We start from the raw sequence: 55,089 nt of genomic DNA, 5'->3' as shown, positions 1-55,089 counted from the left end.
CGACATCAGGCGTCGCACGTCCTCGGCCTCGTCGGGCTCCATCAGGCCGAGCAGCGTGGCGGCGGTCTCGGGGTTGAGGTCGGCGATCAGGTCGGCGGCGTCGTCGGCCGACATCTCCTCGAGCACGTCGGCGGCGCGCTCGGAGTCGAGGTGCTCGAGGATCTCGACCTGGTCCTCCTCGGGGAGCTCCTCCAGCACGTCGGCGAGGCGCTCGTCGTCCAGTGCGGCGACGACGGCCGTGCGCCGCTCGGCCGGCAGGTCGTGGATCATGTTGGCCGCGTCGGCCGGGCGCATGTCGTTGAGCGCGGCGATGAGGTGGGTGGCGCCCTGCGTCGGCTCGTGCCTGGTCAGGCCGGTGACGTCGCGCCACTCCACGACGTGGGTCTGGCCGCGCCGCCGGAAGCCCTTGCTCGGCTCCTGCACGGCGATGCGCGACAGCACCCAGTCGCGGTTGCGCGCCTGCTCCATCGCCACGTCGTAGACCACGCCGGTCACGCCGGACTCGCGGATCGTCACGGTGCGGTCGAGCATCTGGCCCATCACGAGCGTCTCGGTCGAGCGCTGCTCGAAGCGGCGCATGTTGAGCAGGCCGGTCGTGTGCACCTGGCCGCTGTCGATGGCGGTGATCCGGGTCATCGGCACGAAGATCCGGCGTCGGCCGAACACCTCGGCGACCAGGCCGAGGACGCGTGGCTGGTTGGTCTCGGTGCGGATCGCGACCACGAGGTCGCGCACCTTGGCCACCTGGTCGCCCTGAGGGTCGAAGATCGGCAGCCCGACGAGCCGGGCCACGAAGACGCGGGTCGGGGGGGTGCTCACGCCCGCAACGTTAGCGTGCCGGGATCCTCCGCGAACCGCCTCCGCGCCGGATCCGTGGTGTACCCTGTCGTCGCACGAGTCACTTCTGTCACACGATCGGGCCCGGGCCGACACGTCGACGACGTGGGGGTGAGGGGTCACGGTCGGGTCACCTCGACGACGCCCTTCCCCGACATCTGTGAGGCCCCCTCCATGCCCGGCACGCTCGCTCTCACGCGCCCGTCCTCTGTCCGACGCCTCTGCGTCGTCGGCCTGACCCTCGCCACCGCCCTGCTCGTGGCTCCCGTCGCACCCGACTCGGGCCTCGCGCCTGCCTCGGCGGCCGAGCCCGCGGCCGCCCCCGTCACGGCCCGGTCGATGGAGGTCTCGCAGACGACCCCGGCGACCGGCTTCCGCGTGGGCAACTTCAACGTCCTCGGCGCCGACCACACCGCTCCCGGCGGCAAGCGGAAGGGCTGGGAGTCGGGCGTCGTCCGCATGGACCGCGTCGTCAGCCTGCTGCAGCAGCACACCCTCGACGTCGTGGGCTTCCAGGAGTTCCAGCCGCCGCAGGCGGCCCGGTTCGCGGAGCTGATGGGCACGTCGTGGCAGACCTACCCCGGCCTCAACAACCCGGCCGGTCCGTCGGTCAACTCGATCGGGTGGAGCACCGCCACGTGGACCCTGCTCGAGGCCCGCACCCTTCCCATCCCCTACTTCGACGGCGTCCCGAGCCGGATGCCGGCGGTGCTCCTGCAGAACGTCGACACCGGCCGCCGGGTGTGGTTCTTCAACACCCACAACCCCGCCGACGTGCGCGGTCCGGCCCAGGGCTACCGAGACGCCGGCTTCGCGATGGAGGTCGCCCTCGCCAACGAGCTGCGCGCGGCCTACCCCGACGCCCCCTTCATCTCGCTCGGTGACAAGAACGAGCGCGGCAGCTACTACTGCAAGGTCGCGCCCGGCGCCGGTCTCTGGTCGGCCAGCGGCGGCTACGTCGACGGAAGCACGTGCTCGCCGCCCGGCGGCGGTGCGATCGACTGGATCATGGGCACCAAGGACGCGTTCTTCAACGGTTACACGCGCGTCTGGAACGACTACGTGTCGAAGACCAGCGACCACCCGCTCTACACCGCCAACGTCGTCGTCCCGGCCTCCGCGCCGGTCGGCGTCGACCACGTCGTGGTGGTCGCCGTGCCCGGCCTGACCGCGGCCGCCGCGGGCGGTTCGAGCGCCCCCGGCGAGGCCACCCGCATGGCCGCCAACGGCGCCTCGACGAGGAACGCGCGCACCGTCACCGAGAGCACGCAGGCCGACGCCAACCTGATGTCGCTGCTCACCGGGCGCCGGGTGTTCCCCAAGCGCGGCGGCCACGGCGTCGGCTCGGAGAAGAAGCTCCCGTCGACCGTCCACGACTCGGCCGGCCAGTACGTCTCCAGCCTGTTCGACCTCGCGCACAACAACTCCGGGCGCACGATGTTCGCCTCCAGCCGCAAGGAGACCCGGCTCGTCCTCACGAGCTGGAACCGCAAGAACGGCGGCAAGGACCCCTACGGCGTCGACGACGGCACCGCCAAGATCGACCGGTTCAAGATGATGCGCGACGACTCGCGCAGCGTCGGCTGGTGGCGCGACACCATCGCCCGCAAGCCCGCCGACCTCAGCGTCATCGAGCTCTCCGGCGTCCTGAAGTCGGGGCTCCAGGACGGGTTCAAGGGCGCCACCTACCAGAAGTCGGTCCGCAAGGCGTTCCAGAAGGTCGCCGGCATCCGTCGCAGCATCGCCAAGTCGCCCGAGATGAACGGCACCACGCTGCTGATCGTCACCGGCACCGGCGGTGCGCAGAAGTCGCGCGGCTCGTCGCGCACCTGGGCGAAGAGCTACAAGGTGCCGATGTGGGTGACCGGACCCGGTGTCCCGGCCGGCAGCGACCTCTACGGGCTGAACCCGTCGTTCGCCTCGCCCGGCAAGCAGCAGCCCGGCTACTCCGGCACCCAGCCGATCCGGGTGGGCGACCTGACCAACCTCGTGACCCGCTCGCTGGGCGTCCCGCCGGTGCCCGCGTCCTCCATGGACCCGGAGCAGCGGTTCCAGGTCTTCGACCCGATCCTGGTGCCCGGGTCCTGATCCGCGAAGTTTGGGCCTGTGTGACGGCGCCCGGTTAGGCTTGCGGCTCCGAGCCGTCCACGCCCGGCGTGGAGCCGCGCACCGGGGCCGTCGGCTCACACCCCCACAGAAGGTGGCCGTGGAGCACAAGGACCCCGAGACGACGAGCAGCGCGCGCAGCCCGCGTCGCTCGCGCGTCGAGCTGTGGGCCCCGTTCCTCGTGGTCGCCGTGGTCGCGGCCGTGGTGTGGGCGTCGTTCTGGTCGGACTCGGCGGTCGACGACGTCGCCGGCGAGCGGTCGAGCCCCTCGCGGGCCACCGCCGCCTCCGACCTCGCGGGCGAGTCGGACGGGCCGGACGGTGCGGGCGACGAGGATGGAACGGGGGACCCGTCGGGCTCGGCCGGTGCCGAGCCCGAGCACGTGGAGCCCGAGCAGCTCGAGGAGTCCGTACGCCGCTTCCGTGCCGCCCAGCGCCGGCTCGCCGCCCGCGTCTCCCGCCAGGTCGAGGAGGTCGAGCGCCGTACCCAGCCGTTCGAGTTCCAGGTGGCGAGCTACAACGTCCTCGGCGACTCGCACACCGGGCCGGGAGGCAACAAGCCCGGCTTCCCCGACGGCGGACCACGCATGGACATGTCCATCGCCGCCCTTCGCAACAACGGCATCGACGTCGTGGGGTTCCAGGAGTTCGAGCAGAGCCAGCACGGCATGTTCACGTCGCGGGCGGGGGAGTACTCGCTCTACCCGGGCATGGCGCTGGGCAACAAGTCCGTGCGCTTCAACATCGCGTGGCGCTCCGACGTCTTCCAGCTGGTGGAGGCCCACACGATCTCGATCCCCTACGCCGGCGGCAGCCGCATCGCGATGCCGGTCGTCCTCCTCGAGTCCATCAGCACCGGTCGTCGCGCGTGGTTCGCGAACTTCCACAACCCCGCCGACACCCCCAACCTCGGCAACAACGCGCGCTGGCGTGCGGAGGCGGCGGCCATCGAGGTCGCCCACCTCACCGAGCTGCACCAGGCCGACGGCGTCCCGGTCATCGCGACCGGCGACTACAACGAGCGTGCCGAGATCTTCTGCCGGTTCACCGCCGGCGGCGTCTTCAGCGCCGCCGCGGGCGGCAGCTCCGCCGGCGGCTGCGCGCCCCCGCCGAGCATGCAGGTCGACTGGATCTTCGGCTCGACCGGCGTCGCCTTCTCCGGCTACGCCGTCACCGGCACGGGCCAGGCCTCCGACCACGCCATGGTGCACGCGACGGCGACCCTCACCGGTGACGACGGCGACACGACCGGTGACGCCGACGGCGACGCCGGCGACGAGTAGCCGCTGAGGTCCCGGGCCGGTCGCTCGGTATAGTCCGCCGCGTGAGGTCCCTGAGCCAGCTGCGGCGTCCCGGCGCGCTGGAGGTCCTCCGGATCGACGCCGCGGGCCTGCTGGTCGCCGACGCCCGCGAGCAGCTCGTGGACGTGGCCTTCGACGGCCGCCGCATCTGGTCCTTCTGGCTGCTGCGCGACGGCGAGCGGGGCGACGACGGGGTCACCCTGACCTGGCCCAAGCCGCTGCGCCCGTTCCTGGACGGCGTCACCGAGGTGACGCTGAGCGACCCCGGCACCGACACCGTGCTGTTCTCCCGCACGGTGCAGTTCGGGGACCGTCCGGACCGGATCGAGGTCGTCAACCCGGCCGGGCGCCCGCTCAGCCTCGACAAGTCCCTCAAGCTCGTCGAGACCTTCGACACGCGCGACGCCGCGCAGGTCGAGCCGCTGCTCGACGCGATCGAGGAGGTCCTCGGCGCACTGCGGCAGGTCGGGCTCGACGCCTTCCTCGCCTACGGCACCGCACTCGGTGCCATCCGCGACGGCGGCCTCATCGGCCACGACAGCGACGCCGACCTCGGCTACGTCAGCACCTACGACCACCCGGTCGACGTGATCCGTGAGTCGTTCCGCATCCAGCGCGCGCTCACCGACATGGGCTACCGCGTCACGCGCTACAGCGCCATCGCACTGAAGGTGCACGTCCTCGAGAGCGACGGCCTCGACCGCGGCCTCGACGTCTTCGGCGGGTTCATGCGCGACGGCACCCTCTACCTCATGGGCGAGATCGCCGTCCCCTTCCGGCGCGAGTGGATCTACCCGCTCGGGACGGCGTCGCTCGAGGGTCGGGAGTTCCCGGTCCCCGCCGACACCGACAAGTTCCTCACCGCCACCTACGGCCCGCGGTGGCGCGTGCCCGACCCGGCCTACAAGTTCACCACCCCCGCGAGCACCATCGAGCTCTTCAACGGCTGGTTCCGCGGGATGCGCACCGGCCGCGCCGGGTGGCACGCCTACCACAAGCGCACGGCGCACCACGCCGCGTCGGTCTCGGCCGTGGCCCGGGCGGTCGCCGAGCGCCACCCCGACCTGGCGACGTACGTCGACATCGGCTGCGGTCGCGGCACCGACGTCGCCTGGTTCGCCGACCGCGGCGTCACCGCGATCGGCCTGGACTTCCAGCCCTACGCCTACGACGCCGAGGCGCAGCGCCGGGCCGACGACCCGCGCGTGACCTTCCAGCTCTTCAACCTCCTCGAGCTGCGCCACGTCCTCGCCGTCCCCGCCTGGATCGCCCGCATGCCCGGCCCGCGCGCCGTCGGCTGCGTCCACGTCGTGGAGCGGCTCGGACGCCGCGGGCGGCTCAACATGCTGCGCTCCGCCCGCATGGTCCTCGCCGGGACCGACGGCACCCTGCACCTGCAGTTCCTCAGCGAGAAGGGGCGCGACGGCTACGCTCGCCGCACCGGCGCCCGCAAGCCCCTCGACCCGGCGGTCGTCGCGGCCGAGGTCGAGGAGTCGGGTGGCCGGATCCTGGAGCAGGTCCGCGAGCACGTCTCGGACGCCCCCGGCAGCTCGCAGGTGTGCCGCATGATCATCGACTGGAACGCGTGAGGTGGGAGCAGACATGTTCGGACTGGGCAATCGGAAGGGGCACCGCTCCGGCCCTGCGGCGGACGGCGACCTCGAGAAGCGCGTCGCGGCGCTGGAGGAGGCGGTCCAGGAGAACCGCGCCCTCAACGTGCGGCTGGCCGAGCTCACCGACGTCGTGACCGAGCTGCTGCTGCCCGTGGCGGCCCGCGACGAGGAGAGGCTGGAGGAGCTGCTCGGGAAGTACCGCGGGGACTTCTCTTGAGCCCTGGCCCACGCGGGAGCGGCGGCCCCCGCCGGGTGTTCCTGCACGTGGGGCTGCCCAAGACCGGTACGACGTACCTCCAGCAGGTCGTCTGGGCCAACCGTGACCGCCTGCGGTCGTCGGGGGTGTTCGTCCCCGGGTTCGGCCACCGCGAGCACCTCTGGGCGGCCCTCGACCTGCAGGAGCGACCGCGGCTCGCGCGGCGGCACCCGGACGCGCCCGGCGCATGGCGGCGGCTCGTCGACGAGTCCCGCGCCCAGTCCGGCGACGTGCTGATCACCCACGAGTTCCTCTGCGGGGCGAGCGCCGAGCAGGCGTCCCGGGCGATCGCCGACTTCCCGGACGACGAGGTGCACCTGGTCGTCACCGCCCGCGACGCCGCCAGCGTCGTCTCGGCCGGCTGGCAGGAGTCGGTGAAGAACGGCAGCACCGTCGACCTCGACTCGGTCATGGCCGGCAAGGCGGCGGGCGGGCCGGAGTTCAGCATGCGCACCTGGGACCTGGCCGGCGTCCTCGAGCGCTGGACCCCTGACCTCCCGGCGGACCGGGTGCACGTCCTGGTGATGCCCGGTGCGGGGGAGGCTCGCGACCTGCACTGGCGCCACTTCGCCGAGGTGCTCGGCATCGACCCCGACGCGTTCGCCGCACCCTCCGACGCGGTCAACCCGGCGCTCGGGATCGTCCAGATCGAGACCCTGCGACTGGTCAACAAGCACCTGCCGCCGTACTCGGCCCAGGAGCGCGGCGTGTGGATCCGCGGCTACCTCGCGGAGGACCTGCTCGCCCGGCAGCCGCGGGAGCGCGGCGGCCTGCCGGAGCAGTACCGCGCGCGGTTCGCCGAGCTGGACCGGGCCGCGACCGAGCTGATCGTCGACCGCGGCTTCCATGTGCTGGGCGACCTGTCGGCACTCTCGGCGGACCGCCAGGGCGCCGCCGGGCGTGAGCCCGACACGGTCACGACCGCCGAGCTGCTCGAATCGGCGTCGCGACTCGTCGCTGATATCGTGGCGGACGTCCGCGCGAGCACAGGTGATGTGCCGCCACGTCGGGGGAATTCCTGATCCGGGCGCCTCGTGTGCCACGTAGGAGTCTTTGTGCGTTCCAAGTTCGTTGCCCTGTTCGCTGCCTGTGGGCTGATGGCCTCGCTGGCCGCGCCCTTCTCGCTGGCCGCCTCCGCTGCGCCCGCGCCGACCTCGGGCGCGGCTGTGGCCGCATCGTCGGCCCCGCTGACGGCACCCGCCGCGCGCAAGCCCGGCAAGCCCAACAAGAAGTGGAAGGTGCCGGTCGGGCCGAAGTTCAACAACCCGATGGTTCCCGCCAAGCGCTTCGTCATCGAGCGCCACGTCCTGCGAGCGATCCGCAACACGCCCAAGGGCGAGAAGATCACCATCTCGGCCTACTCCCTCGACCGGCAGGTCTTCGCCGACGAGCTGATCCGTGCCCGCAAGCGCGGCGTCCGGGTGCAGGTCCTGCTCAACGACCACCTGGTCCCCGGCGCCCAGGTGCGGATCCAGAAGGTGCTCGGGCACAACACCAAGAAGAAGAACTTCCTCAAGCGGTGCGTGTCCGGCTGCCGGGCCGACGAGAACGAGTACAACAACCTGCACAGCAAGTTCTACCTGTTCAGCCGCACCGGCAAGAACCGCAACGTCGTCATGCTCGGCTCCTACAACATGACGCTCAACGCCGTGCGCTGGCAGTGGAACGACCTCTGGACCACCGTCGGCAAGAAGACCCTCTACAACGAGTTCCAGACCCTCTTCCGCGACATGAAGCCCGACTGGGACAAGCGCCGCGCCTCCTACAACTTCTGCGAGAACGGTCGCGACTGCCCCAACGGCGACATGCAGAAGTACCACACCATCGTCTTCCCGAAGTACACGACGCCGAGCAACGACGCCGTGCTCGACATCCTCAACAACATCTCGTGCGTCTACACCGACGCGGCGGGCGTGCAGCGGCGCACCCAGCTCGCGCTGTCGATGCACTCGATGCGCGGCAAGCGCGGCAACTACATCGCCGACAAGCTGCGCGAGCTCTACGCCGCGGGGTGCAACCTGCGCGTCAACTACGGTCTGATGGGCTTCCACACCAAGCAGCACATCGGCGCCCCGACCGATCGCGGTCGCGTGCCGCTGCGCTCCACGGGCTTCAACCTCAAGGACGACGTCCCGACCGGTGACCCCGAGATCGACAACATGCCGGAGAACATCGAGCGCTACACGCACCACAAGTACTTCGTGCTGCGCGGCATGTACAAGGGCGTCGACAGCCGCATGGTGTGGACCGGCTCGACCAACTGGTCCAGCCTCGGCACCCCGCAGGACGAGATCCTCTTCGCCATGCACGGCCGCGGCGTGGTCCGCGACTACATGAAGAACTTCAACCTGATGTGGAAGAAGCCCTACAGCCGCGACGCCTACACCACGACGTACTCGTCCTGGAGGACGGTCAACGGCCGCCGGGTCGGCGTCGGCCCGATGCAGACGGTCGAGCCCGACGGGCTCAAGGCCGGCGGCCCGACCTGGGAGAACGACTGACGATCGGGTCGGGGCCGCTCGGGGCCGGTCAGCCCTCCTGCTCGCCGGCCTCGTCGGCGGGCAGGAGCGTCTCGGCGAGACCGCGGACGGTCTCGAGGTCAGGGCCCTGCAGCACGACGGTGCTGCCCTTGAGGTCGTGCGCGAGCACGGTGGCGCCCTCGTGGTCCCACGCGGACCACGAGCCGGTGCCCCACGCCGAGAGGTCGACGTCGTCGGCAGGCGTCAGGTCGGGCTGGTCGGACAGCACGTCGTCGCTCGTGCCGGGCAGCTGGTCGAGGACCACGTCACCGGTCGGCGCCGTGAACTCCATGCGCCACCACTGCGGCTCGGGCTGGTAGCCGCCGCCCACCGTCGTCCATCCCTCCGGGAGGGTGGACGGGACCATCGTGATGAGCTCGTCGCTCGTGGCCTGCAGGGCCGCCTTCTTGTACGACGGCTCGACGGCGGGCTCGGTGCCGAAGTCGACGGGGTCCACCGGCGTGGCGCTGGGCGTGTCTGTCGTCTCCGAGGGCGTGTTGGAGGCCGAGCTCTCCGACGACGGGTCGACGCCGGTGTCAGGGGCGTCGTCCCCGCACGCTGCGAGGAGCAGGACGAGGGAGGCTCCGAGGGCTGGTCCGATCGCACGGGTTGCTCGCATGCGCTCCAGTCTCTCACGCGCACCACGCGCATCCGCGGTGTGACGACCGTCTCGGCTCGTGACCCTGCCCAGGGTGAACGTCCGCTAACTAGACTCCGAGCGATCCAGCCGCGAGCGCACAGGAGCCACCACATGCCCCGCCTCTGCCAGACCGATGGCCTCTCCGAGGACCAGTCCGAGATCCTGAAGGCCGTGCGGCAGTTCGTGGACGAGCAGATCATCCCGGTCGCCCAGGAGCTCGAGCACGCCGACGAGTACCCGACCGAGATCATCGAGGGCCTCAAGGAGCTCGGGGTCTTCGGGCTGACCATCCCCGAGGAGTTCGGCGGCCTCGGCGAGTCGCTGCTGACGTACGCGCTGGTGGTCGAGGAGATCGCCCGCGGGTGGATGAGCGTCTCCGGCGTGATCAACACCCACTTCATCGTGGCCTACATGCTGATCCAGCACGGCACCGACGAGCAGAAGCAGAAGTACCTCCCGAAGATGGCCACCGGCGAGGTGCGCGGCGCGTTCTCGATGTCCGAGCCGGGCCTGGGCTCCGACGTGTCCGCGGTGTCGACCAAGGCGACCAGGCAGGACGACGGGTCGTACTCGATCACGGGCCAGAAGATGTGGCTGACCAACGGCGCCACCTCCACCCTGGTCGCGGTCCTGACCAAGACCGACGAGGGTGCCGACTCGGTCTACAAGAACATGACGACGTTCCTCGTGGAGAAGGAGGCCGGCTTCGGCGAGACCGCCCAGGGCGTCACCGTGCCGGGCAAGATCGACAAGATGGGCTACAAGGGCGTCGAGACGACCGAGCTCATCCTCGAAGGACATGTCATCGCCGCCGAGCAGGTCCTCGGCGGGGAGCCCGGCAAGGGGTTCTTCCAGATGATGGACGGCGTCGAGGTCGGCCGCGTCAACGTCGCCGCCCGCGCCTGCGGGCTGGCGTGGCGCGGGTTCGAGCTCGCCATCGCCTACGCCCAGCAGCGCAAGACCTTCGGCAAGCCGATCGCCGAGCACCAGGCGGTGCTGTTCCGGATCGCGGAGATGGCCACCAAGGTCGAGGTCGCCCACACCATGATGGTCAAGGCCGCCCGCCTGAAGGACACCGGCCAGCGGATGGACGTCGAGGCCGGGATGGCCAAGATGGTCGCGAGTGAGTACGCCAACGAGGTCGTCGAGGACTCCTTCCGCATCCACGGCGGCTACGGCTACTCCAAGGAGTACGAGATCGAGCGCCTCATGCGCGAGGTGAAGTTCATGCTCATCGGCGAGGGCACCTCCGACATCCAGAAGATGATCATCGGCCGCAGCCTGCTCAAGGACTACCAGCTGCGCTGAGCGGGCAGGATCAGCCCGGCCGTCATCGGCCGGCCGTCGCCTCGGCCTCCGCCGCGGCGTCGGCCGCCGCCAGCGCCTCGCTGGCTGCCTCGACGACGTCGGGGGAGAGGACGTGCTCGATCGCCAGGGCCGAGGCCCCCAGCACGGCCGCCTCGCCGCCGGCGCGAGACGTCACGATGCGCAGGTGCTCGGTCGCCAGGGGGAGCGAGCGGTGGTAGACCGACTCGCGGATCCCGGCGAGCAGGTGCTCGCCCGCGCCGGCGACCTGGCCGCCGATGACGACCACCGACGGGTTGATCAGGTTGACCATGGTGGCGACGACCTCGCCGATGTCGCGGCCGGCCTGGCGCACGACGCCCATGGCGACCCGGCTGCCCGACCGCACGAGCTCGACCACGTCGCCGCCGTTCTCGGCCTGCTCGCCCTGCGCACGCACCGCTGCTGCCAGGGCGGGACCCGCCGCGACGGCCTCGAGGCACCCGGAGTTCCCGCACCGGCACGGCACGTCGTCGGCGCCCGGGACGCGGACGTGCCCGAGGTCGCCCGCCGTGCCCTGGGCGCCCCGCTGGAGGATGCCGCCGGACACGATGCCGGCGCCGATGCCTGTCGCGACCTTGATGAGGACGAGGTCGTCCACGTCACGCAGGTGCCGACGGCGCTCGCCCAGCGCCATGATGTTCACGTCGTTGTCGACGAGCACCGGCACGGGGTACTTCTCCTGGAGGTAGGCGGGCACGTCGAAGCGGTCCCAGCCGGGCATGATCGGCGGGTTGATGGGTCGTCCCGTGGAGTGCTCCACGGGCCCGGGGAGCCCGATGCCGATGGCGGCGAGGTCCTCGACGGGACGCTCGCTGGTCTCGAGGAGGTCGCGCACCGACTCCACCACCCAGGACAGGACGGCCTCGGGGCCGTCGGCGACGGCGATCTGCGCGTCGACCTCGCCGAGGATCGAGCCGTTGAGGTCGGTGAGGGCCGCACTCGCGTGGGTCGCGCCGACGTCGACGCCCACCACGAGCTTGGCGGTGGGGTTGAGGGCGAAGAGGGCCGGAGGACGGCCACCCGTGGACCGCGCACCGCCGAAGGGGGCGACCAGGCCGAGGCGCATCAACGTGTCGATGCGGGCCGTGATCGTCGACCGGGCCAGGCCCGTCGCCTCGGCCAGCTGGGCGCGTGTCCAGGGCCTTCCGTCACGGAGGAGATCGAAAAGCTCGCCGGTTCGCACGAGCGGAGTCAAGCACATGCATGACTTTGCACGCCAGAGGTAACACTTTTGGCAGGCGCTCGACAAAAGCCCGTGACGCGTGCCACAGTGTCGCCGTGCCTCCGAACACCCCCACGAACAACGCGGTTGAGAACGCCCTCGTCGCCACCGGGATGACGAAGAGCTTCTTCGGCAACACCGTGCTGGACGGCCTCGACCTGACCCTGCGCGCCGGCGAGGTCCACGGCCTCGTCGGTGAGAACGGCGCCGGCAAGTCGACGCTCATGAAGATGCTCGCCGGCGTCTACACCCCCGACAGCGGCACGATCGTCGTCGGTGGCGACGAGGTGTCGTTCAGCCACCCGGTCCAGGCGCAGCGCGCCGGCGTGTCCACCGTCTTCCAGGAGTTCAACCTCCTCCTCGAGCGCACCATCGCCGAGAACATCTGGCTCGGTCGCGAGCCACGTCGCTTCCCGGGCGGACCGGTCGACACCGGTCGGATGCGCCGCGACACGGAGGAGCTGCTGACCGGGCTCGGCGTGTCCGGCCTCAAGGCCACCACCCTCGTGCGCAGCCTGTCGGTCGCCGAGCAGCAGATCGTCGAGATCGCCAAGGCGGTGAGCTTCGACGCCAAGGTCATCCAGATGGACGAGCCCACGGCCGCCCTCGCCGACCACGAGGTCGAGCTGCTGTACTCCATCATCGAGCGGCTCACCGAGCGCGGCGTCGCGATCGTCTACGTCTCCCACCGGCTGAAGGAGATCTTCCACCTCTGCCGGACGATCACCATCCTCAAGGACGGCCAGCACGTCGCGACCCGACCGGCCGCGGAGCTGACCGAGGCCGAGCTCGTCCGCCTCATGGTCGGGCGCCCCCTGACCACCTACTTCCCCGAGAAGCCCGTGGACGTGGAGGTCGGTGAGGTCCGCCTGGCCCTGTCGGGCGTCGGCAACGGCTACGTCGACGACATCGGCCTCGACGTCCGCGCCGGTGAGATCGTCGGCATCGCCGGTCTGCAGGGATCCGGTCGCACCGAGCTGCTCGAGACGGTCTTCGGGGTGCACCCCGTGTCGCGCGGCTCCATCACCCTCGACGGTGCGCCGCTCGAGGTCAGCAGCCCGCGCCAGGGCGTGCGCGCCCGCCTCGCCTTCATCACCGAGGACCGCAAGGCCAAGGGGCTGGCGCTCAACCAGTCGATCCTCGACAACGCCCTCGGCGTGGTCCGCTCGGTGTTCCCGCGCCGCACCTCGCAGGCCCGGCGCGACATGCCCGGTGTCCTGTCCAACCTCGAGGTCTCGGCCGCGAGCCTCAGCCAGGAGGTGCAGTTCCTCTCCGGCGGCAACCAGCAGAAGGTCGTGCTGGCTCGCTGGCTCAGCATCGACCCGCTCGTGGTGCTGATGGACGAGCCGACCCGCGGCATCGACGTGGGCGCCAAGCACCGCGTCTACGAGCTGATGCGTGAGCTGACCCGGCAGGGCGTCGCCGTGCTGATGGTCTCCAGCGAGCTGCCCGAGGTGATCGGCATGTCCGACCGCATCCTGGTGATGCGCGACGGCCGCCTCGCCGGCGAGCTCCCGGCCGGCGCCAGTGAAGAGGCCGTGCTCGCCATGGCCACCGGAGCAACGAGCGAGGACGCGGCATGAGTGCCACCACCGACCACACGCCGGACCAGACCCCGGACGCCCCCGCCGAGTCGCAGGAATCCGTCCGCCGACGCCGCGCCGCGCGGCCCAAGGGCGCCCGCCAGCAGCTCAGCTCCACCGCCCTCATCTACCTCGTGCTGGTCGGCGTCGTGGCCGCGTCGGCCGTGCTGACCGGCATCGAGGGCCGCAACTTCTTCAGCCAGGGCAACGTGTGGGCCGTCCTGACGGCGATGAGTGTCCTCGGCCTGATCGCCATCGGGCAGACCCTCGTCATCCTCGTCGGCAGCCTCGACCTGTCCGTGCCCTACGTCGTGAGCCTGGCGACGGTGATCGCCGCAGGCGGCATGAAGGGCCTCGACTCCAACCTGTCGGCCGCGCTCGTCAACACCCTCGGGCTGTGCGCGCTGATCGGCCTCGCGATGGGCCTGCTCGTCGGCGTGCTGCACGTCCACGGCTTCATCGCCAGCCTCGGTGTCGGCCTCATCGTCAGCGGCTACCTCGGCACCAACTACCAGGGCAGCCACGGAGACGCCTCGCCGGCGCTGGAGCTGCTCGGTCGCAGCGGCATCGGCGGCATCATCCCCACGGCCTTCATCATCCTGCTGGTGTGCGCGGCGCTGGTGACGCTGCTGCTGCGCTACACCAGGCTGGGCCACCACCTCTACGCCATCGGCGGCAACCAGGACGTCGCCCGGATGTCCGGCGTGCGCACCACCGTGCCGGTCGTGGCCGCCCACGTGCTGTGCTCGGTCCTGGCCGGCCTCGCCGCCCTGCTGCTGCTGTCCCGCACCGGTGTGGGCCTGCCCACCATCGGCTCGCAGGGACGCTACGACCTGCTCTCCATCGCCGCCGTCGTGCTCGGTGGCACGCTCCTCTCCGGCGGCAAGGGCAGCGTGATCGGCACCATCGGCGGCGTCGCGATCTTCGCCGTGCTCGACAACGTCATGGGCGTCATGCAGGTCAACCCGTTCCTCAAGGACTTCGTCCGCGGCCTCGTGATCGTCCTCGCCGTCGCGGTCTACGCCCGTCGCAGCGTCGTACGCCGCCCACCACGCTTCGGTGGCACCGGCGCCGCCCTGACCGTCCCGCTCACCAAGAAGGGGGAGTCCGCATGAGCACCACCGCCTCGACCCCGACCACCACGCGTGCCCTCCCGCTCACCGAGGGATCGCTGCCCCAGCGGCTCCTGCGCGGGGCGCTGACACCCGGCGGCGCGGTCTTCATCCTCGTCGCGGTGCTCTTCGTCGCGGTCGTCGCCGCGAACCCGTCGTTCGGCGAGCCGCCGCAGCTGATCCGCTTCATCGGCCGCACCGCGCCGATCGTGATCGCCGCCATGGGCCAGTACTACGTCATCGTCTCGGGAGAGTTCGACCTCTCCATGGGCGCGGTGATCGCCACCCAGGTGGTCATCGCCGGCAACTTCATCGGCCAGGACGAGGGCCGCGTGCTCCCCGCGCTGGCGCTGATGCTGCTCATCGGCGCAGCGGTCGGACTGGTCAACGGACTGGCGACCACGCTGCTGCGGGTGCCGAGCTTCATCGTCACCCTCGGCACGATGCTCGCCCTCGGTGGTCTCGTGCGCTACATGACGGGCGGCGCGGCCACCGGCAACCCGGTCGACAGCTTCCGCGAGATCGGCCGCGGCACGATCGAGGACGTGCCCGTCATCGAGGTGCTGCCCTACTCGGTCGTCATCCTCCTGGCCATGATGGCGGCGGGCGTGTGGCTGATGCGCTCGCCGTTCGGCCGCACGATCATCGCGACGGGCGACAACCCCGACGCCGCCGGTCTCGCGGGCGCCCACGTCTGGTGGGTCAAGACGCGGGCCTTCATGCTCTCGTCGCTCTCGGCCACCGTCGCCGGCATCCTGCTCGTCGGCTACGCCGGCGTGCACCCCTCGGTCGGCGCGGGCTACGAGTTCCAGGCGATCACCGCCGTCGTCCTGGGCGGCGTCGTCCTCGGCGGCGGTCGCGGCTGGCTGCTCTCCGCAGCGGCGGGCGCCTTCGCGCTCGAGCTGCTCTTCTCCTTCCTCAACTTCCAGGAGGTCGAATCCACCTGGAGGCCGACGGTGCAGGGGCTGATCATCATCCTCGCCGTCGCCGCTGCCGGTCGCGCCTGGTCCTTCGGCCGCCGGCCCTCTCGGACGACACAACCAGCAGCACCTGCACCATCACCCACCCCTGCCCGCCCGGGCACTGAAACAGGAGAAAACTGATGCGCAGAACGATCCATCGCGCGCCGATCGCCGTGGCCTCTGCACTGCTGCTCGGGGTGGTCGCCACCGCCTGCAGCACCGAGGACCCGACGGACAGCGGCTCCGACAGCAGCTCGGAGACCTCTGAGTCGCCCGAGGCCGAGGAGAGCCCCGAGGAGGGCGGCGAGCAGGAGTGGTTCGACCAGGCGGTCTACGACGAGCAGTACGAGCAGCGCTCGGCGACGTTCGAGGGCGACCCCGAGAAGCCCTACCTGCAGTACATCGACGGCGAGATGACCGACACGTCGGAGTACAAGTCCAACAAGCCCGGCAAGGCGTGCTTCGCCAACGCCTCGATCGGCAACCCGTGGCGCCAGACCGGCTGGATCACCATGAACCAGCAGCTCAAGGAGATGCAGGACGAGGGCGTCATCTCCGAGATGGAGACCCGCGACGCCGGTGACGACGACAACACCCAGATCGCCGACATCGACTACTTCATCTCCGAGGGCAACTGCGACGCCTTCATCATCTCGCCCAACTCGACCGCCGCGATGACGGACGCCGTCGAGCGTGCGTGCGAGACCGGCAAGCCGGTCATCGTGTTCGACCGCGGTGTCAACACCGACTGCGCCACCTCGTTCATCCACCCGATCGGTGGCTTCGCGTGGGGCATCGACACCGCCGAGTTCCTCGTCGACAACCTCGAGGAGGGCGACAAGGTCGTCGCGCTGCGCATCCTGCCCGGCGTCGACGTGCTCGAGCAGCGCTGGGCCGCCGCCGAGAAGATCTTCGACGAGAACGGGATCGAGGCGGTCGACTTCTTCACCGGCGCCGACCCGACCGAGATCAAGACCTTCATCACCGACGAGCTCAACAAGGGCGAGATCCAGGGCGTCTGGATGGACGCCGGTGACGGTGCCGTCGCCGCCATCGAGGCCTTCGAGGACTTCGGCGCCGACCTGCCGGTCATGACCGGTGAGGACGAGATGAGCTTCCTGCGCAAGTGGGAGGAGACCGGCCTGACCGGTCTGGCCCCCGTCTACTCCAACTTCCAGTGGCGCACCCCGCTCCTCGCGCTGCAGAAGATCTGGGCCGGCGAGGAGGTCCCGAAGGAGTGGGTGCTCCCGCAGACCCCGATCACCGAGGACGAGCGCGCGGACTTCATCGAGGCCAACGACGGCATGCCCGACGGCCACTACGCCAAGTTCGGCGGCGAGGACCTCGTCGGCTACCCCGAGGTCTGGCAGGAGCGCCAGATCCCCTGATCGGGCACCCAGACTGATCCGGACGTGATCTGATCCACCCGTCGGTGGGCCGGGCCCTCCCGGCCCACCGACACCCGTCCCCGCACCACCCAGAAACCCCAGGCACTCCACCAGTCCCGGAAGGACCGCTCCATGCGAGAGATCGGCGTCAACACGTGGGTCTGGACCTCCCCGCTCACCGACGCGGGCGTGGCCGACCTGCTGCGACGGATCGCCGGCATGGGCTTCGACGCCGTCGAGCTCCCGCTGGAGAACGCCGGCGACCTCACCGTCCCCGTCGTGTCCGAGGTGCTCGCCGAGACCGGCCTGACGCCGTGCGTCGTCGGCGCGATGGCGCCGGGGCGTGACCTCATCGACGCCTCCTGCGTCGACGCCACCCAGGACTACCTCCGCGCCTGCATCGACTTCGCCGCCGGCATCGGCGCGCGCTCGGTGTGCGGTCCGTTCTACGCCTCCACCGGCCGCGTCTGGCGGATGGACGCCGACGAGCGGCAGGCGGCCTACGACGACCTCCGCACGCGCCTCGCGCCGGTGGTCGACCACGCGGTCGCCCGGGGCGTGCGCCTCGGGATCGAGCCGCTCAACCGCTACGAGACCTCCCTGGTCAACACCGTCGACCAGGCCCTGACCGCCCTCGAGCCGCTGCTCGGCGAGGGCCTGGGCCTGGCCCTGGACAGCTACCACCTCAACATCGAGGAGCGGTCCAGCGCGGACGCCGTGCGTGCCGCAGGTCAGCACCTGGCGCACGTCCAGGTCTGCGGCAGCGACCGCGGCGCGCCCGGTGGCGACCAGACGGACTGGAAGGCGCTGGTGGGGGCCCTCGACGAGGTCGGCTACGACGGCCCCCTCGTCATCGAGAGCTTCACCGCAGACAACGCCTCCATCGCCACGGCCGCCTCCATCTGGCGTCCGCTGGCAGCCACCCAGGACGAGCTCGCCCGAGACGGCTTGTCCTTCCTCCGGTCCCTCGCCTGAGCGACCGTCCCCGCAAGTCAGGAGATGCACGTGACCAGCACACCCAGCGCTTCGGGCGCCGCCGGGTCCCCGGGAGTCGCCGTCATCGGCTACGCCTTCATGGGCAAGGCGCACTCCCACGCGTGGCGCAACGTCGCGGCACTCCGCCCCGGCGCACCCGGCGTACGCCAGCAGGTGCTGGTCGGCCGTGACGCGGACGCCGTGGCGGCCGCGGCCGGGCAGTACGGCTGGACCGAGTCGGCCACCGACTGGCGCGAGGTCCTCGACCGCGACGACATCGACATCGTCGACGTCTGCGTCCCCGGCCACCTCCACGCCGAGGTGGCGATCGCCGCCCTCGAGGCCGGCAAGCACGTCATCGCCGAGAAGCCGCTGGCCAACACGATGGCCGAGGCGGAGAAGATGGTCGCCACCGCGCAGGCCGCCCGCGAGCGCGGCGTGCACTCGATGGTGGGCTTCAACTACCGCCGCGTGCCCGCGCTGGCGCTGGCGCAGCGACACATCGCCGAGGGCCGCCTGGGCGACGTACGGCAGGTGCGGGTCTCCTACCTCCAGGACTGGCTGGCCGACGACGCAGCGCCGATGACCTGGCGGCTGCGTCGCGAGCTGGCCGGCTCCGGCGCGCTCGGCGACCTGGCCTCGCACGCGGTCGACCAGGTGCGCTTCCTGCTCGGCCAGGAGGTCACCGCCGTCAACGCGATGACCCACACCTTCGTCCCGGAGCGCACCGGCGCCGACGGTCCCGAGGAGGTCACCGTCGACGACGCCGCCTGGGGCACCCTGCGTACCGACGGCGGTGCCGTGGTCAGCCTGGAGGTCACCCGCATGGCGACCGCCCGCAAGAACGCGCTCGGCATCGAGGTCTACGGCAGCAACGGCGCCCTGCGCTTCGACCTCGAGTCGCTCAACCACCTCGACGTCTGCCTCGACGGTTCCGACACCTTCTGCCGCCAGCTCGTCACCGAGCAGCACGACCCCTACATCGACGGCTGGTGGCCGCCGGGCCACGTCCTCGGCTGGGACGCCACGTTCACCAACCAGGCCGCCGACTTCCTCGCCGCGCTCGCCGCTGGCCGCGAGCCCACCCCGTCCTTCGAGGACGGGCTCGCCGTCCAGCGCGTGCTGGCCGCGATCGAGGCCAGCTCCGCGCGCGGCGGCAGCTGCGTCGAGGTCGACGGGGGCCTGCTCTGATGGGTCGCCCCTTCACCCTCTTCACCGGCCAGTGGGTCGACCTCCCGCTGGAGGAGGTGGCCCGGCTCGCCTCCGAGTGGGGCTACGACGGGCTCGAGGTGGCCGTCTCCGGCGAGCACCTCGACGCGTGGCGCTGGGACGACGAGGCCTACGTCGCCGAGCGCCTCGGCATCCTGGAGAAGCACGGCCTCCAGCTGCACGCCATCTCCAACCACCTCACCGGCCAGGCGATCTGCGACGACCCGATCGACTTCCGTCACCAGGCGATCGTGCGTGACCACGTGTGGGGCGACGGCGACCCGGAGGGCGTGCGCCAGCGCGCCGCCGAGGAGATGAAGCTGACGGCGAGGCTCGCGCAGAAGCTGGGGGTGAAGACCGTCGTCGGCTTCACCGGCTCCTCCATCTGGCAGTACGTCGCGATGTTCCCGCCGGTGCCCGCCGAGCGGATCGAGGCCGGCTACCAGGACTTCGCCGACCGGTGGAACCCGATTCTCGACGTCTTCGACGAGTGCGGCGTGCGCTTCGCCCACGAGGTGCACCCCTCCGAGATCGCCTACGACTACTGGACGACGCGCCGGGCCCTCGACGCGATCGACAACCGGCCGGCGTTCGGCATCAACTGGGACCCGAGCCACATGATGTGGCAGGGGATCGACCCGGTCGCGTTCATCTCCGACTTCGCCGACCGGATCTACCACGTCGACTGCAAGGACACGCGGATGCGGATGGGCGGCGGCCGCAACGGCATCCTCTCCTCGCACCTGCCCTGGGACGACCAGCGCCGGGGCTGGACGTTCGTGTCCACGGGGCACGGCGACATCCCGTGGGAGGACTGCTTCCGCGCCCTCACCGCGATCGGCTACGACGGGCCGATCTCGGTCGAGTGGGAGGACGCCGGGATGGACCGCCTGCGCGGCGCCCCCGAGGCGCTCGAGCGGCTGCGCGCGCTCGACTTCGAGCCGCCCGCCCAGTCCTTCGACGCCGCCTTCAGCAAGCAGTCGGAGACCTGAGCGAGGGCAGCCCCCTCGAGCACCATGAAGGCAGTTCGCCGGGACGGTCGCCTGATCCACGCTGAGGCGTCCCGCTCCTGACCCGAACTGCCTTCGCGGTGCCTGCGTGACACATCCCACGTCGCGGCCCCAGCAGGCTCGCGCTGCGGCACGATGACGCCATGAAGACCAACCCGGGCAGCTTCTTCGAGGACTTCAGCGTCGGGCAGGTGATCGAGCACGCCACCCCGCGCACCGTCACCGAGGGCGACCGCGCGGTCTACGGCTCGATCTACCCGACCCGGTTCGCCGTTCCGTCGTCGGCGGAGTTCGCTGCGTCCGTCGGGCTGGCCCCGCACCCGGTCGAGGAGCTGGTCGGCTTCCACATCGCGTTCGGCAAGACGGTGCCCGACGTCTCCCTCAACGCCGTGGCCAACCTCGGCTACGCCGAGTGCCGCTTCCACCTGCCCGTCGTGCCCGGCGACACGCTCCGCACCCGCTCGGAGGTCATCGGCCTCAAGCAGAACTCGAACGGCCGCACCGGGGTGGTCTGGGTGCGCTCCACCGCGACCAACCAGCGGGGCGAGGTGGCGATCGACTGGGCCCGCTGGGTGATGGTGCACAAGCGCTCGGCGGACGCACCGGCCCCGGAGACCGTCGTACCGCCGCTCGCGGACGTCGTCGCGCCCGGCGACCTCGTGGTTCCCGCCGGCCTCGACTTCTCGTCGTACGACGTCGTGGCCGCAGGGTCGCCGCACCGGCTCGGCGACTACGAGGTGGGGGAGCGCATCGACCACGTCGACGGCGTGACGCTGACCGACGCCGAGCACATGATGGCCACCCGGCTGTGGCAGAACACCGCCAAGGTGCACTTCAACACCGACGCGCGCCCCGACGGCCGGCGGCTGGTCTACGGCGGCCACGTCATCTCGCTCGCGCGCGCGCTGTCCTTCAACGGCCTGGCCAACGCCCAGCTCGTCGCTGCGATCAATGCCGGCGCGCACGTCGCGCCCGCGTTCGCCGGTGACACCGTCCACGCCTGGTCCGAGGTGCTCGACACGGCGACCCTGGACGCACCGGGCGTCGGGGCGCTGCGCCTGCGGCTGGTCGCCACCCGGGGCCGCGACGTGTCGATGACCCTGCGCGGCGAGGACGGGACGTACGCCGAGGGTGTCCTGCTGGACCTCGACTACTGGGCGCTCGTGCCTCGCTGAGCCACCCGCCGGAGGACACGCCCGAGAGCGGTGCGTGAGCCACCTTCCGGAGGCTCGGAAGGTGGCTGGGACACCGCTCGACCGGGCGCCGACGCCACGGTCCGCGAGAGCAGGTGGTCGGCGATCGCCGACACGGCCTCGTCGAGCGTGTCGACCGGGGCGAGGCCGACGCGGGGCAGCACCGTGCGGGCGGCAGCGAGCAGCTCCTCGTCGGTCGCGTCGTCGGGGGTGCGGCCGTCGCGGGGCGGCGCCGGCATCAGGTCGTCGAGGTCGCCCACGACGTCGTACGAGCTGGCGCGGAGGTCGGCGACGACTGCCGCCGAGCGCTCGTGCACCCAGGCGTGGTGCCGGGCGGGAAGCACGAAGGACTCACGCGCTGCGCTGCCGACGAGCGCCCCGGGTACGAACGTCGTCTTCACGTGGCGGGCGAGCGCGGGGGACCGCTCCGAGCGTGGCAGTCGCTCGTTGATCCGTCGCAGGAGCTCCGCCTCGACGAGGCCGAGGGAGCTGTTGGGCCGCTCGGCCTCGGTGTCGAGGCCGTCCACGTCGACGCCGAGCACCGACGCGGTCCGGAGCCACAGCTCCTCGCGCGGCGCCCCATGAGGAGGCACGACGACGAGGTGCGCGCGGTCCGCGGGGAGCCCCACCGACCAGAGCGCGAGGATCGCTGGCACGTCCTGGTAGCGCCAGAACTTCTGGTCGTCCTCGTCGCGCCGGACCGTCGCCAAGAAGCGGCGGTAGGGCTGCCGGGCGCCCATCTTGACCCGCTGCTGCCAGGCCGAGGGGAGCACCCGGCCCAGGTCGCGGGCGGTGACGACCACGTGGACCTCGTCCGCGGTGGCGGCGAGGTCGTCGAGCGCGGCCCGGGCCGCGTCGGCGGGGGAGTCGGCGAAGTGCTCGTTGGTGAGCAGCACGTCGTCCGGCCAGTGTCGTGCCTCCTCGACGAGCCGCCGCCAGGCGTCGCGCTCGCGCTCGACGAGCGTGTCGACCACGGCGGTCATCCCCTTGACGACAGCGGCGGCGGCGAAGTGGTCGCGGCGCGCGCCGGGCAGCAGCAGCCCGCGGCGGCGCAGCTCGTCGCGGTGCCGCCACCAGAGGTCCTGCAGGAAGGAGGTCCCCGACTTCGCCGTGCCGACGTGGATGAACACCCGGCGAGCCATGCGGGTGACCCTACTGCGTGGCGTCAGAATCGGTCCGTGGCCTGGGATCGCACGTTCTTCTACGACACCTACCCGCGGCTGGAGGCGGCCTTCTCGGCACGGCTGGACGAGAGCCTGGCGCCGCGGGACCCGTCGGTGCTGCTGCAGGTGGTGCGCGAGCTCGACCTGCGTCCCGACAGCCGCGTCGTCGACGTCGGGTGCGGTGAGGGCGCCCACGCCGTCCGGCTCGCGACCCACTTCGGCTTCCGCGTGCTGGGCATCGACCCGGTGCAGCGCCACCTCGACCTCGCCCGCGCGACCCGTCGCGACCTCGTGCCCGACATCGCCTCCCGCCTCGCCTTCGAGCGCGGCACGGCCACGCACGTGCCGGTGGCCGACGCCTCCCTCGACCTGGTGTGGTGCCGCGACGTGATGGTCCACGTCGAGCACCCCGACGACGCCTTCGCCGAGTTCGCCCGGGTGCTGCGACCGGGTGGCCACGTCGTGTCCTTCCAGGCCGTCGCCACCGACCTGCTCGGCGCGGAGGAGGCCGACTGGCTCTTCGACGTCATGGGCGTCGTCCCGGCCTCGGCCGACCCGCGGGTGGTCGACGACGCGATCGCCCGGTCGGGGCTCGACGTGGTCGACACCGTCGACCTCTGCACCGAGTGGGGGGAGTGGTCGCAGGAGCAGGACGGCAGCGGCGGTCGCGCGCTCCTGCACCTCGCGCGGCTGCTGCGCGATCCCGAGCGTTACCGGGCCGAGTTCGGTGAGGCGGCGTACGACGTCATGCTGGGCGACTGCCGGTGGCAGGTCTACCGGACGATGGGCAAGCTCGACGCGCGGATCGACGTGCTCCGCAAGCCATAACCGCTCGACCCGGCTCGGGGCGTTTGGCAGGGTGGGCACCTCGTACCGTCACCGACGAGGAGGACCTCATGGCTGATCAGGACCCCAACGCAGACCTCAAGGCGAAGATGCGGGAGGCCCTCGATCGCAAGAAGGGACACGACCACCCCGACGACCGGGCCGACTCCCGCGAGAAGGCCCACGGCTCCGAGGTCAACGACAAGAACGTCGCGAAGCCGATGCACCGGCGCAAGGCCGGCGGCGGCGGCGTCTGAGGGCGCTCACGACACCTGTCGCGCGCCGGCGGACACCTCGTCCGCCGGCGCGAACGCCTTCGCCAGCCAGAACAGTGCGATGACCAGCACGAGGGGCACGGCGAACCCGATCCTCAGCGAGCTGGAGCCGACGGCGCCGGTCAGGACGGCGCCGAGCAGCGCGCCGGCGTAGTTGAACTGGTTGAAGCGCGCCACCACTGCGTCGACCCGCGCCCGCCGCGTCGCCGGGTCGGCGTCGCGGCCGGCCAGTGCGGCGGCCGCGGAGAAGCTCAGCGGTGCCACCACGGCGACGCCGCAGCCGAGCAGCGTGAAGCCGAGCACGGCGACCGGCCACGACGGCGCGGCAACCACGACCGTGAGCGCGACGAGGGCGATCACCGCCCCGACCCGCAACAGGTGGACCGCGCCCATCCGCTCGGTCAGGCGGTCGCCGGCCAGCCGGACCACGCCGCTCGCCACGAGGTAGGGCAGCGTGGCCAGGGCGACCAGGTCCGCAGGAGCGTCGAAGACGTCGTCGAGGTAGACCGGCCCCCAGGTCGCCGCCGCGGTGTCGACCGTGTAGAAGACGACGAGCGCCAGGCCGACCATCACGATCGCCCGCCACGGGACGTCGGTCTCCGTGCTCGTGGCCGGACCGCCGTGGTCGCGACGGAGGTACGGCGCCCCCGTGGCCGCGAGCGGCAGCAGCGCCACCAGCGCGACCGCCGACCACGGGGCGTCGCCGGTGGCCAGGGTGACGACCGCACCGACGATGCCGCCCAGCGTCCACGCCCCGTGGCACGACGGCAGCACGACCCGGCCCCACCGGTGCTCGAGGGCCACCGCCTGCATGTTGCCCGTCGCGTCGACGAGCCCGAGCCCCACGCCGTAGGCCGCGAGGCCGAGGACGAAGACCGGTCGGGTGGGCGCGAGGACGGCCACCGCGACCGACACGGCGACGACCACGAGCCCGGCACGCAGGACGACGGCGCTGTCCAGGCGCGGGGCGAGCCGCTCGGCGAGCAACGACCCCACGCCGGCCAGCAGCACCATCATCAGCAGCACGCCCGACAACGCCAGCTCGTCGAGGTCCCAGCGGTCCTGGAAGCGGGGCAGCCGCGTGGTCAGGCTGATGAACACCAGGCCCTGCACGGCGAACGCCGCGGCGATCGCCCAGCGCGCCCGGCGGAGGTCGGCGCTCGTCATGTCGAGCATGGTGGCAGCCCGGCGCGGCGCCCGTGGCAGACTCGCGGACATGACCTCCGGTGGCGTGCAGTCCGACGGTCCCGAGCTCTGGGTGGTCCGGCACGGTGAGACGGAGTGGAGCCGCGACGGCAGGCACACCTCGGTGACCGACCTGCCGCTCACCGGGACCGGCGAGGAGGCGGCGACGGCGCTGGCGTCCCGGCTGGCCGAGGTGGATTTCGACCTCGTCCTGACGAGCCCGCGCCAACGCGCGCGTCGTACGGCCGAGCTGGCCGGATTCGCCGACGCCGAGGTCGACGACGACCTGGTCGAGTGGGCCTACGGCGACTACGAAGGAGTGACCACCGCGGAGATCCGCGAGGACGTGCCGGGCTGGACGATCTGGACGCACCGCGTGCCGGGTGGCGAGACCGCCGACGAGGTCTCCGCCCGGCTGGACCGCGTCGTGGACCGCGCGCGCGACCACGACCGCACGCTCGTCTTCGCCCACGGCCACTCGCTGCGCGTGCTCACCGCCCGCTGGGTCGAGCAGCCGGCCGACATGGGCCAGTTCTTCAGGCTCGACACCTCGACGGTGTCGGTGCTCGGCTTCGAGCGCGAGCACCCGGCGCTGCTGAAGTGGAACAGCTGACGTGCGGATCGACCTCCACACGCACTCCTCGGCCAGCGACGGCACCGACACCCCCGGCGACCTGGTCCGCGAGGCAGCGGCAGCCGGCCTGGACGTCGTGGCGCTGACCGACCACGACGCGATGTCCGGCTGGGCGGAGGCGCAGGACGTGGCCGACGAGGTCGGCATCACGCTCGTGCCCGGCCTCGAGATCAGCACCCGCTTCGGCCACCGCGGCGTGCACCTGCTCGGCTACCTGCCCGACCCGACCGACCCGGCGCTGGTCCTCGAGCTCGACCGGATCCTCGAGGGACGCACCGCCCGGACGCCGGCCATCGTGGCGGCCCTCCGCGCCCACGGCATCGACCTCACCCAGGACGACGTACGACGCGAGTCGGGCGGATCGGTCGCCGCCGGACGGCCGCACGTGGCCGACGCGCTCGTGCGGCTCGGTGTCGTCCGCGACCGCACCGAGGCGTTCGCGACGCTGCTCAGCCCGGGGCAGCCGGGCTACGTCAACCGCTACGCGTCCGCGCTGGAGGAGATGATCCCGCTCGTCGTCGCCGCCGGTGGCGTGGCGGTGGTCGCGCACCCCTGGGGCCGGGGCAGCCGCTCGGTGCTGTCCGCGGAGGCCCTCGCCGGGCTGAGGGACCTCGGTCTCGCCGGGATCGAGGTCGACCACCAGGACCACTCGGTGGCCGACCGGGCCGAGCTGCGCGCGATCGCCGCCGACCTCGACCTCGTCGTCACCGGCAGCAGCGACCACCACGGCCTCGGCAAGGTCGACCACGACCTCGGGGTCAACACGACCGACCCGGAGCAGTACGAGCGGCTGCTCGCGCTGGCCGGCAACCCGATCGGTGGCTGAGCCCGCCCGCACGCTGCCCGACCGCGTCCTCCTCTACGGCGTCACGGGCAGCGGCAAGTCCACCGCGGCGCTCGCGATCGGCGCCCGCACCGGCCACCCGGTGACGCTGGTCGACGAGCTGACCTGGCTCCCCGGCTGGGTGCCGGTCGACGGCGAGGAGCAGCGCGACCTCATCGGCGAGGTCGTCGCGGGGGAGCGGTGGCTCCTCGACTCGGCGTACGGCGCCTGGCTCGACCTCGTCCTGCCGCGCGCGGAGCTCGTGGTCGGGCTCGACTACCCCAGGTGGCTCTCGCTCGGCCGGCTGGTGCGCAGGACGGTCCACGGCGCGATCACGAGGGAGCCCCGCTGCAACGGCAACGTCGAGACGTGGCGCAACATGGTGGCGCGCGACTCGATCATCGTGTGGCACTTCCAGTCGTTCGCCCGCAAGCGGTCCCGCATGCGGACCTGGGCGGCCTCGCCCGACGGGCCGGCCGTGCTCCTCTTCCGCCACCCGCGCGACCTGGAGTCGTGGATCGCGACCCTGGGCTGACGCGCCGGTCGATCAGCGGCGGACCATCCGCCGCTCGAGCCCGACGTCCTCGGGCTTGGTCGCGCCGTCGAAGGCGAAGCCGTGGCGCTCGTAGAAGCCGATCGCGCGGGCGTTGCGGTCGAGGACCCAGAGGTAGGCGGGGGAGTCGCCGATCGCCGCTCCAAGGAGGGCGTGCCCCACCCCGGCGCCGTACGACGACGCGCGCACGTAGAGCGCCATGAGCTCGAGCGGCGGCAGGTCGTCGTCGGGGTCGCGGCCGGTCCCGGTGCTCGAGAAGCCGATCAGCCGGCCGTCGGCGGACCGGGCGAGGAGGTTGTCGCTCGAGCCGTTGGCAATGATCCCGCTCCAGCTCGCGACCCGCTCGGCCCGGCGTGCGCGGCGCTCGGTGAACACCGACGCGGGCATGAGGTCGGCGTACGCCTCCTCCCAGACGACGAGGTGCAGGTCGGTCAGCTCCTCCGCGTCGCCGACGCGGGCAGGTGCGATGCGCACCGTCAGCGACGGCCCATCGACTGTGTCAGCCGGAGGACGCGGTTGGGGATGGCGGTGGTCAGCACCCGGATCGTCTTGTACTGGGCTCCGGGGATCGAGTAGGCGCGGCCCTTGTCGAAGTCCTCCAGCGACTTGCGGACGAGGAAGTCGGCGTCGAGCCACATGAAGCCCTCGCCGCGCCGGACCTGCATCCGCTGGTGGAACTCGGTCTTCGTGAAGCCCGGGCAGAGGGCCATCACCTTCACGCCGCGCGACCTGTACTCCAGGTGTGCCCACTCGCTGAAGCTGTTCACCCACGCCTTGGACGCCGAGTAGGTGCCGCGGGGGAGGAAGGCGGCGACGCTTGAGACGTTGATGATGCCGCCGTGGCCGCGCTCGGCCATCGGGCCCAGGGCGGCGTGGCTCAGCCGCAGCACGGCGGTGACGAGGACCTCCAGCATCGCGGTCTCGTCGTCGGCGCTGTTGTCGAGGAAGCGCTGCTTCAGCCCGAAGCCGGCGTTGTTGACCAGCAGGTCCACCGGCCGGTCGCGGTCGGCGAGCCGCGCCTCGACCGTGGCGAGCTGCTCCCGGTCGGTGAGGTCGGCGACCAGCACCTCGACCTCGACCTGGTGGGCGCTGCGCAGCTCCTCGGCCACCTGCTCGAGGCGGGCCGAGTCGCGCGCCACGAGGACGAGGTCGTCGCCGCGGGCGGCGAGCTGGACGGCGTACTCGTGGCCGATGCCGGCGGTCGCGCCGGTGATGAGAGACGTGGTCATGGCGGCAGCATTTCAGGACATCCGCCGCGTCCGCGAGCCGGTCCGGCACAATTGCCGGCAATGAGCACCAAGAGCCGGGGAACGGCCCCCGTCACGCTGGCCGTCGCCAACCAGAAGGGCGGGGTCGCCAAGACCACGTCCGTCGCCTCGATCGGCGCCGCGCTGGCCGAGCTCGGGCACCGCGTGCTGCTGGTCGACCTCGACCCTCAGGCCTGCCTGACCTTCTCCCTCGGCATCGACCCGGAGGACCTCGAGACCTCGGTCCACCACGTCCTGACCCAGGGCGTCGACCCGACCGAGGTCATCATCGAGACAGAGGACGGGGTCGACGTCCTGCCGGCCACGATCGAGCTCGCCCGCGCCGAGGCCGACCTGCTCACGCGCACCGGGCGCGAGCACGTCATCAAGGGCGCGCTCGAGCAGCTCGCCGAGGACCTCGAGGACGCCGAGGAGGGGGCCTACGACTGGGTGCTGCTCGACTGCCCGCCCTCGCTCGGCGTGCTGACGGTCGCCGCGCTCACCGCAGCCGACGGCGTGCTCGTGCCGCTGCAGTGCGAGACGCTCTCGCACCGCGGTGTGGGTCAGCTCCTCGACACCGTCCACGACGTACGCCGCTTCACCAACCGCGGCCTCGAGGTGTGGGGCGTGCTGCCGACGCTCTACGACGGCCGCACCAACCACGCTCGCACGGTGCTGGAGACGATCAGCGAGACCTACGACCTCGAGGTCGTCGAGCCGCCGATCCCGAAGACGATCAAGTTCGCCGAGGCCCCCGCCGCAGGCCGGTCGATCCTCGCAACCAGCCGCAGCAGCAAGGGGGCCACGGCCTACCGCGAGGTCGCCCAGAACCTCGTCGAGCGGGCCCGGAGGGCTTGAGGGTCAGGCCTTGGGGGCCTCGACCGACTGCCCGCCGCGGGTGCGGCGACGGTTGCGGTTGCGGCGGCGCGGGGCGTCACCGGACTTCTCGGCGGGGGAGTCGGAGCGACCCGAGTCGGAGCGGCCCGAGCCCGAACGACGCTCGCGAGGAGCCCGCTCCTTCTTCTCGACCGGGGCGGGGTCGACGACACGGCCCTTGGTGCCGGCCGGGATGCCCTGGTCGTGGAAGAGGTGCTCGGAGGTCGAGTAGGTCTCCTGCGGCTCGTCGAAGGGCAGGTCGAGCGCCTTGTTGATCATCTTCCAGCGGTGCAGGTCGGCCCAGTCGACGAACGTGATGGCCGTGCCCGAGGCACCGGCGCGACCGGTGCGGCCGATGCGGTGGACGTAGGTCTTGTCGTCCTCGGGGCACGTGTAGTTGATGACGTGGGAGACGCCGCGGACGTCGATGCCGCGCGCTGCGACGTCGGTGCAGACGAGGACCTGGATCTTGTCCTCGCGGAAGCGGGCCAGCGCCTTCTCGCGCGCGACCTGCGCCATGTCGCCGTGGAGGGGGGAGGCCTTGAAGCCGCGCTCCTGGAGGTCCTCGGCCACGCGCTGCGCCTGACGCTTGGTGCGGGTGAAGACGATCATCTTCTCGGCGTCCTCGGCCTGCAGGACGCGGCCGATGATCTCGGTCTTGTCGAGGTCGTGCGCCTGGTAGATGAACTGCGCGGTGGCCGGGACGGTCGCGTTCTCGTAGGACGACTCCGCACGGATGTTCATCGGGTGGCGCATGTGGGTGCGGGCGAGCGCGACGATCGCCGCCGGCATCGTGGCCGAGAACAGCATCGTCTGCCGGGTCTCGGGCGTCTTGGAGATGAGGGTGATGACGTCGGGCAGGAAGCCGAGGTCGAGCATCTCGTCGGCCTCGTCGAGCACGAGCGCGTGCACGTGGGAGAGGTCGAGGGCCCGGCGGTTGGCCAGGTCGATGAGGCGGCCGGGGGTGCCGACGACGATGTCGACACCGGCGTCGAGGGCCTCGAGCTGGGGCTCGTAGCCCACGCCGCCGTAGACGGTGAGGACCCGCAGGCCCATGTCCTTGCTGGCGAGCGCGAGGTCGCCGGACACCTGGAGCGCGAGCTCGCGGGTCGGGGCGACGATGAGGGCCTGCGGCTTGCCCTGCGGGAGGTCGGCGTAGGCCGGGTCGGAGGGGGCGACCGAGCGCTGCAGCACGGGGATGCCGAACGCCAGGGTCTTGCCGGTGCCGGTGCGGGCCTGGCCGATGAGGTCGGTGCCGAGGAGCGCGACCGAGAGGGTCATCTCCTGGATGGCGAAGGGGGTGGTGATGCCCGCGCGCTCGAGGGCGTCGCAGATCTCGGGCAGCACGCCCAGGTCACGGAAGGTGGTCACGAGATGGTGTCTCTCTGCTGAGTCGGATGTCCCACGTATGCGGTCAGCCCACTCGAGAGGCCCCTTGGTGGGCGAGTGCCGACCGCGCACATACAGGCGGCCACCGGCAGATGCGTCGGCGGCTCGGTCACCATGATGCTATCGCTAGGCTGCGAACATGACGGAATCGCCCGACGAGGACTACCGGCGCGCCGCAGTCGACCTCCTCGGAGCCATCGCGTACGGCGAGCTGTCGGCCTTCGAGCGCCTGGTCGAGGACGCCAAGATGGCGCCCGGGATCGGCGACAAGATCGCCATCGGGGCCATGGCCACCGCGGAGTTCGGGCACCTGCAGAAGCTGGTCGAGCGGCTCGAGCAGCTCGGGGCCGACCCGGCCGAGGCGATGCAGGCCTTCCGGCCCAGCTTCGACAGCTTCCACGCGCACACCGCGCCGTCCGACTACTACGAGGGCCTCATCAAGGCCTACGTCGGCGACGGGCTGGCCGCCGACTTCTACCGGGAGATAGCCGCCTACCTCGACCCGGAGACCCGCGAGGTGATCATCAGCTCGCTGCAGGACACCGGGCAGACGGCGTTCATCGTCGAGCGCGTGCGGGCCGGCATCGCCGAGGACCACCGGCTCGGCGGTCGGCTGGCGCTGTGGGGCCGGCGGCTGATGGGCGAGGCCCTCACCCAGGCGCAGCGCGTTGCCGGCGACCGCGACTCGCTCACCGCGTTGCTCGCCGGGGGAGTGGACCGCCCGGGCCTCGACCTGGCCGCGCTGGGCCGGATGTTCACCCGGCTGACCGAGCTGCACACCGACCGGATGGCCCAGCTCGGCCTGGAGGCCTGAGCGCGGGTCAGACCCGCGTGCGGGTGCCGGTGTTGCGTCCGGTGATGGTCGATGCGATGACGACCAGGACGGCGGCGGTCAGGATCGCCACGATGCCCTGGGTCCAGTCCAGGCCGCGGCTCCCGTCTCCCCCGAAGGCCTGGTAGATGACTCCGCCCAGGATCATGCCGCCGATGCCGCAGACGACCGTGAGCCACAGGGGGATGTTGTCCTTGTCGCCCGGTGCGACGAACTTGCCGAGCAGACCGACGATGGTGCCGACCACGAGGTAGAAGATGATGGTCCAGAGCATGATGGGTCACCCTTTCTTTGCCACGAGCTCGTGGCAGGAGTGCCGGCAGGGTGTGCCGGCGTCACCATCATGTTCCCCGTCCCGGGGCGGATCAATCACCACGCCGCCCGGAAGGAGGGGTGTTCCCCCTCCGTGCGAGGCGCCGTGCGACGCGTCAGCGGAAGCCGACGGTGCTCGCGGTCGGTGAGCCGAGCTCGACGTAGGCGATCTTGTCCGCGGGCACGACGACCGAGCGGCCCTTGGTGTCGGCCAGCCGCAGCACGCCGCTGCCGGACAGGGCCTCGGTCAGCCGCGCCTCGATGTCCTCGGGCGTGCTGTCGGTGTCGAGCACCAGCTCGCGCTGCGCGTGCTGCACGCCGATCTTGACCTCCACGATGTTGCTCCTCAGCTCGGGGTGTTGGTGACGTCTCGATGATGCACGTTGGGTGGTCGGGCCGGTGACCCGGTCAGTGGTCGTCGGTCATCGGGTAGCCCCGGATCCCGCGCCAGGCCAGACCGGCGATCAGGGCCGCCGCGTCGTCCTGGGGGATCTGGCCGCCGCCCGCGAGCCAGAACCGCGCCGACACCTGCGCCATTCCCACCAGCGACACCGCGAGGAGCTCGGAGGCCTCGTCGGGCAGGCCGGTGTCGGTGCGGATCACGTCGGCGATCATCGACGCGCACTCGGTGGTGACGCGGTCCACGCGCTCGCGCACGTCGGGCTCGCTCGTGAGGTCGGACTCGAAGACCAGCCGGAACGCGCCCTCCTCGGACGCGACGTAGCTGTAGAAGACCTTCATCGTCGCCGCGACGCGGTCCTTGTTGTCGTTGGTGGAGGCGAGCGCCTCGCGGCAGTTGTCGATGATCAGGTCGCAGGAGGTGTCGAGCAGCGCGAGGTAGAGGTCGAGCTTGCCCGGGAAGTGCTGGTAGAGCACCGGCTTGGACACCCCGGCCCGGTCGGCGATGTCGTCCATCGCGGCCGCGTGGTAGCCCTGGGCGACGAACACCTCGAGCGCCGACTCGAGCAGCTGGACGCGCCGCTCGCGCCGCGGCATGCGCCCGCCTCGCGGTCGGGGGTGGACGCCGCCGGACGTGGTGTCGGTGCTGCCTGCGGTCACGTCGTACTCCTGCTTGCCGGGGGGTGGTGCCGAGCTGTGCTGGGCCGTGCAGCCGGAGGGTACTGCCGGGTAGGCCACGCCGAGCCTATCGGCAGCCGGACGTGCGAGGAGGGACCCCGGGTGTCCCGGCCGGGGCTGCGTCCGCATCGCGGGACCGGTCGAGGGCGGTCGGGGGCCGCGGGGAACATGGAGGTGCTCGGTGCTGTTGCACCGAGACCCGAGTCGAGGAGAAGACGTGTCGTTCCCTGCACTTGTCGAGCCCGCAGCCGAGCTCACCACCGACGAGGTGCGCCGCTACAGCCGCCACCTGATCATCCCCGACGTGGGCATGGCCGGGCAGAAGCGGCTGAAGAACGCCAAGGTGCTCGTGATCGGCGCCGGTGGGCTGGGCTCGCCCGCGCTGCTCTACCTGGCCGCGGCCGGCGTCGGCACGCTCGGCATCGCCGAGTTCGACGAGGTCGACGAGTCCAACCTCCAGCGCCAGATCATCCACGGCATGTCCGACATCGGCCGCTCCAAGGCCGAGTCGGCCCGGGAGTCGATCGCCGAGGTCAACCCCTACGTCGAGGTCGTCGTGCACGACGAGCGCCTCGACAACGACAACGTGCTGCAGGTGTTCGAGGGCTACGACCTCATCGTCGACGGCACCGACAACTTCGCGACCCGCTACATGGTCAACGACGCGGCCTACTTCCTGAAGATCCCCTACGTCTGGGGCTCGATCTACCGCTTCGACGGCCAGGCGTCGGTCTTCGCGCCGACCCTCGCCGACGACGCGCCGTGCTACCGCTGCCTCTACCCCGAGCCCCCGCCGCCGGGCATGGTACCCAGCTGCGCCGAGGGCGGCGTGCTGGGCGTGCTGTGCGCGAGCATCGGCTCGATCCAGGTCAACGAGGCGATCAAGCTGCTCACCGGCATCGGTGACCCGGCCATCGGCAAGCTCGTCATCTACGACGCCCTCGAGCTCGAGTGGCGCAAGCTGAAGGTCCGCAAGGACCCGAGCTGCGCGCTGTGCGGCGACAACCCGACGGTCACCGGTCTCATCGACTACGACGCCTTCTGCGGCGCCGTCTCCGACGAGGCCGCTGAGGCGGCGGCCGGCTCGACCATCTCGGTCACCCAGCTCGAGGCGATGCTCAAGGAGCGCGAGGAGGGCACCCGCGACTTCGAGCTCATCGACGTCCGCGAGCCCAACGAGTTCGAGATCAACCGGATCCCGGGCGCCAGGCTGGTCCCCAAGGGCGAGTTCCTCAACGGCAACGCGCTGGGAGACCTGCCCAGCGACAAGCCGATCGTCCTGCACTGCAAGTCGGGTGTCCGCTCGGCTGAGGTGCTGGCCATCGTCAAGGGTGCCGGCTACGCCGACGCGGTGCACGTGGGTGGCGGCGTCGTCGCGTGGGTCAGCCAGGTCGACCCGAGCCAGCCCGCCTACTGACGCGTAACCCCTCACGACGCACGTCGTTGGGAGGGGCATGCGTACACCCACGAAGCTCCTCACCCTCACCGCGGTGGGCCTCGTGGCCGCGGCCGCCACGAGCGCGCCCGCGACCGCTGCCCCGAAGAAGCAGGCGCGCGCCGCCTGGGCGCCTGCCGCCTCGGCTGCCATCCACCCCGGCGTGCAGATGTACACCGAGAGCGCCCAGTGCACCGCCAACTTCGTCTTCACCGACACCGCCGGCACGACGTACGTCGGCTACGCCGCGCACTGCGCCGGCACCGGTGAGGCGACCGACACCAACGGCTGCGATGCCGGCTCCCTGCCGCTCGGCACCAGGGTCGACTTCGTCGAGGGCGGCTCGCTGGTCACCGAGGGCACCCGCGTCGGCGGTGGCACGCTCGTCTACTCGTCGTGGCTCGCGATGCAGGAGAACGGCGAGACCGACGACAACGCCTGCGCCTACAACGACCTCGCGCTGGTGGAGGTGGATGCCGCCGACACCGGGAAGGTCAACCCGTCCGTGCCGTTCTGGGGAGGACCCGTCGCGGTGAACACCAGCGGCACCGCCGTCGGCGACACCGTCTACTCCTACGGCAACTCCAGCCTGCGTGCAGGCGTGGAGCTCCTGTCGCCCAAGCAGGGCACGAGCCTCGGCACCGAGGGTGAGGGGTGGTCGCACCCGGTCTACACGGTCACGCCCGGCGTCCCGGGTGACTCGGGCTCGGCGTTCCTCGACGCCGAGGGCAACGCGCTCGGCACGCTGTCGACGCTGGCCCTGGCGCCGCTGGCCGGATCCAACGGTGTCGGCGACCTCGCCCACGAGCTCGCCTACGCCCGGGCCACGAGCGGCATCGCCGGTCTCCGCCTGGTGCCCGGGACGGAGCCCTTCAGCCCGATCCTCTGACCTCTCCGAGGCGCCAGCCCCCACCGGGCGCCCTCGCATGGCGCGACCCTGTCACCTAGGGTCGCGCCATGCGTGCGTTCGGGGACTGGTCGCCGGGCCTGCGGGCCGTGGCGGCCGTGTCCGCGACCACCCTGTTCATGGTCCTGGTCGCCTGGGCCACGCTGATCGGTCCGGACGAAGTGTTCACCGGCCCCGGACCAAACCCCGCCACCACGACGACCGATACGTGCATCCCCCTGCCCGTGACCACGGCCGCCGACGGATCGACCTCCGTCGAGGTCCCGGAGGACTTCGCCGAGCGCCCCTACTGCGAACCGCCGCCGGGCTTCGGCGGCGAGGACTCGGGGCAGGTCGCCGAGAAGGAGCCCCCCGTGTGGGTCGGTGTGCTCACCTGGCTCCTCCTCGGCGCGGCCGCCGCAGGCGGGCTCGCGGTCCTGGTGTGGCTCGCCGCCCTGGTCCTGCGGGAGCTCCGGGCACGACGCCTCCGCGACGACGAACGCACCGAGATCGGGTTCACCGTGCTCGACGAGCAGGCCCGGCTGGCGCAGCAGGTGGCTGCTGACACCGCAGAGCAGGAGGCGCTGCTGCGTGAGGGAGACCCCCGCAACGCGATCGTCGCGGCGTGGCGCCGCTTCGAGGTGCAAGGTGAGCGGGCCGGCGTGGCACGGCGCCCGTCGGAGACGTCGTCGGAGTACGGGATGCGCGTCCTCGACCTCGCCGAGGCCGACAACGGCTCGGTGAACCGCCTCGCCGAGCTCTACCGCGAGGCGCGGTTCTCCGACCACCCGGTCACCGAGGAGCACCGCGAGCGCGCGCTCGCTGCTCTCGCCGACGTCCGCCGCAGCCTCGGGGTGAGGTCGTGACCCGGATCCCCGCGCGGTGGCGCGGGCGAGCGGGCGGAGGCGTCGTCCTGGCGTGCCTGGGCTACGCCCTCGCGACCTGGATGGACATGGATCCCCAGCCACTGCCGTACGTCGTGTGGTCGGTCGTCGTGCTGACGACGGCGTACCTCGTCATCGACACCGTCGACGTCCCCACCGCCGAGTGGCAGCAGGGACCGCCGCCGACGGACCGGGTCGACGAAGCCTCCTCCGACCTCCGTGTCCTCTCCAGCCACGTGCAGTCCGACCAGCCGTCCGACGCGCTGGCCCACCGGCTCGTGGGGCTCGCCCGCACCCGTGACCCTGACCTCGGCGACGCCCTCGGGCGCGAGCTCGCCGGGACCCGCCGGCTGTCGCCGGCCGACATCGACCGCATCCTGACCCGAATCGAGGACGTCCGTGACCGACGCTGACCAGCCCACCACGCCACCCGCTCAGGTCGCCGGGTTCGCCGAGCGCGTCCTCGACGAGGTGGGCCGCGCCGTGGTGGGCAAGCGGGAGGTCCTCTCGCTCGTGCTGGCCGGCATCCTGGCGAAGGGGCACGTGCTGCTCGAGGACTTCCCCGGCCTGGGCAAGACGCTGGCGGCGCGCTCCTTCGCCGGCGCGCTGGGACTGGAGTTCTCGCGTGCGCAGTTCACCCCCGACCTGCTGCCGGCCGACCTCACCGGCTCCTACGTCTACGACCAGCGCCGGGCGGAGTTCGACTTCCGCCCGGGACCGGTGTTCGCCGGACTCCTGCTCGCCGACGAGGTCAACCGCACCCCGCCGAAGACGCAGGCGGCGCTCCTCGAGGCGATGCAGGAGGGCCAGGTCACCGTCGAGGGGACGACGCACCCGCTGCCGAGCCCGTTCCACGTCCTGGCCACCGCCAACCCCGTCGAGTACGAGGGCACCTACCCGCTGCCGGAGGCGCAGCTCGACCGCTTCCTGCTGCGGGTCGCCTTCGGCTACCCCACCGCGGGGGAGGAGCACGACGTCCTGCGCCGCCGCCTGGACCGGCAGCGCGAGGAGGTCGACATCGCCCAGGTCACCGACGCCGCCGGCCTCGCCGCGGCGCAGGCGGCGGTCGAGCGGGTGGTCGTGGACGAGTCGGTGGCGCGCTACTGCGTGGACCTCGTCGCGGCGACCCGCTCCCACCCCGACGTCCTCACCGGCGCCTCGCCGCGCGGCAGCCTCGGACTGGTGCTGACCGCCCGGGCGTGGGCGGCGATCCGCGGGCGCGACTTCGTCGTCCCGGAGGACGTGAAGGTCGTCGCCCGGGCCGTGCTGGCCCACCGGATCACGGTCAAGCCGGACCTCTGGATGACGGAGGCCTCCGGCGCCCGCGTGGTCGACTCCGTGCTGTCGTCCGTCGAGACCCCGCGGACCCTGGAGGCGCACCGGAGCGGGCACCCGTGACCTCCTGGCGGCCGACGCCCGCGCTCGTGCGAGCCTGCCTGCTCGGGCTGGGTGGGGTGAGCCTCGGGATCGTGCTGGGCCAGGAGGTGCTGGCCGTGCTGTGCGCCCCGTTCGTGGTCCTGGCCGCGTCCGGGCTCGCCGGCCACCCGCGCCGCCGGGTCGACGTGGTCGCCCACCTCGACCACCGCCGCCTGCACGAGGGGCAGGGCACGACGTCACGCCTCGAGGTCGACGACCTCGCCGGCGTCGAGCACGTCACCCGCGTCGCCGGCCGCGCGGCCCACGTGGCCAGCTCGCCGACGTACGGCGCGGTCGGCTCCCTCGTCGACGAGGGCCTGCCGACGGTCGGGTTCAGCCCGCGTCGTTGGGGTCGCCGCGCCGTGGGCGCCGAGCGCGTCGCGCTCACCAGCGCGTGGGCGGGCTGGCGCTGGGGCCCGGTGCACCTCCCCGAGACCACCCTGGTCGTCCTGCCCCGCACCGCGCCGTACGACAGCCGGGCCGAGGTCCCGCAGCCCGACGGCCTCGTGGGCCGGCACCGCTCGCGGCGGGTGGGCAGCGGCACCGAGTTCGAGGGCATCCGGCACTTCGCCACCGGAGACCGGCTCAAGCGGATCAACTGGCCGGTCTCGCTCCGCACCGGCGAGCTGCACGTCGTCACCACGCGCGCGGAGCAGGACGCCGGGGTCTGGATCGTCGTCGACGCCCTGCGCGACATCGGCGTCTCGGGTGGGATCGACGGCCGCACCAGCACGCTCGACCGCACCGTGCGCGCGGCCGCGGCCCTGGCCGAGCACCACGTGCGCACCGGTGACCGGGTCGGGCTGATCGTGGTCGCCGCCAACGGCGCGCGGGTGGCACTCGGGTCCGGACCGCGTCACCTGCAGCGGCTCCTCGGCACGATCGCCCGCATCCGCACCGACGCCCGCAGCACTCCTCCCGAGCGCCTCGAGCTCGGCACGGAGTCCGGGAGCGCCGTCCACGTCCTGTCGCCGATGCTGTTCACGCCGCTGGTCACCGCGACCGCGAGCCTGCAGCGCAGCGGGACCTCGGTGGTCGTCGTCGACATCCTGGGGGACGCGCTCACGCCTCCAGACGGTGCCGACCCGCTCGCCCTGCCCCACCTCGCGATGCGGATGCAGCAGATCGAGCGCGACGACCGGCTGCGACGCCTGGCTGCCCTCGGCGCCCCCGTGGTGCCGTGGCGCGGGCCGGGCACCCTCGACACCGTCCTCCAGCAGCTGGCGCGCCGGGCGCAGGTGCCGAAGGTGCGTGCGTGATGCGGCTCCTCCGGCCCGGCGTCACCCCGCTCGCAGTGGTCCTGCGCGCCCTGCTCCTCGTGCTGCCGTGCGCTGCGCTGGCGGTGGCGCTGCCGCAGGTGCCGCACGGCCTGGTGGTCGCCGGGGTCGTGCTGTCCGCTGCGGCCTGGGCCTGGCTGCCCGACCACGCCGTCGGCGTCGTGCCGCTCGCCCTGGTCGCCGGCTGGTGGGCGGTGCACGACGTCGTCGACTGGCGGCTGCTCGTCGTCGGGATGCTGCTCGTCGCCGCCCACGTCGTGGCCACGCTGGTGTCCTACGGGCCGCCGACGCTCACGGTCGACCCGCGCCTGGCGCGGCTCTGGCTCGCCCGTGGCGCGCTGGCGCTCGTGCCGCTCCCGGTGACCTGGCTCGCGGTGCGCGGCCTCGACCCGGCGCTGGCGCCGTCCTGGCTCTGGCTCCTCACGGGCGTGGTCGCCGTGGGGCTGCTCCTGCTCACCGCCCGACTCACCCGGCCGGAGGAGGCATGACGACCGAGGAGGAGCGCGAGCTCTACGCCGAGCTCGTCCTGCAGTGCGCCGAGTCGGTCCCGCGCGGTCGGGCGACGACGTACGGCGCCATCGCGGACGTCGTCGGCGAGCGGCTCGGGCGCGGCGGGCCGCGCCTCGTCGGCTCGGTGCTGGCCGCCCACGGTGGGGGCGTGCCGTGGTGGCGGGTGGTGCGGGCGGACGGCTCCCTGCCGCCCTCGCACGACGAGGAGGCCCGGCAGGCGTACCTCGAGGAGGGCACCCCGTTGCGGGGCAACGGGTCCGTGGATCTGGCACGGGCGTTCTGGCCGCCTCGCCTCGGGGCAGAATGAGCGCCATGCTCTACACGGTCGCGCACGGAGTCATCCCCCCGCTCGCCCGTGCGGTGTGGCGCCCCGTGGTCGAGGGGCAGCACCACGTGCCCGCCACCGGCCCCGTCATCGTGGCGAGCAACCACCTGTCGTTCTTCGACAGCGTCGTCATCCCGGTCGTCGTGCCGCGCAAGGTCGTCTTCCTCGCCAAGTCCGACTACTTCACCGGCACCGGGGTGAAGGGCGCGCTCACGCGCGCGTGGTTCGAGGGCCTCGGCATGCTGCCCGTCGACCGCGACGACACCCGGGCGGCGATCGCCAGCCTCGACACCGCGCTGGAGGTGCTGCGGCGCGGGGAGGCGTTCGGCATCTACCCCGAGGGCACCCGCTCGCGCGACGGCCGGCTCTACCGCGGTCGCACGGGCGTGGCACACCTCGCCCTCACCGCCGGCTGCCCGGTCGTGCCGGTCGGCCTGCGGGGGACCGAGGACATCCAGCCGGTGGGCGCCAGCCGGCCGCGGCTGGGCAAGGTCGACGTGACCGTGCGGTTCGGCGAGCCGATCACCGTCGGCGACGAGTACGACGGCGTGCCGAGCGGCCGCGCGCGCCGCGACCTGACCGACCGGATCATGGGTGCGATCGCCGGCCTCAGCGGCCAGGAGCCGGCGGGCGTCTACAACGAGCGGCCCGCCCCTGCCTGACGCTCAGGCAGAGGGGACCCGGGCAGCGAGAGCGGCCAGCGCCTTCGGGAAGATCTCGGCGGGCGGGGTGACGAGCCCGGCTCCCACCTGGCCCACGCCCGCGACGGCGCCGGCCATGCCGGTGTTGATCTGCGGCAGGACCCCGGTGCGGCACACCTTCGTGACGTCGATGCCGGTCGGCGTGCCCTGGAACTCCAGCACGGGGACCGACCAGCGGGGGTTCTCCGCGAGCGTGATCTCGTGCATCCGGCGGGTGGTGGCCAGCGCGTCGGGGACGGTCCCGCCGACGAGGCGCACGATCGCCGGGGCGGTCGCCATCGCGAAGCCCCCGATGCCGGCGGTCTCGGTGATCGCCGAGTCGCCGATGTCGGGGTTGGCGTCGTCGGGGCCGTAGTCGCCGAGGAACAGGCCCTCGGCCACCTGGGCCGGACCGGTGAACCACTCGTCGCCGGTGCCGGAGACCTGGATGCCGAAGTCCGTGCCGTTGCGCGCCATGGCCACGACCATCGTCGAGCCCGGGACGTCGCGGCCGGCGTCGAGCGCGAGCTTGCACGCCGGCATCGCGAGGTTGAGGAAGAAGTGGTCGTTGCCGCCGACGAAGCGCAGCACGTCGGCGACGTCCTTGCCGTCGAAGCCGGCGCTCACCATCGCCGGGGAGAGGTCGCGCAGCAGCATCAGGGTGCCGGCGCGGTTGCGGTTGTGCGCCTCGTCGCCCATCTGCAGCATCTGGGTGAGGATGCCGGTGACGTCGGTGGCCTCCTCCGTGCCGCGCACGGCAGCCTGAAGCAGCGGGCCGAGCACGTCGCCCATCCAGCGGAGCCGGGTGAGCACCTCGGGGGAGTAGGCGCCGTAGCGCAGCACCTTGCCGAGCCCCTCGTTGAGGGAGCAGTACGTCCGGCGCCCGGTCGCGCGGTCCTCGAGGACCCACATCCACATGGACGGCGTGACGACCCCGGCCATCGGCCCGACGGCGCTGCGGTGGTGGCACGGCTCGAGGCTGACGGTGCTGCCGGACTCGAAGAGGGCGACGGCCTCCTCGGGGTCGTCGACGAGCCCCTCCAGCGCAGCGCCGCCCATCAGCGCGCCGCGCAGGGGGCCGGACGTCCGCTCCCACTCGATCGGCGGTCCGGCGTGGAGGAACTGGCCCTTCTCCAGGCCCAGCACCTCGGAGGCCGGCGCGACGTCGACGAGGTGGGCGGTGACCCCGAGCATCGCCTCGACCGCGCGGCGGTTGGCGTCGGGGCGACGGGGATCGGTGGCCACCGTCGCGAGGTCGGTCTCGGTGCCCGGCATTGGCGGGCGCCAGTCGACGCGCTCGACGTCGACGGCCTGGCCTGCCACGGAGTCGGCGAACATGTCGGCCCCGACGGTGACGACAGTGGGCTGGCTCATCGGGCCGCTCCTTCGATCAGCTGGATGGCGCGGCGCGTGGCGCTCGCGTTGGACAGGTGCACCTCGGCGCCGGCGGCCACGAGGGCGTCGCGCTGGGCGTCGAGGCCCTGCGGGTCCAGGTCGGTGCCGACGAGGCTGACCACGACGGGGATCGCGCGGTCCCTGCGGGCCGCCGCGACCACCGGGGCGAGCAGGGACGCCGGGTCGGGCTCGGCGCCGTGGCCGAGGACGAGGTCGAGCAGGATGACGCCGGTGGCAGGGTCGGAGGCGGCCCTCATCAGCTGCTCGTTGCGCAGCGTCGGGTCGATCATCGGGTGCGCCCGGCCCTGGGTGAGCGCGTCGTCACCGAAGTCGACCATGGTGTGGGCGTCGACGAGCAGGTCGTCCCCGAGCGCGAGGTCGTCGGACAGCGGGATGTTGCTGCGGACCGGGCCGAGGGCCTCGGTCGCCATCAGCATCGACTCGTCGCACAGCGTGCCGCCGACGAAGAGACCGCGCAGCAGCGGACCGGTCGCGGAGCCGGTGTTGTCGGAGCCGTGGACCGGCCACTCGGGCGCGGTGTGGCCGAGCCGCTCGAGCACGGCCTCGGCGACCGCGGTGAGGTCGCGCTGGCCACGGCCGAGCAGGCCGAGCTCGACGGGCGTGCCGAGCGACTCCGTCTCGCGGGTGAGCGCCGCGGCGACCTCGGCCGCCGGCGGCTTGGACACCACGACGACCAGGTCGACGTCGGGGTCGGCGTCGAGGCGGCGGAGCGCCTCCCGGGTCGCCAGCCCGCCCACGGCCGCGGACAGGTCGCGACCGCCCACCCCCAGGGCGTGCCGCACGCCGACCCCCTCGGACGTCTCGCCGGCGTGGTGGAGCAGGGCGAGCAGCTGCTGGCAGCCGGTACCGGAGGCGGCGACGATGCCGATCCGCCCGGGCCGCACGGTGTTGGCGAAGCCGAGCCCGACGCCGTCGACGACCGCGGTGCCGCAGTCGGGTCCCATCACCAGCGCGCCACGCGAGGCGGCGTACTGCTTGAGGGCGACCTCCTCGGCCACGGGCACGTTGTCGCTGAAGACCATCACGTCACGTCCGGCCTCGAGCGCGTCCATCGCCTCGACGGTGGCGCTGGCGCCGGGCACCGAGACGAGCGCGATGGTGCCGGGAGGCGTACGCCGCAGCGCGCTCCCTGTGGTGCGCGGCGGGGCGACCGTGGTGTCACCGGCCGTCGGGCGCGTGGGAGCGAGGGCCGCGTCGACAGCGGCCAGAGCAGCGGACACGTCGGCGTCGGGGTCGAGGCGCAGGGCGACGACCATGTCGTTGGGCGAGGAGGCGGGCACGTCGAAGCCCATCCCCTCGAGCACCTCGAGGTTGAGCCCGGTCGCCATCGCGACCTGCGCGGCGACGACGCCGGGGGTGGCCTGCACGGCCCGGCTCACCTGCAGCAGCGTCACCGAGTCGGCGTACGCGCCGCTGCGGAGCTCGACGTGGTCGTTGGTCATGCAACCCTCCGGGGTGTGGTGTGGTCCTCGATCGATGCCAGCGCCAGCCCGGCGCCGGCGAGGAGGCCGGCGCCCGAGGTGGCACCGACCGCGAGCAGCGCGTCGGCGGCGGAGTCGGTGGGGTCGGCGAGCCAGTCGGCGAGCTGGGGCAGGGCCTCGCCGCGGACGGCGCAGTCGAGGAGCGTCGCGGACAGCAGGGTGGTCGCGCCCAGGCGTCGGCGCACGGCTGCGGCGAGCTCGTCGTCCGGTCGACCCAGGGCGGCCCGGGCGGTGAACCACCCGGCCAGGACGTCGTCGCCGAGCGGGGTCAGGCCGGGCCCGCGACCCACGACCCGGTCGAGGTGGCCCGGGGTCAGGCCGCCGTCGGCGGGGAGGTCGAGGCCTGGCGTCATGAGGAGCTCGGGTCGGAACCGCGAATTCTCATGACGTCCCACACGGGGGACGGCGACGTCGACGAGGCGGGTGACCCGGACCGGTCGGTCGCCCACGACCAGGTGGCCGCCCTGCACGCGGACGACCGGGTCGAGGACGCCGAGGTCGGGCAGCGTCGACCAGAGGGCGCACGGCACGCGGGTGGCCGTGGCCGACACCAGCCCCAGGCACCAGCCGTCGAGGTCGACGTAGAGGGCCGTGCTGCTCGCGTGGACGACCCGGCGGGGTCCGTCGGACGCCCCACGGAGCCGATCGTGCACCCGCTGCGGTGCCGCGACGAGGATCGGTCCGGACATCACTCCCCAGACGCTAACGGCTCGTGCGACACTCGCGAATGTGAGAACTTGTCGGACCAAGGGGTGAATGTGGGACAAGACTTGATAAGCGACCCGGAAGCCGTCGCCGCGCTCGAGCGCGCCGACGCGCTCCACACCGCGCTCACCCACATCGTCCTCGAGGGCGGCGACCTGGCTGCGATCGCGGAGGCCGTGGGCGACGCCCTGGGCTGCGGCGTCGTCTTCACCTCCACCGACGGGCGCGAGCGCGCCGCGCACCTCGACGAGGCGCAGCGTGCCGCGATGGCGACGGCCGAGCTCCTCGACCCGACCGGTCGTGTCCGTGTCGAGCGGATCGACCCCGACGGCACGACCGTGGGGGAGGGGGAGGCGCTCGTGCGCCGCGTGGTGGCGGCCGGCGTCGACCTCGCGCGGCTGGTCGCCCTGCGCCCCGACGGCAGGATCCACTCCTCCGACGTGCACGCGCTCGAGCGGGCCGCGATCGTGGCGGCGCTGCTGGTGACGCGCGTGGAGGCGATCACGGCCGTGGAGAACAAGTACCGCGGCGACTTCCTCCGCGACGTGTTCCTCGACCGGGCCGGGGAGGAGGAGTACGTCGCCGAGCACGCGCAGGCGTTCGGCTGGCACCTCGACCGTCCGGTGATGGTCGTGGTCGCGGTGCTCGACCCCGACGCCATCGCCGCGCTGACCCCCGACCCGGAGGACCGACGCGCCTGGCAGGACCGCTTCGCCCACGCGTGGCGGCAGGTCTCCGCGACGGTGGACCCCACGATCGCCTCCGTCGCGTTCAGCCGCGAGGTGGTGACCCTGGTCCCGGTCGACCCGGACGACCCGGGCGACGCGCACGTCGCCGTGGACCGCATCATCGCCGCCGTGCGGGGTGATCGCGGCGGCGGCCGGATCGCATTCTCCGCCGGGGTCAGCCGCGTCTCCCACGGGCTCGGCGAGCTGCCCGAGGCGTTCCGCCAGGCGCAGCGCGCCGTCGAGATCGGGCGCCGGGTGCACGGCGGGGGCTCGGTGACCCGCTTCGACCAGCTCGGACTGCACCGGCTGCTCGCCCTGGTGCCGGACAGCTCGGAGCTGACGTCGTTCGCCGCCGACGTCCTCGGCCCGCTGGCCGAGCGGACGCCCGAGGCCGCCGACCTGCGCGAGACGCTCCAGGTGCTGCTCGACACGAACTTCAACGTGGCCGAGGCGGCTCGCGCCCAGTTCTTCCACTACAACACCATGCGCTACCGCGTCGGCAAGCTGCAGCGGATCCTCGGCCCCGTCGCGACCGACCCCCACCTGCGCCTCGACGTCGCCGTCGCGCTACGGGCGCTGGAGATCGTGGGCTGACCGCCCGTCGGCCTCAGGCCGCCGATCGGGTGCCGCCCAGGCTCGCCCTCATCTGCGACAGGAGGCGGGCCAGGATGCGGGAGACCTGCGCCTGCGTGAGCCCGACGGACTCGGCTATGGCCTGCTGGCTGCGCTCCTCGTAGAAGCGCATGAACAGGATCCGGCGCTCCCGGTCCGGGAGCCCGGCGACCAGCGGCTCGATCAGCACCTTCGCCTCGACGGCCTCGACCGTCGTGTCCTCCTCGCCGATCAGGTCGCCCAGCGTGGTCGTCACGTCGTCGAGCGGCGTGTCCAGCGAGGTGGGGGTGAAGCAGCCGTCGGCCGCCAGCGCCTCCACCACGTCGTCGAGGTCGACCCCGAGGTGGCTCGCCAGCTCGCTGGGTCGCGGCGAGCGGCCCAGCGCCTGCTCGAGCTCGCCCTGCGCCCTGCTCATGCGCAGCTGCAGCTCCTGCACGCGTCGTGGTGGGCGGACCACCCAGCCGAGGTCGCGGAAGTGGCGCCGCAGCTCGCCCCGGATCGTGGGGACGGCGAAGGAGACGAAGTCGTGGCCCAGGTCGGGGTCGAAGCGGTGTGCCGCCTTGGTGAGGCCGAGCATCGCGACCTGCTGGAGGTCCTCGAGGTCGAGGCCGCGGTTGCGGTAGCGGGCCGCCATCGAGGTCGCGACGTCGAGGTGGCCCTCGACGAGCCGGTGGACGGCCTCGGACGAGCCGGGCGGTCGTCGGTCGACGACCTGGAGATGGCCCTCGGTGCGTCGCGAGTCATCGCGAGGTGTGGCGGGGGCGGTCGGGCTGACAGGGCATTCTGGGGCGATGGACGCGGTGGTCACGTTGTCGCTCTTTCGTGCACGTGCGGTCTCGCCGTTGGTCTCCAGCGAGATGAACGGGACAGGAAAGATGCCACAGGTATAGACCACTGGTTCACACCCCCCCGGGCGATATTCGCCCGGAGCATTCGCAGGCCGGTCGCGGACCGGTCGGGTCGGGTTGGGGATCCCGTCGCCTGCCGTTGGCCCGGGCCGACCACGGTGGGTCGAGACCCGCCACCGGGCGGGTCCTGACACTCTCGGGAGAACACCAGATGCGCCGTACGGCACGACTCCTCGCAGCACCATCCCTCGCGCTCGCCCTGCTGGGCACAGCGGGCGCGCTGTCCGCGCCCAGCGCCTCAGCCGCTCCAGCACCCGCGATCGACGTGACCGCCCACCGCGGGTCCTCCGGAGCGGCACCGGAGAACACGCTCGCAGCGGTCCGGCTGGCGATCGCGCAGAAGTCCGACGTGGTCGAGAACGACATCCAGCGCACCGCGGACGGCGAGCTGGTGATCATGCACGACGTCACGCTCGCGCGGACGACCGACGTCGAGCAGGTCTTCCCGGACCGCGCGCCGTGGAACGTCGGTGACTTCACCCTCGCGGAGATCAAGCAGCTGGACGCCGGCTCGTGGTTCGCGCCGGAGTTCGCCGGGGAGCGGGTTCCCACGCTGGCCGAGTGGGTCGGCGCGGTCGGCAACCGGGCGGGGATGCTCCTCGAGCCCAAGGCCCCCGCGCTCTACCCCGGCATCGAGGTCGACCTCGACAAGGAGCTGCGCTCGCTGCCGGACTTCACCCGGGCCCTGCGGCGCGACCGGGTCGTGGTGCAGTCCTTCGACCACGCGTGGCTGCGGACGTACAAGGACCGGGCGCCCGACGTCACCGTGGGCCTGCTCTACGGAGGCCGGCCGACCCCGGCGGACATCGCCGCGGCGGCGACGTGGGCGGAGCAGGTCAACCCCGCTCTCGGGGCGATCGACGAGGCCACGGTCGACCAGGTGCACGCCTCGGGCATGGAGGCACACGTCTGGACCGTCAACGCCGGCCAGGACATGCGGCGGGCGATCAGCTGGGACGTCGACGGGATCATCACCAACTACCCGCAGGTGCTGCGCGACATCCTCCGCCGGGGCTGAGCCCCTGGGCGCGCCGACTCAGTGCGGCACGAGCACCTTCTCGTAGAACACGCGCGTGAAGCCGTCGTCGGTGGCGCGGTGGGTCTCGACGTAGCCGATCCGCTCGTAGAGGGCCTGGTTCTCGACCATGGTCACGTGGGTGAGGAGCCGGATGCGGGTGCACCCGCGGGCGCTCGCCCGGGCCTCCGCCAGCTCGAGCAGGGCCCGGCCGGTGCCGCGGCCGTGGTGGGAGGGCAGGACGGCGACGTTGTCCAGCACCAAGGCGTCGGAACCGTCACCGACGAGCACGAGGTAGCCGACCGGCGTCCCGTCCACGCAGGCGACCCACGTCTCGTGATCCGCGATGGCGGCCGCGTAGTCGGCGTCCAGCGGCCCCGGTCGCTGACCGCCCATCCGGGGCAGGTACGGCGAGTACGCCGCCGACGCGATGCGCTGCAGCGCAGTCACGTCGGCGGCGTCAGCCCGACGGAGCTCGCTCACCCCTCGAGTGTGGCAGCGCTCAGCGCTTGGTGCCGTTCTTGCTGCCGTTGCACGCGGTGCCGGGGTGCTCGCCGATGGTGGCGAGGAAGTCACGGACCTCCTTGGGGATGCTGCCCCAGTTCTGGACGACACCCGGCTGCACCGGTGCCTCGAAGTCCATGTCGTCCAGGCCCGAGAACGCGCAGATCGAGTTCGCGTTGTAGCCGTTGATCGGGGTCGGGTTGCCGTTGCCCGTGATCTCGCCTGCGGACGCGGCCGTGCCGGTCGCTCCCACGGTCGCGAGGGCCACGACGGTCGTTGCCAGGAACCTCTTCATCGCTCATCTCCTTCTGGGGGGATTGCGCCCGTACGCCCCGAGAGGACGCGGCGGCGAAACTAGGGCCGCGGGTCACCAGAGGTGTGCGGCCGATCCTCGACATGACCGAAAGTGATGAGGTCGGTCGGGCGTCGACGGTGAGAGGCAGGCCCGCGCACGCCGGGCGGTCAGCGGGCCGACCCGCCCGAGAACTTGTCAGCGACTCCGGCGTTCCTTCGGCAGATGTCGCCAGTGAGGGTGTGAGATGGGCCGCACTAGTTTGTGGCTTCTCGGGTAACCACCCCGTCGAATCTGGAGGCCTGCGCATGTCGATGTTCAAGTGGGAAGTGGTCGATCCCGCTCCGGGGCAAGCAGTGCTGCCGATGCAGCGCCTGCCGTGGGGCAAGACGATCGGGCTCGGTGCCCAGCACGTGGTCGCCATGTTCGGCGCCACCTTCGTGTTCCCCCTGGTGATGGGGCTGGACGCGAACCTCGCCATCATGTTCTCGGGCTTCTGCACCATCCTGTTCCTGCTGATCGTGCAGAACCGGGTGCCCAGCTACCTCGGCACGAGCGCCTCGTTCGTGGCATCGGTCGCGGCGATCCGCGCGCTCGACACGGACAACGACTCGTCGTACGTCACCGGCGCGATCCTCGTCGGCGGCCTCGTCCTCGCGGCCGTCGGCGTGCTGGTGCACTTCGCCGGGGCCCAGCTGATCCACCGCGTGCTGCCGCCGGCGGTCACGGGCGCGGTCGTGATGCTGATCGGCTTCAACCTCGCTCCCGTCGTCGCCGGGATCTACTGGCCCCAGGACCAGTGGATCGCCCTGCTGACGGCGGCCTTCATGGTCTTCGCGGCCGTGATGCTGCCCGGCTTCTGGTCGCGCATCGCGGTCTTCCTCGCGCTGGTCTTCGGCTACGTGCTGTCGTGGGTCGCCGACATGGTGTTCGGGCCCATCACCTCCGTCCTCGGCGGCGCGACCGAGGCGACCGAGCACGACCGCGTCTCGTGGGCGGGTGTCGAGGCAGCCAACTGGATCGGCCTGCCGAGCGGCACCCTCGCCGACGGCGTCTCGGTCGTCCACGGCCCGTCGTTCTCGCTCACGGCGATCCTGCTCGTCCTGCCCGGCGTCATCGCGCTCGTCGCGGAGAACACCGGCCACGTCAAGGCCGTCGCGGAGATGACCGGCGAGGACCTCGACCCCTACATGGGCCGCGCGATCGGTGCCGACGGCATCGCGACCGCCTTCGCCAGCGCGTTCGGCGGCTCCCCGACCACGACGTACGCCGAGAACATCGGCGTCATGGGCGCCACCCGGGTCTACTCCTCGGCCGCCTACTACGTCGCTGCGCTGGTCGCCATCCTGCTCGGCCTCTGCCCGAAGTTCGGCGCGGTCGTCAACGCGACGCCGGGAGGCGTCCTGGGCGGCATCACGGTTGTCCTCTACGGGATGATCGGCCTGGTGGGCGCGAAGATCTGGGTCGAGAACAACATCGACTTCGGCAACCCGGTCAACATGGTCGGCCTGTCAGCGGGCATCATCGCCGGCATCGGTGGCGTGACGCTCACCTTCGGCGACGACTTCGAGCTCGGCGGCATCGCCCTCGGCACGATCCTGGTCATCGTCTTCTTCCACATGGTCAAGGGCCGCGGGAGCGACAGCTCCGGCGCCGTGACCCGCAACCTCAGCCACCCCGACTACGACGAGGGCGTCGACGACGCAGCCTCCGGAGGCACGCACAAGCGATGAAGCCCGCACCCTTCGCCTTCCTGCGACCGTCCACCCTCGAGGAAGCCCTCGCGGCGCTCGCGGGGGAGCAGGGGGCGAAGGTGCTGGCCGGCGGTCAGTCGCTCGTCCCGCTGCTCTCCATGCGGCTCGCCGCTCCCTCGATGCTCGTCGACATCAACGCCCTGCCCGACCTCGGCCACGTCCGCGTGGCCGAGGACGGGGTGAGGGTGGGGGCCCTGGCCCGCCACGCCGAGGTGCTCCGCTCGGCCGAGGCCGCGCGTGCCCAGCCGCTGCTCGGCATGGCGCTCAGCCACGTCGCCCACCCGACGATCCGCAACCGCGGCACCACGGTCGGCTCGATCGTCCATGCCGACGCCGCGGCCGAGATGCCCATGGTGCTGCGGCTCCTGGAGGGATCGGTCGACGTCGCGTCGGTGCGCGGTCGTCGTACGGTGCCGGCAGCGGAGCTCTTCGCGGGCCCGCTCGAGTCGACGCTCGCCCACGACGAGATCGCGGTCGAGGCGTTCTTCCCGGCCCTGGCGCCCAGCGCGGGCGTCGCCTTCCAGGAGATCGCCCGGCGCCACGGCGACTACGCGCTCGTCGGCGTGGCCGCCCACGTCGAGACCGACGGCGACGCCGTCACCCGCGCCCGCCTCGGCTTCGTGTCGGTGAGCGACGTCCCGACGGTCGTCGACGTCACCGACGCGCTCGACGACCCGGCAGGCACGTCGCTCGCCGACCTCGACCCGGCCGAGGACATCCATGCCACCGCCGCCTACCGCGCCCACCTCGTCAAGGTGCTGGCGCCGCGAGTCCTGGCGGCCGCGACCGACCACGCCCGTTCGCGGGCAGGAGAGGCGACCCACCCGTGACCACCGAACAGCTCCACGACGTACGACTGCACGTCAACGGGTCCGTCCACGAGGTGCAGGTGCCGGCGCGACGCCTGCTGTCCGACGCGCTGCGCCACGACTGCGGGCTGACCGGCACGCACGTCGGTTGCGAGCACGGGGTGTGTGGCGCGTGCACCGTGCTGGTCGACGGCACGCCGATGCGATCGTGCCTGATGCTCGCGGTCTCGGCGGTCGACGCCGAGATCACCACGGTCGAGGGTCTGACCGAGAAGGACGGCTCGCTGTCCCCAGTGCAGCAGGCGTTCTCCGACTGCCACGGCCTGCAGTGCGGCTTCTGCACGCCGGGCTTCCTCACCACCATCACGGCCGGCCTGCGCGAGACGCCCGACCCGACCGAGGACGAGGCGCGCGAGATGATCGCCGGCAACCTCTGCCGCTGCACCGGCTACCAGAACATCGTGAAGTCGGTGCTCCGGGCCAGCGAGATCCGAGCCGAGATCCAGTCCGAGCGGGGCGAGGCATGACCACCAAGATGTTCGGCGCCAAGGTGGCGCGCGTGGAGGACCAGCGCTTCCTGCGCGGCCAGGGCCGCTACGTCGACGACCTCCTCACCGACGACCCACGCCTGCTGCACTCCGCGGTGCTGCGCTCGCCCCACGCCCACGCCCGCATCGTCGACATCGACGTCGCCGACGTGCTCGACCTCGAGGGCGTCGTCGCCGTGTGGTCCTGGGACGACCTCACCGGTCCGATGGCCGAGCCGCTCCCGCTGCTCATCCCGCACCCGGCGCTGACCCACGGGCGCACCCAGTACGCGCTGGCGAAGGAGGAGGTCAACTACGTCGGCGAGGCGATCGTCTTCGTCGTCGCCGTCGACCGCTACGTCGCCGAGGACGCGGTGTCCCGGATCCGCGTCGACTACGAGGTCCTGCAGCCCGTCGTCGGCATCGCGGCCGCCCGTGCGGCGGCGACGCCCGTGCACGAGGACGTGCCTGACAACGTCGGCGCCCGCATGGAGCAGGAGAACGGCGACGCCCGCGCGGCCATCGCGACGGCGCCGCACACGCTGGCCCTCGACCTCGACGTCGAGCGCTCCGCCTGCACGCCGATGGAGGGGCGTGGCACGGTGGCCAGGTGGGACCCCGACACGTCCCGCCTGACGGTGTGGTCCTCGACGCAGACGTCGACCGGCGTGCGCGGCTGCGTGGCCGCCAAGCTCGGCCTCGATCTCGCCAAGGTCGACGTGGTGACCCCCGACGTCGGCGGCGGCTTCGGCGTGAAGATCAACCACCCGTGGCCCGAGGAGCTCCTCGTCCCGCTGGCGGCCATGACGCTCGGGCGCCCGGTGAAGTTCACCGAGGACCGGCGCGAGCACTTCATCTCGTCGGCGCACGAGCGCGCCCAGCAGCACCACGTCGAGGTCGGCTTCGACGACGACGGCCGGGTGCTGGGCCTCAACGTCGAGTTCTGGCACGACCACGGCGCCTACACGCCGTACGGCCTCATCGTCCCGATCATCACCTCCACCCAGCTGCTCGGCCCCTACAAGCCGGCCAGCTACCGCGTCGCGTTCGAGTCGCTCTACACCAACACCGTCATCGTCACGCCCTACCGCGGCGCCGGCCGGCCGCAGGGCTGCTTCGTCATGGAGCGCACGATGGACGCGATCGCGGCCTACCTCGGCAAGGACCGCACCGAGGTGCGGGCGACCAACTTCATCCAGCCCGACGAGTTCCCCTACGAGCACGGCCTGGTCTTCCAGGACGGCCGCGAGCTGACCTACGACTCCGGCGACTACCCGGCCTCGCTCGACAGGCTCAAGGAGCTCGTCGGCTGGGACGAGTTCGAGGACTTCCGCGCCGAGATGGCCGCCCAGGGGCGCAAGGTCGGCATCGGCCTGGCCTGCTACGTCGAGGGCACCGGCGTCGGACCCTACGAGGGTGCCCACGTGCACATCGAGACCTCGGGCAAGGTCAAGGTCGCGACCGGCCTCACCACGCAGGGCCAGGGCCACCAGACGGCGTTCGCGCAGATCGTGGCCGACACCCTGGGGGTGCGGTTCGAGGACGTCGAGATCACGACGGGCGACACCCGCAAGATGCCCTACGCGGTGGGCACGTTCGCCTCGCGCGCGGCCGTGATGAGCGGGTCGGCCATCCACCTCGCCGCGTTGCGCGCCAAGGAGAAGGCGTTGCGCATCGCGGCCGAGGCGCTGGAGGCGTCCGAGGACGACCTCGACATCGCGGACGGCGTCGTCTCGGTGCGCGGAACCGATGCGAGCATCGACCTCGGCACCGTCGCCGTGCTCTCCAACCCGCTGCGTTACGCCTTCGACGAGGCGTCCAAGGCCGCCACCCAGTTCTCCGTCGGCGACCCCGGCAAGCCGCCGGTGGCCGAGGACGACGAGCCCGGTCTGGAGGGCAAGGACTTCTACTCCCCGCCGCGCTCCACCTTCGCCAACGGGATGCACGCCGTGATCGTGGAGACCGACCCCGACACCGCGGAGATCACGATCCTCAAGTACGCCGTCGTGCACGACTGCGGCAACCTGATCAACCCGATGATCGTGGAGGGCCAGATCCACGGTGGCGTCGCGCAGGGCGTGGGCGGCGCGCTCTACGAGCGGATGGCGTACGACGAGTCGGGCCAGCTGCTCAACGCGTCGTTCATGGACTTCCTCATGCCCTACGCCACCGAGGTCCCCGCGACCATCGACATCGACCACCTCGAGACGCCGTCGCCGCTCAACCCGCTCGGCATCAAGGGCGCCGGCGAGGCGGGCGTGATCCCGTCGGCCGCTGTCTTCGCCGCGGCCATCGAGGACGCCGAGGGCTTCCCGATCATGTCGATGCCCATCTCGCCGTCCGAGCTCTTCGAGCTGCGCCTGGCGCACGCCGACGAACCCCACCCCCTGACTGAGGAGTCCGCATGAAGATCACCGGAGAGGCCACCCTGGTCGCACCCGTGGAGCAGGTGTGGGATGCCCTGCTCGACCCCGCCGTGCTGGTCCGCACCATCCCCGGCTGCGAGCGGCTCGAGGAGACCGCGGACAACACCTACGACATGACCGTCACAGCCGGGGTCGCGAGCATCCGCGGCACCTACGCGGGCACGTGCCGGCTCAGCGACCTGACCTCGCACGAGTCGCTCAAGATGAACCTGCAGGGGGCCGGCGCCCCGGGCACCATCAGCGCCGACGTGGCCGTCCGCTTCGAGGGCAACCCCGACGGCACCACCACGCTCTTCTACGACGCCGACGCGGTCGTCGGTGGCATGGTCGGCGGCGTCGGGCAGCGCATGCTCACCTCGGTCTCGCGCCGGATGGCCGCGGAGTTCTTCGGCAACGTCGAGAAGGCGATCGCCGGCGGACCGGCCGAAGCGCCCGCAGAGCCGGGTCTCGTGACGGGCGCCGGAGCGGCCTCCTCGACCAGCGAAGGGGGTGGGCAGGTGTTCACCGCTCCCGCCAAGCAGTCCTCCCTCGCGGCGGCCGGGTCGCAGCAGGACTTCCTCCTCGGCGTGGCCGTCGGCGCCGGGCTCGTGGCGCTCGGTGTGCTGCTGGGACGTCGCCGGTGACCGACCTCACGGTCGACTCCACCGCACGCGCCCAAGCCGCCGCCGTACGGTCCGGCGAGATCTCCGCCCGCGAGCTGCTCGAGCTGCACCTCGACCGGATCGAGGAGCGCAACCCCGAGCTCAACGCGATCGTCTCGCTCGACGCCGAGCGCGCCCGCGCGGCCGCCGCGGTCGCCGACCAGGCGCAGGCCTCCGGCGAGGAGACCGGTCCGCTGCACGGCCTGCCCTTCGCGGTCAAGGACACCCACGCGCTCGAGGGATGGCGCACGACGTACGGGTCGCCGATCTTCGCCGACTCCGTCGCCGACCACGACGACCTGCTCGTGGAGCGGATCCGCGGTGCGGGCGCGGTGTTCGTGGGCAAGACCAACGTGCCGGAGTTCGCGGCCGGGTCCCACACGTTCAACACCGTCTTCGGGGTCACCCGCAACCCCGTCGACCCGTCGCGGTCCGCCGGCGGCTCCAGCGGGGGAGCGGCGTGCGCGCTCGCCTCCGGCATGGTGCCGCTGGCCGACGGCTCCGACATGGGTGGCTCGCTGCGCAACCCGGCGTCGTTCTGCGGCGTGGTCGGGATGCGCCCCTCCCTCGGTCGCGTGCCCGAGTGGCCGCTCTACAACCAGTGGGAGAGCACGTCCGTCGGCGGACCGATGGCCCGCAACGTCGGCGACCTCGCCCTGCTCCTGTCGGTGGTCGCCGGCCCGGACCCGCGGGCGCCGCTCGCGCTGGGCGACCCCGGTGCGTCGTTCGCGCCGCCGATCGATCCTGCGCGGCTGGGCGGGCTGCGGGTCGCCTACTCGGTCGACCTCGGTGGCTCGCTGGTGGTCGACCACGAGGTCGCGGGCGTCGTACGTGCGACCGCGGCGCGGCTCTCCGACGCGGGCGCGTCGGTGGTGGAGGCCCACCCCGACCTGTCGCTGGCCGACGACACGTTCCGCACGCTGCGTGCGTGGCACTTCCAGGCCAAGCTCGGGCGGCTGCTTGCCGAGCACCCCACCTCGTTCAAGCCGTCGCTGGAGGCCAACATCCGCGCCGGCGAGCCGCTGACCGGCGCCGACGTGGCGCGGGCCTACACGCAGCGCACCTCGCTGGCGGAGACGATGCGGCTCTTCTTCGGCGAGCAAGACGTGCTCCTGCTGCCGACCTCGCAGGTCCCGCCCTTCCCGGTGGAGCAGGAGTTCCCCGAGACGATCAACGGGCAGGAGATGCCGGACTACCTGGCGTGGATGCGGTCGGCCTACTTCATCACCGTCACCGGGTGCCCGGCGATCTCCGTCCCGGCCGGCCGCACCGCCGACGGCCTGCCGGTCGGGGTCCAGCTGGTCGCCCGGCACGGCGCGGACCGTCAGCTGCTCGAGGTGGCCGCGGCGGTCGAGGCGCTGCTGGCGCCCTGACCCGCGAGGGCCAGCACCGCTC

General features: G+C 72.2%; 57 protein-coding genes (2 of these 57 only partly in view). 39 read left to right on the top strand and 18 right to left on the bottom strand.

The genetic code is table 11. The features are described 5' to 3' along the window. Positions 1-819: the 5' portion of a magnesium transporter MgtE N-terminal domain-containing protein gene (locus AC3A3L_RS01985; protein WP_487638357.1), read on the bottom strand. It extends 462 nt beyond the left edge of the window; only the first 819 of its 1,281 coding nucleotides appear in the window; its start codon is at positions 817-819; the stop codon falls past the left edge of the window. Positions 820-1,011: 192 nt separating this feature from the next. On the opposite strand from AC3A3L_RS01985, the gene AC3A3L_RS01980 reads away from it, so the two are divergent. From AC3A3L_RS01980 to AC3A3L_RS01955, 6 genes are all read left to right on the top strand, one after another. Next, positions 1,012-2,925: an endonuclease/exonuclease/phosphatase family protein gene (locus AC3A3L_RS01980; RefSeq protein ID WP_487638356.1), complete on the top strand. Its 1,914-nt coding sequence runs from the start codon at positions 1,012-1,014 to the stop codon at positions 2,923-2,925. Positions 2,926-3,043: 118 nt separating this feature from the next. Next, the gene (locus AC3A3L_RS01975; protein ID WP_487638355.1) at positions 3,044-4,225 is read left to right on the top strand and encodes an endonuclease/exonuclease/phosphatase family protein; all 1,182 of its coding nucleotides are present in this window, start codon (positions 3,044-3,046) and stop codon (positions 4,223-4,225) included. Positions 4,226-4,266: 41 nt separating this feature from the next. Continuing rightward, positions 4,267-5,832 (top strand): LicD family protein, encoded by a 1,566-nt coding sequence (locus AC3A3L_RS01970; protein WP_487638354.1) that lies wholly within the window; start codon positions 4,267-4,269, stop codon positions 5,830-5,832. 13 nt (positions 5,833-5,845) lie between these two features. Then, positions 5,846-6,073: a DUF6752 domain-containing protein gene (locus tag AC3A3L_RS01965; protein ID WP_487638353.1), complete on the top strand. Its 228-nt coding sequence runs from the start codon at positions 5,846-5,848 to the stop codon at positions 6,071-6,073. A 47-nt stretch (positions 6,074-6,120) separates the two neighbouring features. Further along, a complete protein-coding gene (locus AC3A3L_RS01960) occupies positions 6,121-7,134 on the top strand; it encodes a hypothetical protein (protein ID WP_487638352.1) in 1,014 nt (337 codons plus the stop codon). Between the two features lie 33 nt (positions 7,135-7,167). Further along, a complete protein-coding gene (locus AC3A3L_RS01955; RefSeq protein ID WP_487638351.1) occupies positions 7,168-8,613 on the top strand; it encodes a phospholipase D-like domain-containing protein in 1,446 nt (481 codons plus the stop codon). A gap of 28 nt (positions 8,614-8,641) precedes the next feature. Here the strand turns inward: AC3A3L_RS01955 and AC3A3L_RS01950 are convergent, their stop codons facing one another. Further along, positions 8,642-9,250: a hypothetical protein gene (locus tag AC3A3L_RS01950; protein ID WP_487638350.1), complete on the bottom strand. Its 609-nt coding sequence runs from the start codon at positions 9,248-9,250 to the stop codon at positions 8,642-8,644. 132 nt (positions 9,251-9,382) lie between these two features. Between AC3A3L_RS01950 and AC3A3L_RS01945 the strand changes: the two genes are divergently transcribed. After that, on the top strand, positions 9,383-10,579 hold the full coding sequence (locus AC3A3L_RS01945) for an acyl-CoA dehydrogenase family protein (RefSeq protein ID WP_487638349.1): 1,197 nt from the start codon (positions 9,383-9,385) through the stop codon (positions 10,577-10,579). Positions 10,580-10,601: 22 nt separating this feature from the next. On the opposite strand, the gene AC3A3L_RS01940 is transcribed toward AC3A3L_RS01945, so the two are convergent. Then, the gene (locus AC3A3L_RS01940; protein WP_487638348.1) at positions 10,602-11,819 is read right to left on the bottom strand and encodes an ROK family transcriptional regulator; all 1,218 of its coding nucleotides are present in this window, start codon (positions 11,817-11,819) and stop codon (positions 10,602-10,604) included. 77 nt (positions 11,820-11,896) lie between these two features. Between AC3A3L_RS01940 and AC3A3L_RS01935 the strand changes: the two genes are divergently transcribed. The 8 genes from AC3A3L_RS01935 (at position 11,897) to AC3A3L_RS01900 (ending at position 21,254) form a co-directional block, all read left to right on the top strand. Further along, positions 11,897-13,423, top strand: coding sequence for a sugar ABC transporter ATP-binding protein (locus AC3A3L_RS01935; protein WP_487638347.1), 1,527 nt, complete (start codon positions 11,897-11,899; stop codon positions 13,421-13,423). Beyond that, positions 13,420-14,538, top strand: a complete 1,119-nt coding sequence (locus AC3A3L_RS01930) for an ABC transporter permease (RefSeq protein ID WP_487638346.1) — start codon at positions 13,420-13,422, stop codon at positions 14,536-14,538. Before AC3A3L_RS01935 ends, AC3A3L_RS01930 begins: the two co-directional genes overlap by 4 nt. Continuing rightward, positions 14,535-15,638 (top strand): ABC transporter permease, encoded by a 1,104-nt coding sequence (locus AC3A3L_RS01925; RefSeq protein WP_487638345.1) that lies wholly within the window; start codon positions 14,535-14,537, stop codon positions 15,636-15,638. The genes AC3A3L_RS01930 and AC3A3L_RS01925 overlap by 4 nt, the downstream gene beginning before the upstream one ends. Further along, a complete protein-coding gene (locus tag AC3A3L_RS01920; RefSeq protein WP_487638344.1) occupies positions 15,638-16,885 on the top strand; it encodes a substrate-binding domain-containing protein in 1,248 nt (415 codons plus the stop codon). Before AC3A3L_RS01925 ends, AC3A3L_RS01920 begins: the two co-directional genes overlap by 1 nt. Before the next feature lie 132 nt (positions 16,886-17,017). Then, positions 17,018-17,860: a sugar phosphate isomerase/epimerase family protein gene (locus tag AC3A3L_RS01915; RefSeq protein WP_487638343.1), complete on the top strand. Its 843-nt coding sequence runs from the start codon at positions 17,018-17,020 to the stop codon at positions 17,858-17,860. Between the two features lie 30 nt (positions 17,861-17,890). Then, positions 17,891-19,051: a Gfo/Idh/MocA family protein gene (locus AC3A3L_RS01910; RefSeq protein WP_487638342.1), complete on the top strand. Its 1,161-nt coding sequence runs from the start codon at positions 17,891-17,893 to the stop codon at positions 19,049-19,051. Then, positions 19,051-20,061, top strand: coding sequence for a sugar phosphate isomerase/epimerase family protein (locus tag AC3A3L_RS01905; RefSeq protein WP_487638341.1), 1,011 nt, complete (start codon positions 19,051-19,053; stop codon positions 20,059-20,061). The genes AC3A3L_RS01910 and AC3A3L_RS01905 overlap by 1 nt, the downstream gene beginning before the upstream one ends. Positions 20,062-20,222: 161 nt before the next feature. Beyond that, the gene (locus tag AC3A3L_RS01900; RefSeq protein ID WP_487638340.1) at positions 20,223-21,254 is read left to right on the top strand and encodes a MaoC family dehydratase; all 1,032 of its coding nucleotides are present in this window, start codon (positions 20,223-20,225) and stop codon (positions 21,252-21,254) included. Here the strand turns inward: AC3A3L_RS01900 and AC3A3L_RS01895 are convergent. After that, complete coding sequence (locus AC3A3L_RS01895) at positions 21,230-22,414, bottom strand: hypothetical protein (RefSeq protein ID WP_487638339.1); 1,185 nt, start codon at positions 22,412-22,414, stop codon at positions 21,230-21,232. The two genes, AC3A3L_RS01900 and AC3A3L_RS01895, sit on opposite strands and share 25 nt — an antisense overlap. 36 nt (positions 22,415-22,450) lie before the next feature. On the opposite strand from AC3A3L_RS01895, the gene AC3A3L_RS01890 reads away from it, so the two are divergent. Further along, positions 22,451-23,263 carry a class I SAM-dependent methyltransferase gene (locus AC3A3L_RS01890; RefSeq protein ID WP_487638338.1) on the top strand — a complete coding sequence of 271 codons (813 nt, stop codon included), beginning with the start codon at positions 22,451-22,453 and terminating at the stop codon, positions 23,261-23,263. Positions 23,264-23,331: 68 nt separating this feature from the next. Next, on the top strand, positions 23,332-23,517 hold the full coding sequence (locus AC3A3L_RS01885) for a DUF5302 domain-containing protein (RefSeq protein WP_487638337.1): 186 nt from the start codon (positions 23,332-23,334) through the stop codon (positions 23,515-23,517). Positions 23,518-23,523: 6 nt separating this feature from the next. Here AC3A3L_RS01885 and AC3A3L_RS01880 read toward each other — a convergent pair whose 3' ends face one another. Then, on the bottom strand, positions 23,524-24,702 hold the full coding sequence (locus tag AC3A3L_RS01880; RefSeq protein ID WP_487638336.1) for an MFS transporter: 1,179 nt from the start codon (positions 24,700-24,702) through the stop codon (positions 23,524-23,526). Between the two features lie 49 nt (positions 24,703-24,751). Here AC3A3L_RS01880 and AC3A3L_RS01875 point away from each other — a divergent pair, with 49 nt between their 5' ends. Genes AC3A3L_RS01875 through AC3A3L_RS01865 form a run of 3 tightly spaced genes read left to right on the top strand, consistent with a single transcriptional unit; the run spans position 24,752 to position 26,712 of the window. Continuing rightward, complete coding sequence (locus tag AC3A3L_RS01875; protein WP_487638335.1) at positions 24,752-25,333, top strand: histidine phosphatase family protein; 582 nt, start codon at positions 24,752-24,754, stop codon at positions 25,331-25,333. A 1-nt stretch (position 25,334) separates the two neighbouring features. Next, positions 25,335-26,180: a PHP domain-containing protein gene (locus tag AC3A3L_RS01870; RefSeq protein ID WP_487638334.1), complete on the top strand. Its 846-nt coding sequence runs from the start codon at positions 25,335-25,337 to the stop codon at positions 26,178-26,180. Beyond that, positions 26,173-26,712 (top strand): P-loop NTPase family protein, encoded by a 540-nt coding sequence (locus tag AC3A3L_RS01865; protein WP_487638333.1) that lies wholly within the window; start codon positions 26,173-26,175, stop codon positions 26,710-26,712. Before AC3A3L_RS01870 ends, AC3A3L_RS01865 begins: the two co-directional genes overlap by 8 nt. Positions 26,713-26,724: 12 nt before the next feature. Here the strand turns inward: AC3A3L_RS01865 and AC3A3L_RS01860 are convergent, their stop codons facing one another. Both AC3A3L_RS01860 and AC3A3L_RS01855 read right to left on the bottom strand, forming a co-directional pair. Next, the gene (locus tag AC3A3L_RS01860; protein WP_487638332.1) at positions 26,725-27,204 is read right to left on the bottom strand and encodes an N-acetyltransferase family protein; all 480 of its coding nucleotides are present in this window, start codon (positions 27,202-27,204) and stop codon (positions 26,725-26,727) included. Positions 27,205-27,206: 2 nt separating this feature from the next. Beyond that, a complete protein-coding gene (locus tag AC3A3L_RS01855) occupies positions 27,207-27,959 on the bottom strand; it encodes an SDR family NAD(P)-dependent oxidoreductase (RefSeq protein ID WP_487638331.1) in 753 nt (250 codons plus the stop codon). 60 nt (positions 27,960-28,019) lie between these two features. Between AC3A3L_RS01855 and AC3A3L_RS01850 the strand changes: the two genes are divergently transcribed. Next, entirely contained in the window at positions 28,020-28,835 is an 816-nt protein-coding gene (locus tag AC3A3L_RS01850) for a ParA family protein (RefSeq protein WP_487638330.1), read from the top strand. Between the two features lie 3 nt (positions 28,836-28,838). On the opposite strand, the gene AC3A3L_RS01845 is transcribed toward AC3A3L_RS01850, so the two are convergent. Further along, positions 28,839-30,224 (bottom strand): DEAD/DEAH box helicase, encoded by a 1,386-nt coding sequence (locus AC3A3L_RS01845; RefSeq protein WP_487638329.1) that lies wholly within the window; start codon positions 30,222-30,224, stop codon positions 28,839-28,841. A gap of 157 nt (positions 30,225-30,381) precedes the next feature. On the opposite strand from AC3A3L_RS01845, the gene AC3A3L_RS01840 reads away from it, so the two are divergent. Then, entirely contained in the window at positions 30,382-31,056 is a 675-nt protein-coding gene (locus tag AC3A3L_RS01840) for a ferritin-like fold-containing protein (RefSeq protein WP_487638328.1), read from the top strand. 7 nt (positions 31,057-31,063) lie between these two features. On the opposite strand, the gene AC3A3L_RS01835 is transcribed toward AC3A3L_RS01840, so the two are convergent. From AC3A3L_RS01835 to AC3A3L_RS01825, 3 genes are all read right to left on the bottom strand, one after another. After that, positions 31,064-31,348 carry a GlsB/YeaQ/YmgE family stress response membrane protein gene (locus AC3A3L_RS01835; protein WP_487638327.1) on the bottom strand — a complete coding sequence of 95 codons (285 nt, stop codon included), beginning with the start codon at positions 31,346-31,348 and terminating at the stop codon, positions 31,064-31,066. A gap of 154 nt (positions 31,349-31,502) precedes the next feature. Next, positions 31,503-31,721: a DUF3107 domain-containing protein gene (locus AC3A3L_RS01830; protein WP_487638326.1), complete on the bottom strand. Its 219-nt coding sequence runs from the start codon at positions 31,719-31,721 to the stop codon at positions 31,503-31,505. A 73-nt stretch (positions 31,722-31,794) separates the two neighbouring features. Further along, a complete protein-coding gene (locus AC3A3L_RS01825; protein ID WP_487639815.1) occupies positions 31,795-32,382 on the bottom strand; it encodes a TetR/AcrR family transcriptional regulator in 588 nt (195 codons plus the stop codon). Between the two features lie 298 nt (positions 32,383-32,680). On the opposite strand from AC3A3L_RS01825, the gene moeZ reads away from it, so the two are divergent. The 9 genes from moeZ (at position 32,681) to AC3A3L_RS01780 (ending at position 39,858) form a co-directional block, all read left to right on the top strand. Continuing rightward, complete coding sequence (moeZ, locus tag AC3A3L_RS01820) at positions 32,681-33,880, top strand: adenylyltransferase/sulfurtransferase MoeZ (RefSeq protein WP_487638325.1); 1,200 nt, start codon at positions 32,681-32,683, stop codon at positions 33,878-33,880. Positions 33,881-33,917: 37 nt separating this feature from the next. Further along, positions 33,918-34,787, top strand: coding sequence for a hypothetical protein (locus tag AC3A3L_RS01815; protein WP_487638324.1), 870 nt, complete (start codon positions 33,918-33,920; stop codon positions 34,785-34,787). A 68-nt stretch (positions 34,788-34,855) separates the two neighbouring features. Beyond that, positions 34,856-35,650, top strand: a complete 795-nt coding sequence (locus AC3A3L_RS01810; protein ID WP_487638323.1) for a DUF4129 domain-containing protein — start codon at positions 34,856-34,858, stop codon at positions 35,648-35,650. Then, the gene (locus AC3A3L_RS01805; RefSeq protein ID WP_487638322.1) at positions 35,647-36,081 is read left to right on the top strand and encodes a hypothetical protein; all 435 of its coding nucleotides are present in this window, start codon (positions 35,647-35,649) and stop codon (positions 36,079-36,081) included. The genes AC3A3L_RS01810 and AC3A3L_RS01805 overlap by 4 nt, the downstream gene beginning before the upstream one ends. Beyond that, positions 36,068-37,066, top strand: coding sequence for an AAA family ATPase (locus AC3A3L_RS01800; RefSeq protein WP_487638321.1), 999 nt, complete (start codon positions 36,068-36,070; stop codon positions 37,064-37,066). Before AC3A3L_RS01805 ends, AC3A3L_RS01800 begins: the two co-directional genes overlap by 14 nt. Continuing rightward, positions 37,063-38,343 carry a DUF58 domain-containing protein gene (locus AC3A3L_RS01795; protein ID WP_487638320.1) on the top strand — a complete coding sequence of 427 codons (1,281 nt, stop codon included), beginning with the start codon at positions 37,063-37,065 and terminating at the stop codon, positions 38,341-38,343. The genes AC3A3L_RS01800 and AC3A3L_RS01795 overlap by 4 nt, the downstream gene beginning before the upstream one ends. Further along, positions 38,340-38,849, top strand: coding sequence for a hypothetical protein (locus AC3A3L_RS01790; protein WP_487638319.1), 510 nt, complete (start codon positions 38,340-38,342; stop codon positions 38,847-38,849). The genes AC3A3L_RS01795 and AC3A3L_RS01790 overlap by 4 nt, the downstream gene beginning before the upstream one ends. Continuing rightward, complete coding sequence (locus AC3A3L_RS01785) at positions 38,846-39,178, top strand: MGMT family protein (RefSeq protein WP_487638318.1); 333 nt, start codon at positions 38,846-38,848, stop codon at positions 39,176-39,178. The genes AC3A3L_RS01790 and AC3A3L_RS01785 overlap by 4 nt, the downstream gene beginning before the upstream one ends. A 5-nt stretch (positions 39,179-39,183) precedes the next feature. Continuing rightward, positions 39,184-39,858, top strand: a complete 675-nt coding sequence (locus tag AC3A3L_RS01780) for a lysophospholipid acyltransferase family protein (protein WP_487638317.1) — start codon at positions 39,184-39,186, stop codon at positions 39,856-39,858. Positions 39,859-39,861: 3 nt separating this feature from the next. On the opposite strand, the gene AC3A3L_RS01775 is transcribed toward AC3A3L_RS01780, so the two are convergent. From AC3A3L_RS01775 to AC3A3L_RS01765, 3 genes are read right to left on the bottom strand one after another with little or no spacing between them, the layout of a single operon-like run. Next, positions 39,862-41,250, bottom strand: coding sequence for a YlbE family protein (locus tag AC3A3L_RS01775; RefSeq protein WP_487638316.1), 1,389 nt, complete (start codon positions 41,248-41,250; stop codon positions 39,862-39,864). Further along, positions 41,247-42,734, bottom strand: a complete 1,488-nt coding sequence (locus AC3A3L_RS01770; RefSeq protein WP_487638315.1) for an AllF/FdrA family protein — start codon at positions 42,732-42,734, stop codon at positions 41,247-41,249. Before AC3A3L_RS01770 ends, AC3A3L_RS01775 begins: the two co-directional genes overlap by 4 nt. Further along, on the bottom strand, positions 42,731-43,462 hold the full coding sequence (locus AC3A3L_RS01765) for an oxamate carbamoyltransferase subunit AllH family protein (RefSeq protein WP_487638314.1): 732 nt from the start codon (positions 43,460-43,462) through the stop codon (positions 42,731-42,733). Before AC3A3L_RS01765 ends, AC3A3L_RS01770 begins: the two co-directional genes overlap by 4 nt. Before the next feature lie 81 nt (positions 43,463-43,543). On the opposite strand from AC3A3L_RS01765, the gene AC3A3L_RS01760 reads away from it, so the two are divergent. Then, entirely contained in the window at positions 43,544-44,800 is a 1,257-nt protein-coding gene (locus AC3A3L_RS01760; RefSeq protein WP_487638313.1) for a PucR family transcriptional regulator, read from the top strand. 13 nt (positions 44,801-44,813) lie between these two features. Here AC3A3L_RS01760 and AC3A3L_RS01755 read toward each other — a convergent pair whose 3' ends face one another. After that, positions 44,814-45,626: a SigB/SigF/SigG family RNA polymerase sigma factor gene (locus AC3A3L_RS01755; protein WP_487638312.1), complete on the bottom strand. Its 813-nt coding sequence runs from the start codon at positions 45,624-45,626 to the stop codon at positions 44,814-44,816. Between the two features lie 251 nt (positions 45,627-45,877). Here AC3A3L_RS01755 and AC3A3L_RS01750 point away from each other — a divergent pair, with 251 nt between their 5' ends. Beyond that, on the top strand, positions 45,878-46,744 hold the full coding sequence (locus AC3A3L_RS01750) for a glycerophosphodiester phosphodiesterase (protein WP_487638311.1): 867 nt from the start codon (positions 45,878-45,880) through the stop codon (positions 46,742-46,744). 18 nt (positions 46,745-46,762) lie between these two features. Here the strand turns inward: AC3A3L_RS01750 and AC3A3L_RS01745 are convergent, their stop codons facing one another. Both AC3A3L_RS01745 and AC3A3L_RS01740 read right to left on the bottom strand, forming a co-directional pair. Continuing rightward, positions 46,763-47,224 carry a GNAT family N-acetyltransferase gene (locus AC3A3L_RS01745; RefSeq protein WP_487638310.1) on the bottom strand — a complete coding sequence of 154 codons (462 nt, stop codon included), beginning with the start codon at positions 47,222-47,224 and terminating at the stop codon, positions 46,763-46,765. A gap of 19 nt (positions 47,225-47,243) precedes the next feature. After that, positions 47,244-47,540: a hypothetical protein gene (locus tag AC3A3L_RS01740; RefSeq protein ID WP_487638309.1), complete on the bottom strand. Its 297-nt coding sequence runs from the start codon at positions 47,538-47,540 to the stop codon at positions 47,244-47,246. Between the two features lie 305 nt (positions 47,541-47,845). On the opposite strand from AC3A3L_RS01740, the gene AC3A3L_RS01735 reads away from it, so the two are divergent. The 6 genes from AC3A3L_RS01735 to AC3A3L_RS01710 are packed head-to-tail and all read left to right on the top strand — an operon-like array spanning position 47,846 to position 55,067. Then, the gene (locus tag AC3A3L_RS01735; RefSeq protein WP_487638308.1) at positions 47,846-49,270 is read left to right on the top strand and encodes a uracil-xanthine permease family protein; all 1,425 of its coding nucleotides are present in this window, start codon (positions 47,846-47,848) and stop codon (positions 49,268-49,270) included. Further along, a complete protein-coding gene (locus AC3A3L_RS01730; RefSeq protein WP_487638307.1) occupies positions 49,267-50,121 on the top strand; it encodes an FAD binding domain-containing protein in 855 nt (284 codons plus the stop codon). The genes AC3A3L_RS01735 and AC3A3L_RS01730 overlap by 4 nt, the downstream gene beginning before the upstream one ends. Beyond that, positions 50,118-50,627, top strand: coding sequence for a (2Fe-2S)-binding protein (locus tag AC3A3L_RS01725; protein ID WP_487638306.1), 510 nt, complete (start codon positions 50,118-50,120; stop codon positions 50,625-50,627). The genes AC3A3L_RS01730 and AC3A3L_RS01725 overlap by 4 nt, the downstream gene beginning before the upstream one ends. Then, positions 50,624-53,035 carry an aerobic carbon-monoxide dehydrogenase large subunit gene (gene cutA / locus AC3A3L_RS01720; RefSeq protein ID WP_487638305.1) on the top strand — a complete coding sequence of 804 codons (2,412 nt, stop codon included), beginning with the start codon at positions 50,624-50,626 and terminating at the stop codon, positions 53,033-53,035. Before AC3A3L_RS01725 ends, cutA begins: the two co-directional genes overlap by 4 nt. Continuing rightward, positions 53,032-53,676, top strand: coding sequence for an SRPBCC family protein (locus AC3A3L_RS01715; RefSeq protein ID WP_487638304.1), 645 nt, complete (start codon positions 53,032-53,034; stop codon positions 53,674-53,676). Before cutA ends, AC3A3L_RS01715 begins: the two co-directional genes overlap by 4 nt. Next, a complete protein-coding gene (locus tag AC3A3L_RS01710; protein WP_487638303.1) occupies positions 53,673-55,067 on the top strand; it encodes an amidase in 1,395 nt (464 codons plus the stop codon). Before AC3A3L_RS01715 ends, AC3A3L_RS01710 begins: the two co-directional genes overlap by 4 nt. On the opposite strand, the gene AC3A3L_RS01705 is transcribed toward AC3A3L_RS01710, so the two are convergent. Then, positions 55,019-55,089, bottom strand: partial view of an N-acetyltransferase family protein gene (locus AC3A3L_RS01705; RefSeq protein ID WP_487638302.1) — the 3' end only. 601 nt of this gene lie beyond the right edge of the window; 71 of the gene's 672 nt are visible here — the last part of the coding sequence; its start codon lies off the right edge, out of view — the gene reads right to left on this strand; the stop codon is at positions 55,019-55,021. The two genes, AC3A3L_RS01710 and AC3A3L_RS01705, sit on opposite strands and share 49 nt — an antisense overlap.

Source organism: Nocardioides sp. Soil_C_8, from assembly GCF_057656315.1.
Note: the sequence above shows the minus strand (reverse complement) of the source record. Positions and strands in the feature narration are given on the sequence as shown.

What these genes read in the sequence shown, in the direction of transcription:
- AC3A3L_RS01735 (WP_487638308.1), top strand. Translation starts at nt 47,846, where the DNA reads ATGTCGATGTTCAAGTGGGAAGTGGTCGATCCCGCTCCGGGGCAAGCA.
- AC3A3L_RS01945 (WP_487638349.1), top strand. Translation starts at nt 9,383, where the DNA reads ATGCCCCGCCTCTGCCAGACCGATGGCCTCTCCGAGGACCAGTCCGAG.
- AC3A3L_RS01730 (WP_487638307.1), top strand. Translation starts at nt 49,267, where the DNA reads ATGAAGCCCGCACCCTTCGCCTTCCTGCGACCGTCCACCCTCGAGGAA.
- AC3A3L_RS01740 (WP_487638309.1), bottom strand. Translation starts at nt 47,540, where the DNA reads ATGAAGAGGTTCCTGGCAACGACCGTCGTGGCCCTCGCGACCGTGGGA.
- AC3A3L_RS01825 (WP_487639815.1), bottom strand. Translation starts at nt 32,382, where the DNA reads ATGCCGCGGCGCGAGCGGCGCGTCCAGCTGCTCGAGTCGGCGCTCGAG.
- AC3A3L_RS01980 (WP_487638356.1), top strand. Translation starts at nt 1,012, where the DNA reads ATGCCCGGCACGCTCGCTCTCACGCGCCCGTCCTCTGTCCGACGCCTC.
- AC3A3L_RS01840 (WP_487638328.1), top strand. Translation starts at nt 30,382, where the DNA reads ATGACGGAATCGCCCGACGAGGACTACCGGCGCGCCGCAGTCGACCTC.
- AC3A3L_RS01715 (WP_487638304.1), top strand. Translation starts at nt 53,032, where the DNA reads ATGAAGATCACCGGAGAGGCCACCCTGGTCGCACCCGTGGAGCAGGTG.
- AC3A3L_RS01775 (WP_487638316.1), bottom strand. Translation starts at nt 41,250, where the DNA reads ATGAGCCAGCCCACTGTCGTCACCGTCGGGGCCGACATGTTCGCCGAC.
- AC3A3L_RS01875 (WP_487638335.1), top strand. Translation starts at nt 24,752, where the DNA reads ATGACCTCCGGTGGCGTGCAGTCCGACGGTCCCGAGCTCTGGGTGGTC.
- AC3A3L_RS01785 (WP_487638318.1), top strand. Translation starts at nt 38,846, where the DNA reads ATGACGACCGAGGAGGAGCGCGAGCTCTACGCCGAGCTCGTCCTGCAG.
- AC3A3L_RS01780 (WP_487638317.1), top strand. Translation starts at nt 39,184, where the DNA reads ATGCTCTACACGGTCGCGCACGGAGTCATCCCCCCGCTCGCCCGTGCG.
- cutA (WP_487638305.1), top strand. Translation starts at nt 50,624, where the DNA reads ATGACCACCAAGATGTTCGGCGCCAAGGTGGCGCGCGTGGAGGACCAG.
- AC3A3L_RS01880 (WP_487638336.1), bottom strand. Translation starts at nt 24,702, where the DNA reads ATGACGAGCGCCGACCTCCGCCGGGCGCGCTGGGCGATCGCCGCGGCG.
- AC3A3L_RS01765 (WP_487638314.1), bottom strand. Translation starts at nt 43,462, where the DNA reads ATGTCCGGACCGATCCTCGTCGCGGCACCGCAGCGGGTGCACGATCGG.
- AC3A3L_RS01900 (WP_487638340.1), top strand. Translation starts at nt 20,223, where the DNA reads ATGAAGACCAACCCGGGCAGCTTCTTCGAGGACTTCAGCGTCGGGCAG.
- AC3A3L_RS01915 (WP_487638343.1), top strand. Translation starts at nt 17,018, where the DNA reads ATGCGAGAGATCGGCGTCAACACGTGGGTCTGGACCTCCCCGCTCACC.
- AC3A3L_RS01835 (WP_487638327.1), bottom strand. Translation starts at nt 31,348, where the DNA reads ATGCTCTGGACCATCATCTTCTACCTCGTGGTCGGCACCATCGTCGGT.
- AC3A3L_RS01940 (WP_487638348.1), bottom strand. Translation starts at nt 11,819, where the DNA reads ATGTGCTTGACTCCGCTCGTGCGAACCGGCGAGCTTTTCGATCTCCTC.
- AC3A3L_RS01770 (WP_487638315.1), bottom strand. Translation starts at nt 42,734, where the DNA reads ATGACCAACGACCACGTCGAGCTCCGCAGCGGCGCGTACGCCGACTCG.
- AC3A3L_RS01810 (WP_487638323.1), top strand. Translation starts at nt 34,856, where the DNA reads ATGCGTGCGTTCGGGGACTGGTCGCCGGGCCTGCGGGCCGTGGCGGCC.
- AC3A3L_RS01965 (WP_487638353.1), top strand. Translation starts at nt 5,846, where the DNA reads ATGTTCGGACTGGGCAATCGGAAGGGGCACCGCTCCGGCCCTGCGGCG.
- AC3A3L_RS01930 (WP_487638346.1), top strand. Translation starts at nt 13,420, where the DNA reads ATGAGTGCCACCACCGACCACACGCCGGACCAGACCCCGGACGCCCCC.
- AC3A3L_RS01885 (WP_487638337.1), top strand. Translation starts at nt 23,332, where the DNA reads ATGGCTGATCAGGACCCCAACGCAGACCTCAAGGCGAAGATGCGGGAG.
- AC3A3L_RS01925 (WP_487638345.1), top strand. Translation starts at nt 14,535, where the DNA reads ATGAGCACCACCGCCTCGACCCCGACCACCACGCGTGCCCTCCCGCTC.
- AC3A3L_RS01750 (WP_487638311.1), top strand. Translation starts at nt 45,878, where the DNA reads ATGCGCCGTACGGCACGACTCCTCGCAGCACCATCCCTCGCGCTCGCC.
- AC3A3L_RS01920 (WP_487638344.1), top strand. Translation starts at nt 15,638, where the DNA reads ATGCGCAGAACGATCCATCGCGCGCCGATCGCCGTGGCCTCTGCACTG.
- AC3A3L_RS01895 (WP_487638339.1), bottom strand. Translation starts at nt 22,414, where the DNA reads ATGGCTCGCCGGGTGTTCATCCACGTCGGCACGGCGAAGTCGGGGACC.
- AC3A3L_RS01850 (WP_487638330.1), top strand. Translation starts at nt 28,020, where the DNA reads ATGAGCACCAAGAGCCGGGGAACGGCCCCCGTCACGCTGGCCGTCGCC.
- AC3A3L_RS01950 (WP_487638350.1), bottom strand. Translation starts at nt 9,250, where the DNA reads ATGCGAGCAACCCGTGCGATCGGACCAGCCCTCGGAGCCTCCCTCGTC.
- AC3A3L_RS01815 (WP_487638324.1), top strand. Translation starts at nt 33,918, where the DNA reads ATGCGTACACCCACGAAGCTCCTCACCCTCACCGCGGTGGGCCTCGTG.
- AC3A3L_RS01905 (WP_487638341.1), top strand. Translation starts at nt 19,051, where the DNA reads ATGGGTCGCCCCTTCACCCTCTTCACCGGCCAGTGGGTCGACCTCCCG.
- AC3A3L_RS01855 (WP_487638331.1), bottom strand. Translation starts at nt 27,959, where the DNA reads ATGACCACGTCTCTCATCACCGGCGCGACCGCCGGCATCGGCCACGAG.